At 38.2% G+C, this 57671-nt stretch carries 56 protein-coding genes, 1 tRNA gene, 1 pseudogene and 1 other annotated feature (2 of these 59 running past the window's edge); of the genes and pseudogenes, 9 read left to right on the forward strand and 49 right to left on the reverse strand.

The features are described from left to right. The 7 genes in view from pepF to HT725_RS05415 are tightly spaced (at most 18 nt apart) and all read right to left on the reverse strand, a layout consistent with a single transcriptional unit that may run on beyond the window. Positions 1 to 1156 carry the 5' portion of an oligoendopeptidase F gene (gene pepF / locus HT725_RS05385; protein WP_173219562.1) on the reverse strand. It extends 641 nt beyond the left edge of the window, so the window shows 1156 of its 1797 coding nt (coding positions 1-1156); the start codon lies at positions 1154 to 1156; the stop codon falls past the left edge of the window. Positions 1157 to 1166: 10 nt separating this feature from the next. Next, a complete protein-coding gene (locus HT725_RS05390) occupies positions 1167 to 1910 on the reverse strand; it encodes a 16S rRNA (uracil(1498)-N(3))-methyltransferase (RefSeq protein WP_173219565.1) in 744 nt (247 codons plus the stop codon). Between the two features lies 1 nt (position 1911). Continuing rightward, complete coding sequence (gene prmA, locus HT725_RS05395) at positions 1912 to 2862, reverse strand: 50S ribosomal protein L11 methyltransferase (RefSeq protein WP_173219568.1); 951 nt, start codon at positions 2860 to 2862, stop codon at positions 1912 to 1914. A 13-nt stretch (positions 2863 to 2875) separates the two neighbouring features. Next, positions 2876 to 3772, reverse strand: coding sequence for a GIY-YIG nuclease family protein (locus HT725_RS05400; RefSeq protein ID WP_173219571.1), 897 nt, complete (start codon positions 3770 to 3772; stop codon positions 2876 to 2878). Continuing rightward, the gene (locus tag HT725_RS05405; protein ID WP_173219574.1) at positions 3773 to 4201 is read right to left on the reverse strand and encodes an NUDIX hydrolase; all 429 of its coding nucleotides are present in this window, start codon (positions 4199 to 4201) and stop codon (positions 3773 to 3775) included. Between the two features lies 1 nt (position 4202). Beyond that, positions 4203 to 5270: a M50 family metallopeptidase gene (locus HT725_RS05410; RefSeq protein WP_173219577.1), complete on the reverse strand. Its 1068-nt coding sequence runs from the start codon at positions 5268 to 5270 to the stop codon at positions 4203 to 4205. An 18-nt stretch (positions 5271 to 5288) separates the two neighbouring features. Continuing rightward, positions 5289 to 5759 (reverse strand): DUF3013 family protein, encoded by a 471-nt coding sequence (locus HT725_RS05415; RefSeq protein ID WP_173253176.1) that lies wholly within the window; start codon positions 5757 to 5759, stop codon positions 5289 to 5291. Positions 5760 to 5873: 114 nt separating this feature from the next. On the opposite strand from HT725_RS05415, the gene HT725_RS05420 reads away from it, so the two are divergent. The 6 genes and pseudogenes from HT725_RS05420 to HT725_RS05445 all read left to right on the forward strand — a co-directional run bounded on the left by HT725_RS05420 (position 5874) and on the right by HT725_RS05445 (position 10957). Further along, positions 5874 to 7145, forward strand: a complete 1272-nt coding sequence (locus HT725_RS05420) for a replication-associated recombination protein A (protein WP_173253177.1) — start codon at positions 5874 to 5876, stop codon at positions 7143 to 7145. Positions 7146 to 7409: 264 nt separating this feature from the next. Further along, a tRNA-Lys gene (locus tag HT725_RS05425) sits at positions 7410 to 7482 on the forward strand. Between the two features lie 224 nt (positions 7483 to 7706). Next, positions 7707 to 8138 carry an Rrf2 family transcriptional regulator gene (locus tag HT725_RS05430; RefSeq protein ID WP_173219586.1) on the forward strand — a complete coding sequence of 144 codons (432 nt, stop codon included), beginning with the start codon at positions 7707 to 7709 and terminating at the stop codon, positions 8136 to 8138. An 85-nt stretch (positions 8139 to 8223) separates the two neighbouring features. Continuing rightward, a complete protein-coding gene (locus HT725_RS05435) occupies positions 8224 to 9228 on the forward strand; it encodes an NADP-dependent oxidoreductase (RefSeq protein ID WP_173219589.1) in 1005 nt (334 codons plus the stop codon). 13 nt (positions 9229 to 9241) lie between these two features. Beyond that, positions 9242 to 10078 (forward strand): alpha/beta hydrolase, encoded by an 837-nt coding sequence (locus HT725_RS05440; RefSeq protein WP_173219592.1) that lies wholly within the window; start codon positions 9242 to 9244, stop codon positions 10076 to 10078. 1 nt (position 10079) lies between these two features. Beyond that, positions 10080 to 10957, forward strand: a pseudogene (locus HT725_RS05445) (SDR family NAD(P)-dependent oxidoreductase). Positions 10958 to 11019: 62 nt separating this feature from the next. Here HT725_RS05445 and HT725_RS05450 read toward each other — a convergent pair. The 5 genes from HT725_RS05450 to HT725_RS05470 all read right to left on the reverse strand — a co-directional run bounded on the left by HT725_RS05450 (position 11020) and on the right by HT725_RS05470 (position 16968). Next, the gene (locus HT725_RS05450; protein ID WP_173219595.1) at positions 11020 to 12339 is read right to left on the reverse strand and encodes a glycoside hydrolase family 32 protein; all 1320 of its coding nucleotides are present in this window, start codon (positions 12337 to 12339) and stop codon (positions 11020 to 11022) included. A 9-nt stretch (positions 12340 to 12348) separates the two neighbouring features. Further along, positions 12349 to 13965, reverse strand: a complete 1617-nt coding sequence (locus HT725_RS05455) for an ABC transporter substrate-binding protein (RefSeq protein ID WP_173253178.1) — start codon at positions 13963 to 13965, stop codon at positions 12349 to 12351. Between the two features lie 28 nt (positions 13966 to 13993). Next, on the reverse strand, positions 13994 to 14884 hold the full coding sequence (locus HT725_RS05460) for a carbohydrate ABC transporter permease (protein WP_000797956.1): 891 nt from the start codon (positions 14882 to 14884) through the stop codon (positions 13994 to 13996). 10 nt (positions 14885 to 14894) lie between these two features. Then, positions 14895 to 15812 (reverse strand): sugar ABC transporter permease, encoded by a 918-nt coding sequence (locus HT725_RS05465; RefSeq protein ID WP_001084979.1) that lies wholly within the window; start codon positions 15810 to 15812, stop codon positions 14895 to 14897. Positions 15813 to 15966: 154 nt separating this feature from the next. Beyond that, positions 15967 to 16968, reverse strand: a complete 1002-nt coding sequence (locus HT725_RS05470; RefSeq protein ID WP_173253179.1) for a LacI family DNA-binding transcriptional regulator — start codon at positions 16966 to 16968, stop codon at positions 15967 to 15969. Between the two features lie 387 nt (positions 16969 to 17355). Here HT725_RS05470 and HT725_RS05475 point away from each other — a divergent pair, with 387 nt between their 5' ends. Further along, complete coding sequence (locus HT725_RS05475) at positions 17356 to 17601, forward strand: IS30 family transposase (RefSeq protein ID WP_261024936.1); 246 nt, start codon at positions 17356 to 17358, stop codon at positions 17599 to 17601. A 276-nt stretch (positions 17602 to 17877) separates the two neighbouring features. On the opposite strand, the gene HT725_RS05480 is transcribed toward HT725_RS05475, so the two are convergent. From HT725_RS05480 to HT725_RS05510, 7 genes are all read right to left on the reverse strand, one after another. Then, on the reverse strand, positions 17878 to 18648 hold the full coding sequence (locus HT725_RS05480) for a TSUP family transporter (protein WP_173253181.1): 771 nt from the start codon (positions 18646 to 18648) through the stop codon (positions 17878 to 17880). A gap of 14 nt (positions 18649 to 18662) precedes the next feature. Further along, positions 18663 to 19511: a formylglycine-generating enzyme family protein gene (locus HT725_RS05485; RefSeq protein ID WP_088788311.1), complete on the reverse strand. Its 849-nt coding sequence runs from the start codon at positions 19509 to 19511 to the stop codon at positions 18663 to 18665. Between the two features lie 2 nt (positions 19512 to 19513). After that, complete coding sequence (locus HT725_RS05490; protein WP_173253182.1) at positions 19514 to 20983, reverse strand: arylsulfatase; 1470 nt, start codon at positions 20981 to 20983, stop codon at positions 19514 to 19516. Positions 20984 to 21305: 322 nt separating this feature from the next. Next, positions 21306 to 22661 (reverse strand): PTS sugar transporter subunit IIC, encoded by a 1356-nt coding sequence (locus HT725_RS05495; RefSeq protein WP_050239155.1) that lies wholly within the window; start codon positions 22659 to 22661, stop codon positions 21306 to 21308. A 9-nt stretch (positions 22662 to 22670) separates the two neighbouring features. Continuing rightward, a complete protein-coding gene (locus HT725_RS05500; RefSeq protein WP_001005888.1) occupies positions 22671 to 22988 on the reverse strand; it encodes a PTS lactose/cellobiose transporter subunit IIA in 318 nt (105 codons plus the stop codon). A 16-nt stretch (positions 22989 to 23004) separates the two neighbouring features. Next, positions 23005 to 23322 carry a PTS sugar transporter subunit IIB gene (locus tag HT725_RS05505; protein ID WP_050105030.1) on the reverse strand — a complete coding sequence of 106 codons (318 nt, stop codon included), beginning with the start codon at positions 23320 to 23322 and terminating at the stop codon, positions 23005 to 23007. A 14-nt stretch (positions 23323 to 23336) separates the two neighbouring features. Further along, a complete protein-coding gene (locus HT725_RS05510) occupies positions 23337 to 24233 on the reverse strand; it encodes a WecB/TagA/CpsF family glycosyltransferase (RefSeq protein ID WP_164226077.1) in 897 nt (298 codons plus the stop codon). Positions 24234 to 24628: 395 nt separating this feature from the next. On the opposite strand from HT725_RS05510, the gene HT725_RS05515 reads away from it, so the two are divergent. Next, positions 24629 to 25807 (forward strand): ROK family transcriptional regulator, encoded by a 1179-nt coding sequence (locus tag HT725_RS05515; protein ID WP_164226076.1) that lies wholly within the window; start codon positions 24629 to 24631, stop codon positions 25805 to 25807. Positions 25808 to 25929: 122 nt separating this feature from the next. On the opposite strand, the gene HT725_RS05520 is transcribed toward HT725_RS05515, so the two are convergent. Further along, positions 25930 to 26385, reverse strand: coding sequence for a GNAT family N-acetyltransferase (locus HT725_RS05520; protein ID WP_173253183.1), 456 nt, complete (start codon positions 26383 to 26385; stop codon positions 25930 to 25932). A gap of 69 nt (positions 26386 to 26454) precedes the next feature. Here HT725_RS05520 and HT725_RS05525 point away from each other — a divergent pair, with 69 nt between their 5' ends. After that, positions 26455 to 27114, forward strand: coding sequence for an A24 family peptidase (locus HT725_RS05525; protein WP_164226074.1), 660 nt, complete (start codon positions 26455 to 26457; stop codon positions 27112 to 27114). Here the strand turns inward: HT725_RS05525 and trpA are convergent. The 29 genes from trpA to HT725_RS05670 form a co-directional block, all read right to left on the reverse strand. Beyond that, positions 27086 to 27862, reverse strand: a complete 777-nt coding sequence (trpA, locus tag HT725_RS05530; RefSeq protein WP_164226073.1) for a tryptophan synthase subunit alpha — start codon at positions 27860 to 27862, stop codon at positions 27086 to 27088. The genes HT725_RS05525 and trpA overlap by 29 nt on opposite strands. After that, on the reverse strand, positions 27855 to 29078 hold the full coding sequence (gene trpB, locus HT725_RS05535) for a tryptophan synthase subunit beta (RefSeq protein ID WP_000331265.1): 1224 nt from the start codon (positions 29076 to 29078) through the stop codon (positions 27855 to 27857). Before trpB (HT725_RS05535) ends, trpA begins: the two co-directional genes overlap by 8 nt. Beyond that, positions 29056 to 29655, reverse strand: a complete 600-nt coding sequence (locus HT725_RS05540) for a phosphoribosylanthranilate isomerase (RefSeq protein ID WP_164226072.1) — start codon at positions 29653 to 29655, stop codon at positions 29056 to 29058. Before HT725_RS05540 ends, trpB (HT725_RS05535) begins: the two co-directional genes overlap by 23 nt. Further along, the gene (gene trpC / locus HT725_RS05545) at positions 29642 to 30409 is read right to left on the reverse strand and encodes an indole-3-glycerol phosphate synthase TrpC (protein WP_164226071.1); all 768 of its coding nucleotides are present in this window, start codon (positions 30407 to 30409) and stop codon (positions 29642 to 29644) included. Before trpC ends, HT725_RS05540 begins: the two co-directional genes overlap by 14 nt. After that, a complete protein-coding gene (trpD, locus tag HT725_RS05550) occupies positions 30406 to 31410 on the reverse strand; it encodes an anthranilate phosphoribosyltransferase (protein ID WP_164226070.1) in 1005 nt (334 codons plus the stop codon). Before trpD ends, trpC begins: the two co-directional genes overlap by 4 nt. 10 nt (positions 31411 to 31420) lie before the next feature. Next, a complete protein-coding gene (locus HT725_RS05555; protein ID WP_173219616.1) occupies positions 31421 to 31987 on the reverse strand; it encodes an aminodeoxychorismate/anthranilate synthase component II in 567 nt (188 codons plus the stop codon). Continuing rightward, complete coding sequence (trpE, locus tag HT725_RS05560) at positions 31984 to 33345, reverse strand: anthranilate synthase component I (protein ID WP_166736606.1); 1362 nt, start codon at positions 33343 to 33345, stop codon at positions 31984 to 31986. The genes HT725_RS05555 and trpE overlap by 4 nt, the downstream gene beginning before the upstream one ends. Before the next feature lie 614 nt (positions 33346 to 33959). Continuing rightward, entirely contained in the window at positions 33960 to 35138 is a 1179-nt protein-coding gene (gene trpB / locus HT725_RS05565; protein WP_173253184.1) for a tryptophan synthase subunit beta, read from the reverse strand. 67 nt (positions 35139 to 35205) lie between these two features. Then, positions 35206 to 35435, reverse strand: a binding site (T-box leader). A 214-nt stretch (positions 35436 to 35649) separates the two neighbouring features. Continuing rightward, on the reverse strand, positions 35650 to 36645 hold the full coding sequence (locus HT725_RS05570) for a LacI family DNA-binding transcriptional regulator (RefSeq protein ID WP_000410752.1): 996 nt from the start codon (positions 36643 to 36645) through the stop codon (positions 35650 to 35652). 124 nt (positions 36646 to 36769) lie between these two features. Continuing rightward, positions 36770 to 37171, reverse strand: a complete 402-nt coding sequence (locus tag HT725_RS05575) for a hypothetical protein (RefSeq protein WP_000022332.1) — start codon at positions 37169 to 37171, stop codon at positions 36770 to 36772. Between the two features lie 160 nt (positions 37172 to 37331). Then, positions 37332 to 38042, reverse strand: a complete 711-nt coding sequence (locus HT725_RS05580) for an MgtC/SapB family protein (RefSeq protein ID WP_001149044.1) — start codon at positions 38040 to 38042, stop codon at positions 37332 to 37334. Positions 38043 to 38044: 2 nt separating this feature from the next. After that, positions 38045 to 39736 (reverse strand): iron ABC transporter permease, encoded by a 1692-nt coding sequence (locus HT725_RS05585; RefSeq protein ID WP_138707339.1) that lies wholly within the window; start codon positions 39734 to 39736, stop codon positions 38045 to 38047. An 11-nt stretch (positions 39737 to 39747) separates the two neighbouring features. After that, positions 39748 to 40758, reverse strand: coding sequence for an ABC transporter ATP-binding protein (locus HT725_RS05590; protein ID WP_061389837.1), 1011 nt, complete (start codon positions 40756 to 40758; stop codon positions 39748 to 39750). A gap of 102 nt (positions 40759 to 40860) precedes the next feature. Beyond that, positions 40861 to 41928: an extracellular solute-binding protein gene (locus HT725_RS05595; protein ID WP_083988367.1), complete on the reverse strand. Its 1068-nt coding sequence runs from the start codon at positions 41926 to 41928 to the stop codon at positions 40861 to 40863. A 24-nt stretch (positions 41929 to 41952) separates the two neighbouring features. After that, a complete protein-coding gene (locus tag HT725_RS05600; protein WP_000793803.1) occupies positions 41953 to 42612 on the reverse strand; it encodes a DUF1868 domain-containing protein in 660 nt (219 codons plus the stop codon). A 184-nt stretch (positions 42613 to 42796) separates the two neighbouring features. After that, a complete protein-coding gene (gene galE / locus HT725_RS05605) occupies positions 42797 to 43807 on the reverse strand; it encodes a UDP-glucose 4-epimerase GalE (protein WP_000996560.1) in 1011 nt (336 codons plus the stop codon). Positions 43808 to 43819: 12 nt separating this feature from the next. Beyond that, positions 43820 to 45295: a UDP-glucose--hexose-1-phosphate uridylyltransferase gene (galT, locus tag HT725_RS05610; RefSeq protein ID WP_173253185.1), complete on the reverse strand. Its 1476-nt coding sequence runs from the start codon at positions 45293 to 45295 to the stop codon at positions 43820 to 43822. 12 nt (positions 45296 to 45307) lie between these two features. Next, positions 45308 to 45949, reverse strand: a complete 642-nt coding sequence (locus HT725_RS05615; protein WP_173253186.1) for a phosphate uptake regulator PhoU — start codon at positions 45947 to 45949, stop codon at positions 45308 to 45310. Positions 45950 to 46006: 57 nt separating this feature from the next. Continuing rightward, positions 46007 to 46753: a protein phosphatase 2C domain-containing protein gene (locus tag HT725_RS05620; protein ID WP_173253187.1), complete on the reverse strand. Its 747-nt coding sequence runs from the start codon at positions 46751 to 46753 to the stop codon at positions 46007 to 46009. Then, the gene (locus HT725_RS05625) at positions 46737 to 48845 is read right to left on the reverse strand and encodes a glycosyl hydrolase family 28-related protein (RefSeq protein WP_173253188.1); all 2109 of its coding nucleotides are present in this window, start codon (positions 48843 to 48845) and stop codon (positions 46737 to 46739) included. The genes HT725_RS05620 and HT725_RS05625 overlap by 17 nt, the downstream gene beginning before the upstream one ends. A gap of 921 nt (positions 48846 to 49766) precedes the next feature. Beyond that, entirely contained in the window at positions 49767 to 50993 is a 1227-nt protein-coding gene (locus tag HT725_RS05630) for a DegT/DnrJ/EryC1/StrS aminotransferase family protein (RefSeq protein ID WP_173253189.1), read from the reverse strand. 42 nt (positions 50994 to 51035) lie between these two features. Further along, a complete protein-coding gene (locus HT725_RS05635; RefSeq protein WP_164226061.1) occupies positions 51036 to 51728 on the reverse strand; it encodes a sugar transferase in 693 nt (230 codons plus the stop codon). Positions 51729 to 51858: 130 nt separating this feature from the next. After that, a complete protein-coding gene (locus tag HT725_RS05640; RefSeq protein WP_164226060.1) occupies positions 51859 to 53601 on the reverse strand; it encodes an ABC transporter ATP-binding protein in 1743 nt (580 codons plus the stop codon). Further along, positions 53591 to 55336, reverse strand: a complete 1746-nt coding sequence (locus HT725_RS05645) for an ABC transporter transmembrane domain-containing protein (RefSeq protein ID WP_173253190.1) — start codon at positions 55334 to 55336, stop codon at positions 53591 to 53593. Before HT725_RS05645 ends, HT725_RS05640 begins: the two co-directional genes overlap by 11 nt. A 151-nt stretch (positions 55337 to 55487) precedes the next feature. Further along, the gene (locus HT725_RS05650; protein WP_164226058.1) at positions 55488 to 56123 is read right to left on the reverse strand and encodes a DUF421 domain-containing protein; all 636 of its coding nucleotides are present in this window, start codon (positions 56121 to 56123) and stop codon (positions 55488 to 55490) included. Continuing rightward, positions 56120 to 56575, reverse strand: coding sequence for a DUF3290 family protein (locus tag HT725_RS05655; RefSeq protein ID WP_164226057.1), 456 nt, complete (start codon positions 56573 to 56575; stop codon positions 56120 to 56122). The genes HT725_RS05650 and HT725_RS05655 overlap by 4 nt, the downstream gene beginning before the upstream one ends. A 126-nt stretch (positions 56576 to 56701) precedes the next feature. Further along, positions 56702 to 57343 carry an SdpI family protein gene (locus tag HT725_RS05660; RefSeq protein WP_164226056.1) on the reverse strand — a complete coding sequence of 214 codons (642 nt, stop codon included), beginning with the start codon at positions 57341 to 57343 and terminating at the stop codon, positions 56702 to 56704. Then, a complete protein-coding gene (locus HT725_RS05665; protein ID WP_173253191.1) occupies positions 57324 to 57611 on the reverse strand; it encodes an autorepressor SdpR family transcription factor in 288 nt (95 codons plus the stop codon). The genes HT725_RS05660 and HT725_RS05665 overlap by 20 nt, the downstream gene beginning before the upstream one ends. Beyond that, a protein-coding gene (locus HT725_RS05670) for a type II CAAX endopeptidase family protein (protein WP_164226055.1) crosses the window boundary here: on the reverse strand, positions 57595 to 57671 show its end. It continues 823 nt past the right edge of the window; 77 of the gene's 900 nt are visible here — the last part of the coding sequence; its start codon lies beyond the right edge, outside the window; it ends in the stop codon at positions 57595 to 57597. Before HT725_RS05670 ends, HT725_RS05665 begins: the two co-directional genes overlap by 17 nt.

A 57671-nucleotide genomic window follows, 5' to 3' on the forward strand; every position in this document is an offset into this window, starting at 1 on the left:
CATGAATCAAGGTATAGACATCGCTCAAACGGCCTGTCCAGCTCATGAGGACATATGGATGAACGCGATATGGGTCCGCTGCATAGCCACCAGAATCCTTGCCACTATTGGCAGCAAAGTCCACCCAGCGCTCTTCTTGATAACGAGCAACTTCCTGACAATATTCTTGCCCCAAAGGTTCTACCGACTTCATGACCAAATCATAGGCATCGTCAATAGTCACTTGAGGATTCAGGACGCTGTCCAAGTCCAATTTCCAGTCTGCAAAGGTCATCTTTTCAAGACCATTTACCTTGGCAACATGCTTGAGGTATCTCTGAGCAACGGGTGCAAAATCCTTCATGATGAGGTCAATCTGACGGTCAAACATGGCACGGTCCACTTCTTGCTCAGCCAGAAGATAATCAAAGACAGAGTCGTATCCCTTCATATCTGCCAAGAGTTTTTCAGACTTGACTTGGGCTAAATAGGCTGCTGCAGCCGTATTTTGGTGCTTACGCAGTCCTTCTGAAAAGGAACGAAAGGATTTCTCACGAACCTCAGCGTTCTCATGGTTTTGGTAGAAGTTCTCATAGGTAACAAAGCTATTTTTGTAGGTCTTGCCATGGGCTTCAAAGTCAGCCATTTCGAAATCCCCAGCTCGCATCTTAGTATAAATGTCCTGTGGACTATAGAAAACTTCACCCAGATTGGTCAAGGCCTTCTCCACATCAGCTCCTAGATAGTGGGCTTTTTTGATTTTGGCCTGACGAATGGCAGCCGTTAAATGTGGCAATTTACCCAAACGGTCCAAGACTTCCTCATCAGCTTCCACCAAGGCATCGTCAAAAAAGGTCAAGGCTACGCTGGCATCTGTTTCAAATTCCATCCCAGCTTGAGCAATGTTGGCAAATTCGTCATTGCTATAATCTGTCGTCTGAGGCATAAATCCATAGTTGCCAATATGGCTCATCTGAATGTAGATTTGCTCCAATTCCGCAAAGGCCTTTTCAAAATCCTCAAAAGTATGAAGATTCCCCTTATAGTCACGGCTAAATTGGTTGATGTCTTCACGAGCTTTCTCGATTGCACGCAAGAAATCCTCGCGGTCTTGGTATAGGGCTGTTAAGTCCCAGAGTTCCTTCTCTGGAAATTCTGAACGGTGTTTTTGTTCCATTTTCTTCCTCTTATTTCTCTAATTCTAATAAAACACTAAGGGCTGATAAGGCGTAAAGCGGTGCTGTTTCTGCTCTTAGAATGCGAGGACCAAGTCCTGCCAAGACTGCTCCCTTAGCTTCAAAACTCTCAATTTCTGTAGGTGACAGACCACCTTCTGGACCAAAGATAAAGAGCAATTTGGCTCCTTTTTCAAGACCAGAGACCGCTTGTAAGAGCGCAGCGGCTTCTCCTTCTTTAGCCGACTCTTCATAAGCCACTACGACGCGGTCAAACTGGTCAAGTTGGGCTAGAAAATCTGCTTTCTTCTCAAAAAGCTGAATACTTGGAACCATATTACGCTTGCTTTGTTCTGCTGCTCCAAGGGCGATTTTTTCTAGTTTTTCAACCTTTTTACCCAATTTCTTGCCATCCCACTTAGCAACGGACCAATCTGCAGGAAAGGCCCAGATTTTGCTGGCTCCGAGCTCGGTTACTTTTTGAGTGATAAACTCTAGCTTGTCCCCCTTGGGAAATCCAGATGCAATGGTCACTTGAACGGGCAGTTCCACATTGTCAGCTAGTTCTTCTACCAATTCAAACTGACAAGCTTCCACATCCAGCACACGCGCCAAATGCTTGATACCATCATCAAAGACTAAGGTCACCTCATCATCTTCTTTCAAGCGCATAACCTGAAACATATGCTTGCCGGTTTCCTTGTCCTCGATGGTGACAGGAGAGATCGCACTGCCCCTGACAAAATACTGCTGCATGCTAGCCTCCAATCACACCGGAAATATCCTTGGTTTTCTTAAAGACACAGGCATTCCATTCCCCTTGAACCATGTGAGTTTCGAGGAAAAATCCAGCTGACTCAGCCGACTCGCGCACCATGTCCCACTTGTCCTTGATAATCCCACTCATGATGAGGTAGCCTTCATCCTTGATCAAACGATAAGCATCATCCGTCAGATGAATGAGGATATCCGCCAAGATATTAGCTACAATCACATCTGCCTCAATCTCAACTCCCTTAAGCAAGTCTCCTGCTGCTACATGGATGTTTTCCATACCAGGGTTGAGTTCAATATTTTCCTGAGCAACACGAACTGCCACATCATCTAGGTCATAGGCGAAAATTTCCTTAGCACCAAGTAGCGAGCTAGCAATAGAGAGGACGCCTGATCCAGTCCCCACATCTAGCACTGTTTCCCCACCACGAAGAACCTGTTCCAAAGCAAAAAGGCTCATCTTGGTAGTTGGGTGGGTTCCTGTTCCAAAGGCCATACCAGGATCCAGCTTGATAATCTTTTCTCCAGCAGTCGCCTCATAGTCTGTCCAAGACGGCACAATGGTCAAATCATAAGTAATACGAGCTGGTTCATAATATTTCTTCCAGTTGTCTGCCCAGTCTTCCTCAGCCAAGGCAGTCGTCCCCATCTTGATCTCACCCAAATCCATAAAATCTGTTAATTCTGCTAGGCGAGCCTGCAAGTCTGTCTCAACCACTGCCACATCAACTGTATCAGGATAGTAGGCTGTCACTACGATTTCTTCTTGCTGCTCAACCTCTGGGAAAATCTCGCCAAAACGATCCACATTCCCCACATAGTCCATGCTGTCTTCAATCGCAACTCCTTGCGCCCCCAGCTCAATCAAGAGATTGGAAACCAATTCCTCTCCCTCACGCTTAACTGTAACTTTTAACTCTTGCCATGTTTCCATAAATTTTTCCTTATCAATCTATTAATTCTTCTAATTCTTTTAAAGTTCTTCCATCCTGATCTTTCCAATCAGTTCGACCGTTCGTTTGCATACCCAGCAAAAAAGCCGCTGCATAAGAAGGGCTAGAAAAAAGTTGTTTTTCTTTTAACACTCCATCTTGAATGACCCGAGAAGCTATTAAATTCTGACGCATTTCTTTTAAACTTGCTGGAAGGTATGGAGAATCCTTTATTTCTACTTGACTTCCTTCTAAAACAACAAAACCTTCAGTTGTCCGTTCACAAGTTGCTTCTATTACTTTGTTAGATTTCTTAGTTTTACGCTTTAAATAAAGATAAGTTGAATGATTATCAGTCAAATCTTGACTAACTTCCTTTGTCATTGGAACAAAAACACGATAACCTAGAGTTCCAATAATCATTAGCGTATTTTCAACAATTTCATCCAGTTCAGATTCCTTTTCCTCAGTCACATTATCAGGATTTGGATCATTACCATTTTTCACAATATAGCGACCAGCTTCTTTAGCAAGTTGAGTAAATTTATTTTCCAAATAGCTAATTTCTGTTGGACCAAAAGAATTATTTTGAGTTGTTAGAATGATGACATCATTAAAATAATCTGCATGAGTATCGCGGGTATGCTCTTGAATTCGCAACAATACCCCTTCACCATTTTTTCGAGTTGTCGCCTGACCAATATAGGTCACATCTTTCTGTTTATCTTCATCTCGACCAAATAAGAAATAAATACCACTTTGTTTCATTTCATCACGCGACTTTAAATCTCCCAATTGAATACGAGGTATTTTGTAAATCACTCCCGTCCAATTTGACAAAGTACATTTGATTTTTCCAGTTACTTCACCATCCATGAGAAACATATTAATATTTTTGCTAAGCTTTGCCATTTATCGAACTTCTTCCAAATAATCCCTCACCCTATTCTGCAACTGAGGCACAACTTGACTGGAATTAAGAAATTCCTCAGTAGTCATCAGCTGATAGCCCTGCCCTTCATCTCCAAATACGATACTGTCAAACTGGGCCTGTGTCAACAGACCGACTAGAAATACAGATTGTTTATCCGCAAAAAGCATACTTGGATAAACCTTACTCCAAAGCAGACAATCCTCAGTCAGATGAATTCCCAGTTCTTCATAAACTTCACGCGCCACGCACTCAAAAGGACTTTCATCCCCCTCTCGTCCACCACCGGGTAGTTCCCATATATTAGCCCAGGGAATGTTTGCCCTATCATCTCGTAAGATAGTCAGAAGCTTATCTCCGCAAAACAAAGCAATCTTACAGCCTGTGAAATCAGAAATTTCTATTTCCATATTAGACTCCTTCGGTTAATTCCTTTTCCAGCTCAGCTAACCAGTTTTGATAATAGCTTTTCTCATCCCGTAACATCCGACTGCTATTCATTTTCTGTCTAGCAATCTTCATAGCCTTGTGAGTTTGAACTACATCTTTCTTTACCTTAAATTGATACCAAGCTTGAATGACCTGCATATCTGCTGTTTTTAGAGATAAAAAGGATTTGACTCCTCGAATACTTGCATATTCTTCCGCTTTCTTATTATCTCCTTCCATCAGAGCAATTTGAAGAAGGTATAATTGAGAAATAGTTTTAGACATTGGATTATCTGTTTTCTCTAGCACAGACTGCAACTGTTGCTTTGCAAGCTCTATATTATCATCCAATATGAATACCAAGCCCTGAAGAGTCTGAACACTTTCTGCAAAACTCCCTCTCGCCTCCTCATCAACAGGCATGATAAAGTCTTTTAAATCATATTCTTGAGGAGCTAGCAAGGTCTGGGCAGAATGCCTCAACATCAAGTAGGCGTATTTCGTATTTGCAGGGTGTTGTAGCAATTCCCAAATTTTTGCGCCATCGGTGATGCCGACTGGCAAAATGTTATTTAGGAAGAAAGACAAATTAAGAAAAATCCAAGTCCCTGCAAAATACCAGCTTCTTGTCAAAAACCCAAACACTATCGCCAATAATATCAAGCTGAGATGAACCATCAAGCCTCCTGAAAGCATCAGGATGATTCTTTGATCACTTTCATCCTCTTTTAAACCAATGTATTGAGCACCAACATTTTTCAGAATGGCTGTTCTACTAAGATGAAACCTGCCTGACTTTTTGGTCAAAATAAAATGTCCTAACCCAAAAGCCACCAGCCGATAGCCTGTCAAGTAGCCACAAAAAGCATGTCCCAGCTCATGAAGAATAAAGATTAAATATATACTTAGAAGAGCGAAGGCATAACCAAAAGTAAAGACTAAAACTGTGGAATACCCCAACTCTGCAAATGCGATTGTTCCACAAGCACAAGCCAGCATAATAAAGACAACAGCTAGCACATAAACCAAATAAATCCCAATTTTCTTCATAAAATCTCCATCCAACTCCTAGTATCTCGGATAAGGATAAAATTCTCCTTCTTCCAAGCCAACTTTTCCTTCTTCAAAGACTTCTTGGTTCCATTCCATGACAAATTCTTCTGCTTCTGGGTCTTCCAAAAAGTCCATAAGGGCATCTAGTCCAACCTCGGCAGTATCTTTAAGGAATAGCGCAAAATAAGCTAAAAATTCACGAGAAAATCCTTTTTTAGGCAAGTAAGGGATGACAGTCAAATAGTCTTCCTCATTGACTGTTGATTTGGCAGGATTGTAAAAAAGCACTGCTTCTTCAAAGAGAATATCATCCGATGAAACCTCTCCATCTTCATCCACCATCTCCACACCTGCAGCATTTTGCGCTTCCAATAGAAAACTCACTTCTACCGCGTAGTTGCGCTTGTCCCAACTAATCTCAAAGTCAAAGGGAAAATTCTTCTCCAACTCTTCCTCTAAAACATCTAAAAATCCGTATGTTGCCATTTTGTCCTCTTTCTATGCGACTCTTAATCGCCCCGATTGCTCGGAAATATGCTAAAATAGATACTACCATCTTACCACATATACATCAGAAAATCCACGTTAGAAAGGACTGCTATGCCAGACAATCTCGCGCTTCGTATGCGCCCTAAAACCATCGACCAAGTCATCGGTCAGGAACATCTGGTCGGACAAGGAAAAATCATCCGCCGTATGGTGGAAGCCAACCGCCTGTCCTCCATGATTCTCTATGGACCTCCGGGAATCGGCAAGACCAGTATAGCCTCTGCCATCGCTGGGACTACTAAGTATGCCTTTCGAACTTTCAATGCGACAGTAGATAGTAAAAAAAGACTCCAAGAAATCGCGGAAGAGGCTAAATTTTCAGGTGGCCTCGTCCTATTACTAGACGAAATCCATCGACTTGATAAGACCAAACAAGACTTCCTCTTGCCTCTCTTGGAAAGTGGACTGGTCATCATGATTGGCGCTACGACTGAAAATCCTTTCTTTTCTGTCACTCCTGCCATTCGTAGCCGTGTTCAAATTTTTGAGTTGGAACCTCTGTCTAACCAAGACGTCAAAGAGGCTCTTCAGATAGCTCTAAATAACCCTGAACGTGGTTTTGATTTTCCAGTAGAACTAGATGAGGATGCGCTGGATTTCATCGCAACCTCTACAAACGGAGACCTGCGTTCTGCCTTTAACTCGCTGGACTTGGCTGTTCTCTCTACCCCTGAAAATGACGAGGGCATCCGCCATATCACCCTCGACATCATGGAAAATAGCCTACAGCGAAGCTACATCACTATGGATAAGGATGGAGATAGTCACTATGATGTTCTCTCAGCCCTGCAAAAGTCTATCCGTGGCTCCGATGTGGATGCCAGTCTCCACTATGCTGCCCGCTTGATTGAGGCTGGTGATTTGCCTAGTCTCTCTCGTCGCTTGACTGTTATCGCCTATGAAGATATCGGCTTAGCCAATCCTGAGGCCCAGATTCATACCGTCACTGCTCTGGATGCTGCACAAAGGATTGGTTTCCCAGAAGCCCGCATTCTCATTGCCAATGTCGTGATTGATTTGGCCCTTTCTCCAAAATCCAACTCAGCCTATGTAGCTATGGATAAGGCACTTGCTGACCTCAAAACATCAGGGCACTTGCCTATTCCGCGACACCTGCGTGATGGGCACTACAGCGGAAGCAAGGAACTGGGGAATGCCCAAGACTATCTCTATCCACACAACTATCCTGGAAATTGGATTAAACAAGACTATCTGCCAGAAAAAATCCGCAATCATCACTATTTCCAAGCAGAAGATACTGGTAAATATGAACGGGCTTTGGCTCAAAGAAAGGAAGCTATCGACCGTTTGCGAAAAATCTGAAATCCTTTTCAAAAAATTGCACTTTCCTCTTGATTTTTTTTGAAAAAGTGGTATCATATAAACATAGAAACGCTGTGGTGTACGACTTCACACTTAAGTGTTGACCGACTATTTTTTGTATTATTAGGGAAACAAAAGTCTTCTAACAGCATGTAGGCCGTCTCACACGGAAACAGCTTCAGTTAGAGCGAGTTGCCCACCTGCTTAATTGCGCGGGTTCAATACAAACCGTGAAGTTTCGGCACCAATACAGCTTTTTTATTTGCCTCCTTAGCTCAGCTGGCAGAGCAGCGGACTCTTAATCCGTGGGTCACAGGTTCGATCCCTGTAGGGGGCATCTACATACAACAGGAAAAGCCTTGAGTAAAGGCTTTTTTTGTGTATCTGTTCTACTAATGGATATTAAAGATATAATTTTGTAAACACCCTTTCCAGACATCTTTAATCTTAAGACACTCTTCAAAAAATTTTTTAAAATTTAAAACAAAAGTCTTGCTTTTCTTTTTATTTATGTTATACTTGTTCTTGTATCTGATACATGTTTATTAAAAAGGAGTTCAGATGGATACAAAATTCTCAGTTGCTTTGCATATCTTAACAATGATTAGTGAAAGCAAGGAAACCTTAAGTTCTCAAGCACTAGCTATTAGTGTTGGGACTAACGCTAGTTACATTCGAAAGGTGATTGCCTTATTGAAAAATGCAGGTTTGATTCATTCCCAGCAAGGAAAAACGGGCTATCAGCTCAGTAAGCCTCCAAAGAAAATGACTTTACTAGAGATCTACTATGCTACTCAAGAAATCAATCACATTAGTTTATTCCCTGTTCATCAAAATAGTAATCCCGATTGTCCCGTTGGAAAACATATCCAAGGAGCAGTCTCACCGCTTTTCGCTAGTGCCGAATCTCAATTAGAGAAGGAATTAGCAAATCAAACTTTAGAAGATGTCATTGACAATCTATATAAACAAGCCAAACAAGTCCGAAACTGATTTGATAGCAAGTCAGTTTTTACTGGAAACAGAATGTACTTGTATTAGATACAGGTATATAAAATAAAAAGAAAAGAGAAAACACATGAAAGTCGCACAACATACTACTTATAACAAAAAGAATATCACACTAAACATCACCGAAATCGCTAAACCAAGTATTACAGACAAACAAGTCTTGGTGAAAGTCACCGCAGCCGGTGTTAATCCTCTCGATAACATGATCTCTCGTGGTGAGGTTAAGATGATTGTTCCTTACAAACTTCCTCAAACTGCAGGTAACGAAGTGGTTGGAATCGTTGAAAGCATTGGCAAGCAAGTTGACAACTTTCAGCTAGGAGACCGTGTCTTTGGCCGTCTGCCACTTGATCATATCGGTGCCTTTGCAGAATACCTAGCTGTCGATAGTCAAGCCTTAGCCAAGGTTCCAGACTATCTATCAGACGAGGAAGCCGCTGCTATTCCTCTTACTGCCTTGACCATTATGCAGGCTCTTGACCTCATGGGCGCTCAAGCTGGGAAAACGATCTTTATCTCTGGTGGTACTGGAGGTGTCGGTGGAATGGCCATTCCTATTGCCAAGGCCAAAGGATTGAAAGTCATTACCAACGGTTCTGGAGATAGCGCTGAGCGTGTGTTGAAACTAGGAGCAGATAGATTTATCGATTACAAAACAGAGGATTATACAAAAACTGTTAGCCAGGTTGATTATGTCCTCGATACTCTCGGTGGAGCTGAAACTGAAAAACAAATGTCTATCATGAAAAAAGGTGCTCATCTTGTTTCACTTCGTGCCATGCCAAACGGTGCCTTTGCCAAACGCATGAATCTACCAAAATGGAAACAGATGATTCTTGGCTTAGCAGGTCGCAAATTTGATAAAATGGCGGAAAAATATGGTGTCCACTATCATTTTATCTTTGTGAAAAGCAATGGTGATCAATTACAAGAGGTAGCTGACCTCTTTAGCAAATTAGAAATCAAACCCTCTATCGATACAATTTATCCATTTGAAGAGGTAAATAGCGCCTTAGACAAGGTCGCTAATGGTCACTCACGTGGAAAAACAGTCCTCAGCTTTAAGAAATAAAAAGGAAAACACAATGTCATATCTTACTACAAAAAATCAATACATCACAGTCGACGGGAACAAAATCGCTTATCGCGAACTTAGTAAAGGCAAATCAAAACTACCTCTTCTAATGCTGGTCCATTTGGCAGCAACTCTCGATAACTGGGATCCTAAACTCTTAGACTTGATTGCTGAAAAGCACCATGTCATTGTAGTCGATCTTCCTGGAGTTGGAGCCAGTCAAGGAAAAGTTGCTTCGACGATTCCTGGAATGGCTAAGCAGACAATTGACTTTGTAAAAGCGCTTGATTACGATAATATCAATCTTCTTGGCCTTTCTATGGGAGGTATGATTGCCCAAGAAATCGTCCGAATAAATCCTACTCTAGTCAATCGTTTAATCTTGGCTGGAACAGGACCTCGAGGTGGAAAAGAGGTCGATAAGGTCACAGGGAAAACCTTTAACTATATGTTTAAAGCGGGACTCGAGCGCATCGATTCTAAACGCTATATCTTCTATAATCATGATGAACAAGGGAAAATTGAAGCTTTGAAAGTCCTAGGACGAATGGGTATGAGAACAAAGAAATTTGCGGATAAAGACATGAACCTATCAGGATTTCTAACTCAACTCAAAGCTATTAAACGTTGGGGGAAAGATTCGCAGGACGACCTTCAATTCATCACCCAACCAACCTTAATCGTCAACGGGGATAAGGATATGCAGGTTCCAACGGAAAATTCTTATGACATGCATGAGAAAATCGAAAATAGTAAGCTGATTATCTATCCAAATGCTGGACACGGTTCGATTTTTCAATATGCAGACGAATTTTCAAAAGAACTACTGACTTTCTTGGAGGACTAATATGGTCAAAACCATTCTGATTACAGGTGCTACTGACGGTATTGGTAAACATTTGGCAAAGAAATTGGCCAGTGAAGGCCATCATATCATCCTCCATGGTCGAAACCCTCAAAAACTTGAACTGGCGCTTCAAGAGGTTCGAGCAGTTTCCTTGAGAGGCAGAGTTTCTAGCCACCTTGCAGATTTTTCAAAACTAGACGATGTTTATCGATTTGTAGAGGAAATCAAGCGAAACTTTCAAAGTATCGATGTCTTATTTAACAATGCAGGCATATATGCTGGAAAAGAACGAAAAGCGAGTACTGAAAATGTCGAGTTGACTTTTATGTTATCCGTTCTGGTTCCCTATATTTTAACAACTGAGCTAAGTCCCTTATTAGAAAAAGCGTCTGACGGCCGTGTCATTAATACTTCTTCCTATATGCATCATTTTGCCAAGATCAAGGATTTAGACTTTGGATTTGAGAACAGCTATAATCCAGGATTGGCCTACAATAATTCCAAACTTTACACTATTTGGATGACACGTTATCTGGCCAGAGACTTCTTTTTAAGAGGTTCAAGCATCACCATCAATGCCTACCATCCTGGCTTGATTTCAACCAATTTGGGGAATGATTCCAGTGTTGAAAAGACGAAAAGTCTCTCTTCGGACGCTTGATGAAGTCTCTCTCAAAGAATTTAGACGAGGGAATCGAAACAGGTTATTACCTCACCTTATCAGAAGAAGTCAGGGGCTTAACTGGCTACTATTTTGACGAGAAGAAAGTGAAATCTGTATCTGAAAAAGGATATAATTTTGAAAAAACTCAAGATTTAATCAATTACTGTAATGATAAAATTGAGTTGTTTAAACAGAAACATTCTCAGATAAATTAGAAAAAAGTTCTCTTTCCATTTTACTAGAAAGAGATTTTTCTTTAGGAGAAATAACTTAATTTTTAATCGATTCGTAATAGCTCAGCTGGCACTGTTAAGTAATAGGTTGCCGTCAAGCTTGCTTCACCTTGATTGACAAAAATCTCGATGGAATTTTTATCTAGAACAACTTCCAATTCTTTAGCTTCAATATCTACATACCGTCGACTAGTATCCTGTTCTTCTTCACCTAGAATTTTTTGAACAAGATGGCTACGATCAATGTAAACTTGCTGCGCATTACTGTCATAACCAAATTCAAGATAATCTGTATCATTTCCTAAGCGGTAATGACAATCTTTATCTATTTGGATTTGATATTGGCCTTTTTTAACAGGGAATTGTCTTAGTTTGCCATCTTCCAATCTTAGAATTCTAGGTAAAGTCATGGCACATGCCCACTTGTGTTCTTGATCATGGGTTGGAAGGGTACGCCCCCATGTCTGCATCCAAGCAATCAAGACACGACGATTTTGATCGTCCAACAATGTTTGTGGCGCATAGAAGTCTTGGCCATGATCAATTTCTTGAACTGATTCTGGGATAAAACGTTTTTCTCCCCAATCTACCTTACCCGTGAACAAAACCGATGAGTTAATGTTATGATAGGAGTCTCCCTCACGCTGATAACGCATGGGTGACATAATAAGGCAATCCTTCCCATCTAACTCAAAGTAATCTGGGCATTCCCACATAAAGCCTTGGTGTTCTCCCCCTTTTAAAAAGATGGATTCGAACTGCCATTCTACTAGGTTATCGGACCCTAGTAGAACGATACAGCCCACATTATCCTTATGTTTGGCAGCTACTACGGAGTAATAGCGTCCATCTTTTTCAAAGAGTTTTGGATCACGGAAATCAGCAGCAATCAACTCATCTGGCAAGTCTGCTCCAGTTGCAACTGGATTTTGTTCAATCTTTTCAAAGTGAATCCCGTCGTCTGAAAATGCCATATTTTGCACTTGACGAACACCTGTTTCTTCTTCAATATGACCAGTATACATGAGCCAGAGGCGATCATCCTTGACAATGGCAGAGCCTGAGAAACAACCATTGCGGTCATAATCATGGTCAGGAGCAAGTGCCACTGGCAAGTGCTCCCAAGTTACCAAGTCCTTACTTTTAGCATGCCCCCAGTGCATTGGTCCCCAGACACTATCATAAGGATAGAATTGATAAAAGAGATGGTATTCTCCACGAAAATAGACAAATCCATTTGGATCATTGATCCAACCAATCTCAGCTGAAAAATGTTCTTCAGGCTTATACTGAGTATTTACGAGATGTTTATTTTCTGCTATAAAACGATTGGCTTTTTCTATTGTGTATTTCTTATCTCCCATAATCAACCTCTAGTTTTTGTTTGCTTGGTATTGGTCGTAGTATTTTTGTTTAATAGCGAGGTAATCTGAAAGTCCGTATTTTTCAAGCTCTTTCTTGTAATCATCCCACTCAGCATCAATATTCCCATTTACAATCCATTCAGCGCGCTTGCGGTAGATATAGTCATTCATATCTGCCTCGATGTGGGCAATCTTATCCAGATCTTCCTGTGTCATAAAGACTCTTGGATAGTTATTGTCATTGCTCATGTAAGGAACATAATATTCTTTGATAAGATCCAAACGCCATTTGGCATCATCTGGCATAGTTGTCACTTTACCATAGTATGAATCTAAAATAGCTAGTGGTCCTCCTACTTCAGTCTTTTGACGAAGTTCTGCTGGTGCAGTTCCGTTTAGTGGTAAGTGTTTGAGGCTGTTAGTTGCTTGGTCAAATTCAAAGATATTTTGTTGCTTGTCATCTCCGTAAGTTCCCCAGTTATTTTGCACAGATTGGAGTGGAGCGTATTGTGCATCAATCCATTTAGCTGTCAATTCTAGGTTTTTGTTTACACTGGTAATAACCATCTTGTCACGCGCAAATCCCATACCGTTTGTACGAGCTACGTGTTTTTGACCACTTGGCCCAGCAAGTACTGGTAAAACATCATAACTTTCGTTACTTCCAGTAACATTACTCTTATCCCATGTAAAGTAAACACCAAATTTCTGATCATGACCTTTAGCAATGTAACTATTCCAATCATGTTCGAAAGCTTCCTTATCAATCAATCCTTTTTCTTGCAATTGACGGATAAATTTCACACCTTCTTTATAGTCGTCGTTATCTGCTGTGAAGTCAACTTTGCCATCATTTCCAACTACTAAATGATCATCGTTATCCCCTATACCAAATGCAGCAAATAGGAATTTAAAATCTTCGTTTCCGTTACCACTAATAAATGTAAATGGAATTTCATCAGCCTCTCCATTTCCATTTGGATCCCCGTTTTTGAAAGCTTCTAGGACTTTAATCAGATCATCAGTAGTTTTTGGCATTTCAAGACCAAGTTTCTTAAGCCAATCTTTGTTAATCCAAGCCATATCGTTGACACTGTGGATTGACTCTTTACCAGCTCCAAGTTCTTCAATCCATGGGAATGAGTAAATGTGCCCATCAGGTGCTGTCATCAAGGCCTTGTATTCTGGTTTTTCATTCAAAATTTTCTTAAGATTTGGCATGTATTTATCAATCAAATCTTCAACTGGAATAATAACACCTTTTTTAGCCCAGTTCATCAAGTCCACATCTGAAGCTCCGTCGTTGTGGATAGCATCTGGTAGATCACCACTAGAAATATCCAAGTTACGTTTTTCTGCAAAGTCGGATTGGTAGTTGGTCCAGTCAATATGAACGCCAGTTTCCTTCTCCAAACGTTGCAAAATTAACTTTTCATTTGGGTCTTTAGGAGCTAACGGTGAACTGGCTGTCATAAACTTCAATGTTTTCTTTTCTCGAAGCGGGAATGTTACACCTTCCAACTTATAATCTGGACTTGAAGCTGTATTTTTTGAGCCACAGGCTGCAAGTACTGCTAAACTAGCTGTCAACAAAACTGCTGATTTTGAAAATGTTTTGAATTTCATGAGAAAACTCCTTTTATTTTTTCTATTTTTATCCTTTAAGTGAACCAGCCATAATTCCTTTATCAAAGTATTTTTGGAAGAATGGATACATAACAATCAATGGCAAGCTGGAAATGACAATAGTTGCGTATTTAATCAATTCAGCTAAACGTTTCATTTCATTCATAGCCGCTTGTGCTCCAATCATGTCTTGACCTGGTTGGCTCTGAATGAGAATTTTACGAAGTACAAGTTGCAATGGTTCCAAGTTTGGATCCTTGATATAAATCATTGCATCAAAGTATGAGTTCCACTGTCCTACAAAAGCATAGAGGAAGAGAACAAACATAATTGGTTTTGCAAGAGGAAGCATGATTTTGAAGAAAATCTGTAAATCATTTGCACCATCAATGACAGCAGCTTCAACTAACTCTTCAGGCAATCCTTGGAAATAGGCCCTAGCAAGAATAATATTCCAAACATTGACAGCACCGGGAACGATGATAGCCCATGGAGTATTAAGCATGCCCAAATCTTTTACTAGTAAGTAAGTTGGAACTAAACCACCACCAAAGAACATGGTTACAATCAAGAAATAATTAATCCAACGACGTCCAACCAAGTCTTTCTTAGAAAGAGGATAAGCTGTAAACACAGATAGCAATACTGTTAAAGCCGCAAAGCCAAAAGAGTATAGTAGAGAATTGATAAAACCTCTTAGAATAGATTGGTCACTGAATACACGCTGGTAACCTTCTACCGTCCAATCGGCTGGATTAAAGCTAATCCCTCTACTAACCAGAACCTTAGGATCCATAAAGGATGCTACGACGATATAAAGTAAAGGAAGTAAGGTTATCAAAACGATAAAGACAATAATGATTTTATTTAAGAGTAAGATACGTCTATCAAATTTTGTATCCATAATCGAATTTTTCATACTTTCCTCCTTAAATTCCTTCACCATTATTCATGCGTTTAACGATTTGGTTAACCGCGACTAGCAATACTACGTTAATCACTGCATTAAACAAACCAACCGCTGTTGAGTAAGAATAGTCTCCTGATACAAGACCAACTTTATAGACATATGTAGAGATAATTTCAGAAGTTGGCAAGTTCAACGATGTCTGCATCAGGAATGCTTTTTCATATCCGACATTCATGATTCCACCTGCAGCTAAAACAAATTGGATAACCATAATAGGCTTAAGAGCTGGAATATCAATGTGCCAGATTCGTTGGAAGATATTGGCTCCATCCAGTCGGGCTGCTTCTACTAAGGCTGGATCTACATTTACCAATGTTGCCGTGTAGAGCGTTGAAGCCCATCCCATTCCTTGCCAGATACCACTAAAGATGTATAAGGGTCTAAAGAAGTCTGGATTTGTCAAGAAGTCAGCCTTCATTCCAAACATAGAGAGAAAATTGTTAATTGGTCCTCCCACTGAAAAGAAAAGGAAAATCATACCAACGATAACAACGACTGATATAAAGTTTGGTGCGTATAAAATGAGCTGAATTCGTTTTTTGACTTTTTCACTCAAGAGTTGATTGAGCATAATAGCAAGAATGATTGGTGGTAAAAAGCCAAGCAATAAACCATAGATACTTAATTTTAAAGTATTGGCTAACAAGATACCAAAGTTGGGAGAGGATATGAATTTTGTAAACTCAGAAAAACCAATCCAATCACTCCCTAAAATTCCTTTTAAGGGATTATAATCTTTAAATGCGATTAAAACCCCATACATAGGGATGTATTTAAAGATAAAGGTTAAAACTAAACCAGGGACAGTCATCAATAACAAGAGTTTTTGTTTCTTGATTCTTTCCCAAAGAGAAACTTGCTTCGCTTTGCTATTCATAGCAACCTCCTTTTTTTGAAACGTTTCATTTTTTGTTTTAAAAAGATAACGCTTGGCGCTGTCTATTTATTTTATTTTTGAAACGTTTCATTTTTGTTCTAAAAAAATAAATCTTTTTTATCTGAATTTATTCTATCATTGATAGCGCTTTCTGTCAAGACTTATTTTCATTTTTTGTTGTTTTTCCTTCAACAAATTTTACTGGTAGGATGGTCTGCAAATTAACAGCCTTTCCTTCGATGATATCAAATAGGATTCGTACAGCTTCTCTAGCCATTTCCTCCAGGGGTTGCTCAATTGTTGAAAGTAGATAATCTCTATCTCCAGCCATTTTAATTCCATCGTATCCAATAATTTGGACATCATGAGGAATACGTTTGCCATTCTTTTCTAGAATTTCAGTCACATCCAAAGCTGTAAAATCGTTGATTGTAAAAATTCCATCTATAGAAGGATTTTCTTCCAAGAAACTCTCTAGCTTTCCATGATAGTCAGTAACTGTCTCATCCAAATCAAAAATACTAAGAGGTATTTTATGCTCTTGGACATACTTTTCAAATGAAATTCTACGACGTTTAGTTTCATTAATGGTTGTATTATGTCCGCCCACAAAGGCTAAATGCCGACATCCTTTACTAATTAATTGTTTAGCTGCTTCTCTTCCACCTGCATCATTATCTGATGAAACACAAGGAATGGCAATATCTGAGTATGTACGGTCAATACTGACAAAGGGAATTCCTGACGACAGGTAATGTTCAATTGGACTATAGGTAATAGCAACCACTCCATCAACTTTATTATGACGCAACATCTCCAGGTAGTCTTGCTCTCTATTTGTACCATTTATAGAACATAAGAGTAATTTATTATTCCTCTTATAGACTTCATTTTCCACATGCATAGTAAATTCTGAAAAAAAGGGATGCCAGATACTTGGTACAATGATTGCAATCGTTTCTGTTCGATTTTTTTTCATTCCTCTAGCGTAGTAATCTGGAATGTAATTCAAGGTTTTAATTGCTTGTTCCACTTTTTTCAAGGTTACTTCTTTAATGCCTTTTTCTTTATTAATTACACGTGAAACTGTTCCAACACTAACTCCTGCTTCTAAAGCAACATCTTTCATGGTAATTGATTTTTTTTGTTCTACCATATTATCACCTCCTTTCAATATATAGTATCATGCAAACGTTTTTTTAGCAACTATTTCTCAATCATTTTTGTCCAGATCCTTTTTCCTATCATGAATAAAATCACTCCAATCGGCTTTCTGAAATCCCTTCAATATTCAGATATAGGAATCTACCTACCATAGGAAAAGGCTTTGTTTCTTCCTATCTCTGCTTTTTCATGATGTATTTTCGTACAGGTGCTTCAATAGTTTCTATAGTAAAATGAACCAAAAATAGTACACGTTGCGGTATAATGTTCTTATGGCATATTCATTAGATTTTCGTAAAAAGTTCTCTCCTATTTGTGAGCGAACAGGTATAGTCAATTGATTGTCAGTTTGAAGACCAAGAGTCGTAGGGCAAAATATGTGGCAGAATCCATCCAAGGGTGGCTAGCACAATTTCTAGTGAACCTCTTTAAATCTATTACATTTGACTGTGGAAAAGAGTTTTCAAAATGGAAAGATATTTCCAATCAGCACGATAGTGAGAGCTTTTTTGCGAATCTAGGATGTCCAAGACAGCGGTGTCTCAACGAACATTCAAATAGACTTTTAAGGTGTCATGACTTGCCAAAGCAGACAGATTTCAACGAAGTCAGTCAAGAATTTTAGGCTGGGCAAAAACTCAATTTCAGAAAAATGAAATAAATATTCCCACAATAAAACGCATAATATCAAGATTGTTTCAACACCTGATATTATGCGTTTTTTAATTTTAAAGACTTTTTTCCCAGCCTCAAGAAATCACATCCTACCTAAATTCCTTGGATACCAAACACCTCATCAGGTATTTTCTGAGTTGGTAAGACTGTCTAGTTTAATTTGACAAATGGAGGGCGTTAAATCCAGTTTTTACAGGAAGTCTATTTAAATATTTTCACACTGACCTTACAAAATATGAAATAAATTATATAAAGTCATTCCCATGACAAAGAATAACATCCCTTTAAAACAGTATCTTACCCAATTTTCAGGTAAGACTTTTGATACAACCGTCCCCAATACCCCTCCGCATACAGAAGCAAGAAAAATAACTGGAACAGGTGCTAAATGATACTGATTTAAACCTGTAACCATAACAATTGTAGCCAAATGAGACAACTGGGAAAAGAAAATAATTGCAAGAGAATACATCGTTGCTTCTTTTATCGAAATAGAAAAAAACACCATCAATAAAGATACATTGAGCGGGCCACCACCAATCCCTAAAAAACTAGAAATCAAGCCCAATAGAAGACCACAAATCATATAGAATCCTATCTTATCAAATTGATAAGTTTTTTTAAAATCTGCTAAAACAAATGATACAAGTAGCATCACAAATAGTAAAATCATTTGAACAATGAATACTAGCCGTACTGATAATTGAGATAACAGAACTTGAAAAATAAGATGACCTAGAAATCCTCCTAAAACAGAAGAAGAGGATACCGTAAAAATCAATCTCCATTTTATCTCTTTACTTTGTGAAAATCTTTTGATTGTTGAAATAATCGCCATTATAAAAACAGAGAAACTAGAATAAAAAGCAATATCACTGACCGAATGGTATCCAAAACTATCCATAAGTGGCTTAATTATAATTCCACCACCCATGCCTGATATAGAACCCAATCCACTAGCTATTATAATGATTAGAAAATAAATAATCTCAACCACTTTTTAAGTCCATCCTATTCTTTCAAACATCTAAAACCTAGATGGCTACTAGTGGAAGTAGAAATACATCCATTTCTAGCAGCTACTCGGTATCGATTACAATAAGAACAATGACATAAAAAGGAACCTCCTCTGATAGCATACTCCTCCTCTTGTATCCCATATTTTGGCAACTCATAGTCATCTTCATTAAAACTAGCTAATAAGGTATATCTCGGATTGCGACACCATTCCCAAACATTCCCAATCATTTGATATAGACCAAAATCATTAGGTAAAAATTCATAGACAGGAGCCGTTCCTATAAATCCATCTAAGGCAGTATTTTCATAAGGAAATCTTCCTTGCCAAGTATTGGCATGATAATATCCACCTTCTAAAAGAGTATCTCCCCAAGGATATTCAGATTGTCTTCCTCCTCTAGCAGCATATTCCCACTGTGCTTCAGTCGGTAAAGACATTCCGCTCCAATTACAGAAAGCCAATGCATCTTCTAAAGCAACATGAACTACTGGATGGTCTTCTAAACCCACTAGATTACTGTTCTCACCGTAGGGATGTTTCCAGCAAGCGTTCGGAACTTGTAACCACCACGGAGCCCCAGCAGGATGAGGATATCCCTCCCTTTCTGCCTCTGGAACGAACAATATAAAAACAAAAGACCACTCTTGTCGCTCAGCTAGTGTTTTATAGCCTGTTTCTTTCACAAATTGAGCAAATTCTTGATTCGTAACTGGAGTATCCGCAATGGAGAAATCCTTTACACTAACAGCGACTTGAGGACCTTCAAAATCATCTAAAAAGCCCTCTTCAGAATTTGTTCCCATCATAAATGTCCCACCCTTGATTTTTTTCATCTTCATGATTAAGTATCCCCCGTTTTCGTTAGAGTGGGTGTTATTTTAGATAGTTCAACAGGAACTAACTCTTCATCCACAACAAAACCTTCTTCTCTATATCTAAGAAAGTCTACTAATTTTTTCTTCATCTGACGAACAATAGGTTGGTATTTTTCACTTGGATACAAATCATTCATTTCATGCGGATCTTTTTTCATATCAAATAACTGATAATAATTTAAAACAGGAAACCAGATAAATTTCCACTGGTCTGTCAAGATATATTGACTAGAATCTTTTCCTAAAGCATGTTCACCATGAAATTCTGTTCGCCACCCCTCGTACTGTCCAAATAATAAATTCTTAACACTCCGTCCATCTAGTTCATCTGTAGTAGTTCCTCCTGCCAAATCCACGAGTGAAGGAAAAATATCTTGAATTTTCACTAATTGCTTGATTGTTCCCCTATTACCAGCTATCAATCCAGCCGGATCGTAAATAAACGAAGGAATGTGGATACTTCCTTGATAAGGATATCCCTTTCTAAACAGATAATGTTCACCAAGCTGATCTCCATGATCCGAAACAAACCAGATAATCGTATCTTTATCATGACGAAATTCTTTTAGGGCAGTCAAAAAGCGACTAATTTGATGGTCTATATGAGTAATCAATCCAAAATAAGCAGCAACCATTCTTCTTTGATCATCTTCCTTTAATTTCCCTCTTAAAGCATAAATAGACGGAATTTGCTTTTCTAATACTTCCCAATTCCCGATATGCAAATCGAGAAATTGAGGCAAGCGTTCCATATACATATCAAAATAGTATTTTGGGGGATTTAATGGAGCATGTGGTTTTTCAAAAGACATTTTGAGAAAAAAAGGAACTGTTGGATCTCTTCTTTGTAAAAATGAAATGGACTCACTCACAACCCAGTTTGTTGGATGTAACTTCTCATCTTTATCCCAAGGTCTAGCTTCCCAAGAATTACAATCCATTCCGTCATCAATCAAATCAACATCATAACCAACTTTACCCTTTAAAAAGGCTAGATAGTCACTAGCATAATCAAATTGACTTCCATAAGCCTTATCATACTTTCTATCAACATGTAGATACCCATCGTGAAGTAAGACATGATCAAACCCAAGTCTCTGTCTGGAAGGAAAAACATGCATCTTACCAATACACTCTGTTTGATAACCCATATCTTTAAAGACTTTTGGAAGAGTATTAGTAAAATTCCAAGGCACTTCATCTTGATAACCAACACGTCCACTTTTATCTTGATCTAAACCAGTCAATAAAGCTGCCCTAGCAGGAACGCAAGAAGGAACTGGAGAATAGGCATTTTCAAAATTATAACCTACACTAGCCATCATATCTAATGTTGGAGTGCTAACTAGCTTATCCTTACTATTCAAGGATAAGGCGTCTGCTCTCATTTGATCTACAACAATCAAAATAATATTTGGCTGTTTTGTCTGAACCATAAAATCTCCTTTCTAATATGGCAAAAGAGGCACAAGAAGATATCTACCTTTACTGCACCCCTTTCTATATCAATCTCTCTATATAAAGCAATAACATTCTTGTTATGTTTTATAGAAAAATGAACTAAAATATGACTAAATCGATTAGGAAATTCAAATCATTTTCTAGCACTGCTTTAGAAGTTATAGTGTACTATTCTAACTTCAACAGACTATAAACCTTTGTCTAATAACAATTTTAGTAGAGATAAGAAATCCTACACCTAACTCATCTTACACGTAATCTATTTCTATTTTATCACAAAAAACGCAAGTAAGACCATTAACTCAATTCAGTTTTATCTGCCATTTTCACAAATGGGAAATAAGTCAAGACACTAATAATCAAACAAACAACTGATAAGATGATGGCACGCCAATCAAATGCTGTAGAGAAGAAACCATATAAAATTGGTGGCATTACCCAAGTAACATTTTGTGTAACAGGTGAAACAAGACCCCAGCTTGTTGCCCAGTAAGCTACCGTTGCCATGAAAACTGGGCTAAGTACAAATGGTATAAATAGCAAAGGATTCAAGACAACTGGTAAACCATAATTGACCGGCTCACCAATATTAAACAGAACTGGTGCTAGACCAAGTTTGGCAACTTTTCGATAATGACTGTTTCTTGAAAAAATTAAAATAGCAAGTACTAATCCTAATCCTCCAAACCAGACAAACGCCCCAAAAGACCCACTTGTCCATATATAAGGAATCGGTTCACCTTTTTGGAAAGCATCCAGATTCGCTAACATAGCAACTCCAAACAGCCCTTCCATGATGGGAGCCAATACATTTCCTCCATGGAGACCAAAAAACCAGAATAACTTATTCAAAAAGATCATCAGAATAACTGCAAAGAAACTTTGAGACAAACCTAGTAATGGCGTTTGTAACACCTTGTAAACCCAATCAATCAATAAGTCATTGCTAAGTAAATGGAAAACATAAGTCAAGATGGCTACTATATACATCGCCATAAATCCTGGAATGATAGAAGTGAACGGCTTAGCAATCGCAGGGGGAACTGAATCTGGTAACTTGATTACCCAGTTCTTTTTCATCACTTTACAGAAAATAATAGAGGCTAAAAATCCAATCATCATGGCTGTAAAGTAGCCTCTGGCATTGATATGGTTTCCTGGAATCACATTCCCAATAGTTACCATCAGATTTTTACCATCAAATGCTAGATTATCAATTCCTTGTAAGATTTTATCTAATTTCACATCTCCTACATTTGCCAAAGGGAAACTCTTTGTAACTGTACTTCCAATCGAAATGACAAACGAGGCAAGTGATACCAAACCAGCAGAAACTGTATCAACCTTGTAAATCTTAGCGATATTCACTCCCAAGCAATAGATGAACAACAAGGAAACAATTGGTATACTTCCCTTGAATACCAAATTATTGATGTCAACAAGCCACTGAAAGGTTTTCGTAATACTTTCTAGGTGAAATTGTTGTGGTAAATCCACTAGAAAAGCATTTAATAACAAAGCAATGGAACCTGTCATAATAACAGGCATAGTCCCCACAAATGAATCACGTAAAGCAACTAAAAACTTCTGATTTCCAACTTTCATTGCAATTGGAGAAAGTTTTTCTTGCATTTTATCCAACATTGTATTCATACCAAACTCCTAATTTTTTTCAAATCGTTCGTATACTTCTACCACTTCTTTCGCCAAGTCAACAAAAGTCAGACTCGTCATTAAATGATCTTGCGCGTGTACCATCAAGAGGCTAATTGATGTTTTTTCCCCCTGTGCCTCTCTTGTCAACATTTCTGTTTGAGCCTTATGCGCCTGTAATAAGGCAGCATTCGCATCAGCTAATCTTCGATTGGCTTTAGAGAAATCCCCTTTTTTTGCTGCCTGAATAGCCTCCATAGCATTACTTTTGGCTTCCCCACCATACATAATTAGCCCCATTACAGATTCTAAATTACTTTCATTCATAGCATTCTCCTCAATCTTAGTCTAATAAACTTTCAGCTAAATCTAAGACCTTAGAACCATTCATCATTCCGTAATCTGTCATCGGAATAACCGCCACAGGAATCTGTCTATCTTTTAGTTTTTCTTGAAAGTTCCCTAGTAAATAGCGAACTTGAGGGCCTAAAAGCAACACATTTACTTCTTTTGTTGCTACAATTTCTTCTGCTTCAGGAGCTGGAACTGCAAAAATTTCTGCATCCAACCCCTTATCTTCTGCTGCCTTTTGCATCTTTGTCACTAGCAGACTTGTACTCATACCTGCTGCACACGCTAACATAATTGTTACTTTAGCCATAGCTTACTCCTTTATCACCTATTTACTGACCTAGCCAAGCGAGATACTGTATGTCTCACTCCTCTAATTGCCTTGCTCAAGGCATAAATATTATCGACTGTTGCCAGTCCCCCATATCCTGCATCACCTATATGTTGAATATCAACTCCACAAATTTTATTTCTCAGCGCTATTTCCCTAATTGTCTCCGTATCAGATGTTTCTTGGCTAGTACCAATAGCACTCAATACAAGACCACCCTTACTATGAACGAGATCAACGACTTCACGCAACTCTTGGTCATGAAAGGCTGGAACGGTTCCAACTGCTGGAACAAGTATCACATCCGCACCTGCTTCCAACAATTGCTCTGCGACAGAAAGCTCTGCCACAGGCTCATTCACTCCTGCCCCGTGCATCTTACCTGCAATAATCAAACCAGAAAAGTTTTCCTTAGCAGTTTGAACAGCCTTAATGATTTCTCGATTGCTAACTCCTGTTCCAGGATTTCCAGTCAAACAGACAAAGTCAAAACCTAACTCCTCTATTCGCTTCAATGTTTCAACACTAGCAACACGACCTGCAACAATTTCCTGTGTTTCCTCTAGCATCTTTGCAGATGGGTCAATCGGTTCCAAATTTACACCAATTGGGCAAGCAACGAGCTGGTGTAAGCGATGAATAACATCATCACCTGAACTATCCAAAGCATAAATTTTAGGCTCAAAAACATCAACACAATTCAATAAAATCATGTCAGCTCCAAAAGCTCTAGCAATTTCAGAATTAGTGATATCTCCAACAAATGTCTCACGAGTGGCTACATTTTCAGATAGAACAACTCTACCTTCACTTGCTAAAATACTTTGTTTTAATTCTTCAGCATTCATCTCTAATATCTCAGATGGATTTGCACTAATTAAACGTTTCATTCTCAATCCTCCAACTGATTGAAATATTTTCGTAACAACTAGGCTCTATATCATTGTTAGCAAGAACCCCTATCATCACATACTACTCTATTTTCTATCTTGTGAATTATTTTCCGTTGCACTTCCTCTTAAATATATTTTATTATCAAAAGTTATCAATTAGCTTTATTTTTTGACGTCAAGTTGTTATTTGATTATCTTTTGTTATTTATATTTTACAACTATAAGAAAGCCTTGTCAAGGATTTGTGTAAACATTTGATTATTTTTTATTATCAATATATAATAAAAAGAGACCAGTAAGTAATGAAAAGCTTAAAAAGATTAACATCTACATTTATCCATAGCAAAAAATCATAGGATTTTAAGAATCTGACAACTAGGAAGAAAACTAATATGACCTTATCTAAGAAACAATTACAACTAAGAGCTAAAATACTGGAGACAGTTTACACATTAGGACCCATTTCACGAATTGAAATCGCTACTAAAACCGGAATAACACCTGCAACAACTAGCAGTATCACAAATGAGCTGATTAAAGAAAACATTCTCTTAGAACTTGGTGAAGACGAACACGATACAAGTGTAGGGAGAAAAAAAATTCTGCTAGACATTCAAGCTAATCGATTTTACTACATTGGTTGTGAACTATCTGAAAAACACTTTACTTTTGCTTTAGGAGATAATCTAGGAAATATCTTAAAAGAAGAGAAAGAAATTGTTACTAAACAGTTAATCCAAGAAAAGGGAAATCAACTCATTAGCCAGACACTAAAGCAATTCTTAAATAACTGCTCTGATTATAAAATAGAAGCAATTGGAATCGCGCTACCTGGTCGCTATTTAGATGATTATAAAATAACAACAAACAATCCTTTATGGCAACATATCGACTTAGAAATGATTCAATCCCACTTTGATAAGCCTTTGTTTTTCTCTAACAATGTTAACTGTATGGCTATAGGTAAACGCCTATTTAGTCGCCAACAGAATGACCCTAATTTTGCTTATTTTCATTTTGCTAGAGGTATGCACTGTTCTTATATCTACGACGGGAACATTTATGGGAAAGGGAATCTAATGATTGGAGAAATAGGGCATACAGTTGTTTCATCTGAGGGAGAAGAATGTAGTTGCGGGCGCAAGGGATGCTTACAAACTTTTGCTGGAGAATCTTGGTTAATCAAAAAATCAAAAATTCTATATCATCAATCTACCTATTCTTTACTTCCTAGCTTAGTCAAAAATGCCGATGATATTGATATCCAAGTTATTTTAACCGCTTATCAATTAGGTGACACTGGAATAATCACACTTATCCATCAAGCCTTACTCTATCTTAGTCAAACCATTTTAAATATCAGTATGATGATTGACTCTCAAAAAATCTACCTACATAGTCCTTTACTAACAAATCAGCACATCATCCAAAAACTATATAGTGAAATGAACTACAAACCCAAATTGCTCTATAATCGCCTACCTGAAGTTATTATTGAACCTTATAATGATTTTACAGCTGCACACTCAGCTATTGCACTTTGTTTGTATCATACAATTCTACATTCCTAATTTTCTATTACATTTAATAAATAGGCTAAAAAGAGGGAGTATATCATAAAAAGCGAACAAACCTGTTTTCTGAAAATCAGAATTCTGTTTTGTTCGCTTTCTTTATATTTGTAATTAAACTCCTATCTCCCCTTTTTCATAATGTATTTTCGTATAGGTGTTTCAACAATTTGAACGATTTCAAATCCTTCTTTTTGGTAAAGATTTTGAGCTCTTTGATTTGCCTCGAAGACATTTAGAGAAATACTATCTATATCTTCATTTGCAAATGCCAAACTAACAAATTTCCTTAAAACTTGGCTACCTAATCCTTGCCCTTGTTTCTGGGGGTTGATAAAAAATCTTCCAATATGAAGATTCTTATCTTCTAGCCTGATTTTCTGGATTAGCCCGACAAACTCTTGTCTATCAAAAATAGAAAAGATTCCTTCCAAATCTTGCAAGACTTGAATTGTCAAGGGAAAAGGAATCATTGTTCCCATCCATTGTTCTTGAAAGGATTTGCCAAGAGAGTTGGACCATTGACATACGCGTTGAGCGTTTTCTATACTCACCTTTTCTTCAAAACGAATTGTCATCTTTTCCTCACCATCTTATCTATATTTCTCCATTATACTACTTCTCCTATTTTTTACGAATAGATAAGTATGATTGATTTTTATTTTTTTCTTGTCGGGAGCATTCTCGCTTCTTTTCTTGGTTTGCTCATCGACCGTTTTCCAGAGCAATCCATTATCCAACCTGCTAGTCACTGCGATTCCTGTCAGACTCCCTTGCGTCCCTTAGATTTGATTCCGATTCTCTCGCAGGTCTTCAATCGCTTTCGCTGTCGCTACTGCAAGTCTCGCTATCCTGTTTGGTATGCCCTTTTTGAATTGGGATTGGGACTTCTCTTTCTGTCTTGGTCTTGGGAATTGCTTTCCTTGAGTCAAGTCATCCTAATCACTGCGGGTTTGACCTTGGGCATCTACGACTTTCACCATCAGGAATATCCCTTACTGGTCTGGATGACTTTCCACCTAATCCTCATGGCTTCCTCTGGCTGGAATCTGGTCATGGTCTTCTTCCTTATCCTTGGAATTTTAGCTCATTTTATCGATATCCGCATGGGTGCAGGGGATTTCCTCTTTTTAGCTTCTTGCGCTCTCGTCTTTAGCATAACCGAGTTACTCATCTTGATTCAGTTTGCTTCTGCAACAGGAATTCTAGCCTTTCTCCTGCAAAAGAAAAAGGAAAGACTTCCTTTCGTACCTTTCCTCTTACTTGCTGCTTGTGTGATTATTTTTGGTAAGCTACTGCTTGTTTGATAAAGTCCTCAATTGGCTCTCCTTGGTGGAGAGCTTTTACGATTTTCGAACCGACAATCACGCCATCTGACACCGCATTGAAGCGTTCTACATCGGCTTGACTAGACACACCAAAACCTGTCAAGACTGGGATGTCAGCCACTTGATGCAATTGCGCCAAGTGCTTGTCCAAGTCTGCACGGTAATTGCCGGATTTCCCTGTCACCCCATTGATGGCAACCGCATAGACGAATCCTTCTGCCCCATCAATCAACTCTTTCTGGCGCTCAAGTCCTGTTGTCAAACTAACTAGGGGTATCAAGGCCATGTCTGTATCTGCCAAAAATGGTTCTACAAAGTTGGCATGCTCATGAGGAAGGTCTGGAATAATCAAACCCTTAACCCCTGTATCAGCCAAATCTTTGACAAAGTTCTCAACACCGTACTGAAAGAGGGGATTAAAGTAGGTCATAATGACAAGTGGAACTTCTGTTTGAATGGTTTTCAAGGTTTTAACCAAAGCCTGGGTAGAAGTTTCGTGAGCTAGACTACGCAAGCCTGCTTCTTCGATCACAGGTCCATCTGCAACAGGGTCTGAAAAGGGAATGCCCACTTCAATTGCAGAGACACCCAAATCTTCTAAAAAGTGGATTGTTTCAGCTAAACCATCCAAACCTTTCTCATGGTCTCCAGCCATGATATAGGGCACGAAAATTCCTTTTCCAGCTGCTTTTATAGCATTCAATTTTTCTGTTAGTGTCTTAGGCATGAGCTTCTCCCTTCTTTGCTGCATCTGCTTCCAAGCGGTCTTTGACTTGAACCACATCCTTGTCCCCACGACCTGATAGACAGACAATCATGGACTTGTCTGGGCCAAGTTCTTTGGCCAATTTCACCGCAAAAGCGATAGCGTGGCTAGATTCCAAGGCCGGAATAATCCCTTCCACACGAGACAAGAGTTGGAATCCTTCCAAGGCTTCTTCGTCTGTCACAGGAACATAGCTGGCACGTTTAATATCGTGGTAGTGAGAATGTTCTGGACCGATACCAGGATAGTCCAAACCTGCTGAGATAGAGAAGGCTTCAAGAATTTGACCATGGGCATCTTGGAGCACATCCATGAGAGAACCGTGAAGAACACCCGGACGACCCTTGGTCAAGGTAGCTGCGTGGTGCTCTGTATCCACACCAAGTCCTGCTGCTTCAGCCCCATACATAGCTACAGACTCATCTTCTACAAATGGATGGAAGAGCCCGATAGCATTAGAACCACCGCCAACACAGGCTACTAAAGCATCTGGCAGATCTTGTCCTGTCAAGTCACGGTACTGTTGTTTAGCTTCTCGACCAATAACGCTTTGGAAGTCACGAACAATTTCTGGGAATGGATGAGGACCCAAGGCAGAACCAAGGATATAGTGGGTATCATCGATATTAGCTACCCATGAACGAAGGGCTGCATTGACCGCATCCTTGAGCACGCGCGAACCGTCTGTCACTGCCTCAACCTTAGCTCCCAAAAGCTCCATACGGAAGACATTGAGGGCTTGGCGTTTGACATCTTCCTCACCCATGTAAATAGTACATTCCATGTTAAAGAGGGCCGCAGCTGTTGCAGTTGCTACACCGTGCTGACCAGCACCTGTTTCAGCGATAATTTTCTTTTTGCCCATGCGTTTGGCAAGCAAAACTTGTCCTAAGGCATTGTTAATCTTGTGGGCCCCTGTATGGTTAAGGTCTTCACGTTTGAGATAAATCTTGGCTCCGCCGATATGCTGGGTCAAATTTTTTGCGTAGTAAAGGGGAGTTTCACGTCCCACATACTGGCGCAAAAGTTGGTTTAATTCCTCTTGGAAACTTGGGTCTGCCTGACTTTCACGGTAGGCCTTCTCCAACTCCAAAACTGCTGTCATCAATGTTTCTGGGACAAAACGTCCGCCGAATTTTCCGTAAAATCCATCTTTATTTGGTTCTTGATATGCCATTCTTTACCCTCTCTATAAATCTTCTAATCTTTTCATGATCTTTTTGTCCATCTGTCTCCACTCCGCTTGATACATCTACTGCATAGGGAGTAAAGTGTTGAATTGCTTTTACTACATTGTCTTCATTAAGCCCACCTGCGATAAAGAAAGGCTGAGTTAGTCCAATCGTATCCAGTTGAGCCCAGTCAAAGGTCTGGCCACTCCCAGCCACAGGGGCATCAAAGAGGAGATAGTCTGCCTGAGAATTGGGTACATGTCCCTCTCCATCCACCTGCACAGCCTGAATACTGGCACAAGGCAAATTATCAAATAAATCATCTGCCACCTGACCGTGAACTTGAACCAAGTCCAAACCAACTTTTTCAATCGCTTCTAGCAGTTCTGCCCGACTTGGTGAAACAAATACACCAACCTTTTTGACATCCGCATGAATAAGCTTTGCCAGCTCAGCAGCCTGATCCAAGGTCACCTGTCTTTTACTAGGTGCAAAGACAAAACCGATGTAGTCGGCTCCTGCTGAAACGGCTGTTTCCACCGCTTCTTTGGTCGATAGTCCACAAATTTTAACCTTTGTCAATCTGCAACTCCTTGATTCTCTGGGCTACATCTTCTGCCTGCATGAGAGCTGTCCCAACTAAAATTCCGTTAAAGGATGGTGCTACTCGTCCCGCATCCTGCCCTGTGAAAATAGCAGATTCAGAAATGTACAAGCAATCATCTTTGAAATGTTTAGCCAAATCTACACTGGTCTGCAAGTCAACTTCAAAGGTAGTCAAATTGCGGTTATTAACACCAATAATCTCCGCACCAAGTCTGTGAGCTACCTCTAGTTCAGCTAGATTGTGAGTTTCCACCAAGACTTCCAGACCAAGCTCTGTCGCATAGTCATAAAGTTCCTTGAGGCGTTCTTCGGACAAGGCTGCCACGATGAGCAAGATGACTGTCGCACCTGCATTGCGAGCTCGGATGATTTGTTTTTCATCGATAATAAAGTCCTTGTTAAGCGTCGGAATCTGTACCTGACTGGAAATCTCCCGTAGATAATCCAAATGTCCTTTAAAGAAAACTTCATCTGTCAGAACAGAAATCATCACTGCTCCGTTTGCTTCATAAGTCTGGGCCTGTTGCACAATATCCACATCGAGATTGATATCTCCCAGACTAGGGCTAGCCTTCTTGACCTCAGCGATTACCTGCAAGCGGTCCTGATGATTCTTCAAAAATTCTGCCAAGCGATAGGTCTGGCGCAGGGGCTGGATTTCCTCCAGCTCCATCTGCTCCACCTCACGTGCCTTCTGCTCTAAGATTCGTGCTAAAAATTCCTGACTCATTTTTGATACTCCTGTAACAGTCTGAGTTTTTCAAGGGCCCTGCCACTAGCAATGACTTGGCGGGCCAAGGCAACTCCATCCTTGATATTATCTACCTTACCATTAGCATAGAAACCAAGACCAGCATTTAAGACTGTCGTTTCCAAAAATGGACTTGGTTCATTTTTAAGAACGCTAAGCAAAATTTCTGCATTTTCCTGAGCATTCCCTCCACGAATGTCTTCGATAGCGTAGCCTTCCATTCCCAAATCCTCTGGAGTAAAGCTTGACAAGGTGATTTCGCCATTTTCAAGAAGAGCAATATTGGTTGTTCCATTCAAACCAGCTTCATCCAAACCTTCTGGTCCAGCAACCACGATGGCACGTTTGCGACCCATATTTTTCAAAACCTGAGCTGTACTTTCTAGAAGTTCTGGACGGCTAATTCCAAGAAGCTGTGTTTCCAAAGCCATTGGATGAATCAGGGGACCAGTCAAGTTCATAATCGTTGGAATTCCTAGTTCCAAACGAGCTGGCATGATGTATTTCATAGCTGGGTGCATATTTTTAGCAAAGAGAAAGACGATTCCAGTTTTATCAAAGACCTTACCTAGTTCAGCTGGTTTGAGGTCTAGGTTGATGCCCAAAGCTTCGAGGACATCTGCAGAACCAGATTTAGAAGAAATCGAGCGGTTGCCGTGCTTGGCCATGTGAACACCGCCACCAGCCAAGACAAAGGCTGCAGTTGTGGAAATATTAAAACTGAAAGACTTGTCTCCACCTGTACCACAGTTGTCCATGGCATCATGAATCTCAGTTGGAATATGTTGGGCATGCCCTCTCATGACTTGGGCAATGGCTGTGCGTTCTTCAGGTGTTTCCCCCTTCATCTTAAGAGCCAAAAGGAGAGAAGCAATCTGCGCCTCTGTTACACGCCCAGTTACGATACGCTCAATGACATCCGTCATTTCCACACCTGATAAATTTTCAAATTTTGCTAGTTTTTCAATAATCTCTTTCATCCTAGTTTCCTCACTTTACAACCTTCTCGATAAAATTCCGAATAGAAGACAAGCCATCTGGCGTTCCGATACTCTCTGGATGGTACTGGAAGCCATAAATCGGTAGGTTTTTATGTTGAATCCCCATGATAGCTTGGTCATCAGTCGAACGAGCTGTCACTTCAAAGTCTTCTGGCATTTCTTCAATCAAAATACTGTGGTAACGCATGACTGCACGGCCATCCTCAATGCCTTGATACAAAACAGATGGCGCTTCAAAGCTGATGTTGCTCTGTTTCCCATGCATGACTTTTGGAGCCAAACCTAACTTACCACCAAAGACTTCTGCAATGGCTTGGTGGCCCAAACAAATCCCAAGAATCGGCTTCTTGCCAGCAAAGTCACGAATCATATCTTCCATATTTCCAGCATCAACTGGCCAACCTGGGCCGGGCGAAAAGACCAGACCATCTGCTTTTTCAGCTTCTTCATACAGCTTGGGATCATCATTTCTCAAGACCTGTACTTCTGCAAAATTCCCAATGTACTGGGCCAAGTTATAGGTAAAAGAATCATAGTTGTCAATCAATAAAATCATGGTCTTAGTTCTCCAATTCTAGTCATAGATTTTGCTTTGTTAATGGTTTCTTGGTATTCGTTTTGGGCGATGGAGTCGTAGACAATCCCTGCCCCAGCCTGCACATAGGCTGTTTGATTTTTGAGAATCATGGTTCGGATGGCAATGGCGAAATCCATATCACCCGTCGCAGACAAGTAGCCAATTGCTCCTGCATATACTCCCCGCTTTTCTGTTTCCAGTTCATAGATGCGTCTCATCGCTCGAATCTTTGGTGCTCCTGAAACGGTTCCAGCAGGAAGTGTTGATTTCAAGGCATCCATGGCAGTGAGTTCTGGAAGTAAACGCCCCTTGACCACGCTGGTCAAATGCATAACATAACGGAAGAGCTCCACTTCCATATATTTGGTAACTTGAACACTTGCCGTTTCAGAGATGCGACCGATATCATTGCGTCCCAAGTCTACCAACATCCGATGTTCTGCTGTTTCCTTCTCATCCGAAAGTAGGTCTGTCGCCAAATCCTTGTCTTCTTCATCCGTAGCTCCTCTTGGTCGCGTACCTGCAATCGGATTGGTTGTCACGATGCCATTTTTGACAGAAACCAAACTTTCTGGACTAGCTCCGATGATTTGATAATCACCAAAATCATAGAAATAAAGATAATTAGAAGGATTAGTCACGCGAAGATTTCTATAGAAGTCAAATGGATTTCCAGTAACCTCTGCTGAGAAGCGTTGACTAAGCACGCATTGGAACATATCTCCATTACGAATCAAGTCACGAGCGGTTTCCACCATTTCCTCAAACTTCTGAGGAGCGATATGTGGTTTGAAGTCCAGAGGAGATAGATCCAAGTCTTCAAATTCATTTGGAGCAGGAATACGTAATTCCTCAAGCACTTGGTTCAAGGCTTCTTCCAAGGCTTCTTGACTACGCTCGCTATAAAGAGCATCCTCGATGACATGGATTTTTTCCTTCTTGTGGTCAAAAACAATGTAACTCTCATAAACGAAGAAATGCATGTCTGGCGTTCCAATTGTATCTTCAGGAATTTGACCAATTTCTTCATAAAGCGAAATCATATCGTAACCAACAAAACCAATTGCCCCACCACCAAAAGGTAGATCTGAATGGTGCTGGCTCTTATGAGTCACTTCATAAAGGAAATCCAAAGAATCCCGATCAATCACTTGACCATTTTGATAAAGGACTCCATTTTCAAACTTAATCTCAAAAACAGGATTATAGGCTAGGATAGAAAAACGAGCTGTTTCCTTGTCTCTCGGAATACTTTCTAAGATAACCTTGTGTTGCCCCTTTAGGCGCATATAAGCCAAGATTGGTGATAAGACATCTCCATGAATGATTCGTTCCATTGTAATTTCCCTTTCAATTCTTTTCTTTATAGACTTTTAGTCTTAATTTATTATCTTTTTCTATTTCCCTTAAATAGTGCGGACGGGAGGTAAAATTATCCAGTGGATGATTTTAGAAATCCATGAAATAAAAGACCTAATTTTTGAGCTCCTAGCTCATTCATTTCTAGGCTCGGGCTAAAATAGTTCCCCGAACTATTTTACTCTCAAAAATTCCGTCCTAGAGAAGCATATTTGCTTCTCTAGGATACCACTATGGCGGGAAATATCTTTTAAAAGCTCACTTCGTTCGCAAATTTTTTGTAGCAATCTATTTAATAATGAACAACAATTTAAAACTAAACAGCTGAACCTATAATAGACATATAAAAATCCCCACGCAAAATAACTTGCGTGAGGACGAAATTCGCGGTGCCACCTCAATTATAGGATTTCTCCTATTTCTCATTCCTGTCTCAGATACCTCCTGTAACAGGCTGTGCGATAAAGGGCACTCCCTTGAGAATTATGTTTTTTTCTCTCGTTTCAAATGGACCCAACCTTACAGCTTTCTCTGCTTGTTTCCAGCAACCACAAGCTCTCTGTGAGAGAAAAGACTGTAATTTTCCCATCTTTTATTTTTTAGCTTCTAGGTAGTCTGCAATTGCAGCTACGTCCTTGTCTCCACGACCAGAGACATTGATGATGATAATGTCATCTTTACTTAGTTTCGGTGCACGTTTAACTGCTTCTGCGATAGCGTGCGAACTTTCAATAGCTGGGATAATTCCTTCAGTCTTACTGAGAAGGAGGAGAGCCTGAACAGCTTCTTCATCTGTCGCAGCCACATATTCCACGCGACCTGAATCTTTGAAGTAGGCGTGTTCTGGGCCAACCCCTGGATAGTCCAATCCAGCTGAGATAGAGTAAACTGGAGCCAGCTCTCCATCTTCCTTAAAGACTGCATAAGTCTTCATGCCATCAACAATTCCGATACTACCTTTTGTCATAGTAGCTGCGTGCTTGTCTGTATCAAGTCCGTGCCCAGCAGCTTCAACCCCAACCAATTTGACTTCTTCATCAGCCACATACTGTGAAAAAGCACCAATGGCATTGGAACCACCACCTACACAGGCAATAACGTAGTCTGGCAAGCGTCCTTCTTTTTCTAAGATTTGGCGACGAGATTCTTCACTGATGATTTTTTGGAACTCATGAACAATAGTAGGATAAGGGTGAGGACCCACAGCAGATCCAAGAACATAGAAGGCTTCAAGGTCATTCATCCATGCTCCAAAGGCTGCATCGACTGCATCCTTAAGAGTTCGTGTCCCCGTTTCAACTGCGTGAACAGTTGCTCCCATCATCTCCATACGGAAAACATTGAGACGTTGACGTTCCACATCCTCTGCTCCCATGTAGACATCACAGGCCATACCAAACTTGGCTGCAGCCGCTGCTGTCGCAACACCGTGCTGACCAGCTCCTGTTTCCGCAATCACTCGTTTTTTGCCCATGCGTTTAGCAAGAAGAATTTGTCCTAAAACGTTGTTGAGCTTGTGAGAACCAAGGTGGTTAAGGTCTTCACGCTTGAGATAAATCTTAGCGCCACCTAAGTGATCTGTCAAACTTTCCGCAAAATAGAGCGGTGTTTCGCGACCTGAATAGTCCTTTAAGTAATGACGAAATTCTGCCAAAAACTCTGGATCATTCTTGTACTTGTCAAATGTCTCTTCCAACTCATCCAACAAAGCCTGAATCGGCTCCGGTACAAAACTACCACCAAATTGTCCAAAATAACCTTTAGTTGTCATAAAATTTTCCCTCTTTCTGTATTGGTTCCAAGATATGAAAAAAGCCCACACACAGAATTAAATTCCATGTGAGGGCGTTGGTAACGCGGTGCCACCTCAATTATAAAGGGACTATCCCTTTACATCTCTGCCTTGTCTAACAACAAGTTGCACTGTAAGGTGTGCGCACCGAATTTTCATTGTTTCAAATTCATTTTCAAAATCAGCCCACTTTCACTACTTCCAACCACCTGTTCACAATCACCACAGGCTCCCTGAAGATCAAAAATAGTTACTTTTCTGATTTGTTGAACTTATTTTAATACTTTGTTTTTTCTTTGTCAAGACTTTTTTACGATTTTTTTGAAAGATGTGTGATTCGAATGTGATAATGTCTTTAGTAAATCGAACGTGAAAATGTCCCACTTGTTAGAAATTGGATCCAACTCAATAGAAACTGAATAGATGCTAAACAGAACTTACTTTAGAACACTCCATCTTTTCCATTAGGATTTTCAAGAATTAAACAATACTAGAAACTCTGTCTCCTAACAAGTTTAGTAGAAACTTCAACAGATGTGACACTTTCCCCCTTTATAATTGCTAATACCCCTTCAATCATTTCTTGAGCTAATTTAACATAATTAGGAGAAATTGTAGATAAAGCAGGAGTGTAATACTGTGAAATTGGAATATTATCAAATCCAACAACGGATATATTATCCGGAATCGCTATTCCTTTTTCGTAACACGCACGAATTAGTCCCTGAACTTTTTCATCGCCTGAAACAAATATAATATCTGGATAATTTCCAAAAGACAAATCATTCACAGCAAAGGAATAAACTGACTCTATTGTAGTTAAACCATAAACTACCTTCAAATCCATAGAATAATTATTATCCTTTAAAAAAGTTCTCACTCCTCTCTCTCGATCCTTATTTACATAAGACTCACCTCCCATAAGTAACCACATATCTTTAAAATTCTTTTCCAAAACTACTTTCATCATATCATAAGTAGCTTGAAAGTTATTGTTAGATACGTAAACTACTCCAGGTGTTTGAGACTCTCCAAAGACAATGAAAGGCATATTATTTTTCTTTAAATATTGGATTCGAATATCATTCTCCCCCTCATAAAAGACAATCACTCCATCTACAAGGCTACCAATACTTGAAATAATTGAATTACTAATCGAATCTTCCTCTCCAAAATATTCAACAATAGCATTTACTCCAAATTGTCTACAAGTTTGTAAAACTTTATCTAAAAGTGTTTGAAACCAGATTAAAGGAAAAGAATCAATCTTCTTCACAGATATTAAAATATTCGTGGTTTCTTTCTTCGTTAAATTCTGAGCATAGGCATTTGGAATATAGGATAACTCATCGATGACTTTTTTTATGGCATTATAAGTCTCAGGTTTTACTCTATTCCCTCCATTTATTACACGTGAAACTGTCTTTGGAGAAAAACCAGACAAACGTGCAATATCATATATCGTTACCTTTTTCCCTTTTTCCATTAAAATACTCCTGTCATAAACCTTCACTATAACTATACAATATTTAAATTATTTTAACAAGAAAATTACATTCTAATCTTTTAATCTAGTTTACATCTGGAGGAAATACTTCACTAAATCTACATTAACTTTCAGTACTAGTAACATAAATTTTACAATTCAATTCACTGTTTTGTACTATTTTGTAAACTGCATTACAAATCACCGGATAAGAAAATACACTACCTGAAAATTCCAAGGAATCATTTTCAGTAAATCCTTCTGTATTTAGAAATGTATTCATTATCTGTTCAATATAACACTCTAATATGGGAACAGCTTTCTCCTTAACAATAACATTTCTAAGCATTTCTTCAAATGGTAAATGACAAGCGAACACCATCTCACAAACATCATAAAATGAATGGAAGTGGTATACCTGTATGAGATTATAGTCATCAAAATAAGTTATTTTTCCTGCATCAAAATCCACTTTATATACTCTCAAATTAGTTAGATCCTTTTCTTCAAAAATTATTATGGACACCTCTAAAAACTACCGATTTTCTATTTTTATTGCTCAGAAAACGTTGATACATCAATGTTTAAAAGTATTGAAATTGAGTTCTTAGATGTGCCCTTATATTTCTTATTATTTAAAGAAAACAAAAGGACTAGAATAATCCGTCCCTTTGTTTATCCCTAGATTAGCTGATTTCCTCAACATAAATCACACCAACAATATTAGCAATTTCTTCCATTAGTTTAAGGTGCTCAAATCTACCTGATAATTCCAGAGTAATAAATGACGCGATTTTTTTGTCTGGAACATCAAAATATTCAATTCTTTCTGAATTAACATCTCCAAATGCAGTTCTAGAATCAGTCATTCTAATGCCATTCTCAGCACAGTATACTAGTACCCGATTATATGCCTCTGTAGATCTAACAACGATATACAATTCGATTATCTTTGAACGACTTTGAAGATATTTTTTTAAAGGTTGGAACATAGTTATAACACTCCAAACAGACATTGCTCCTAGTATGGCTCCTTCATAAAAACCAACACCAATAGCTAGACCGATTCCAGCTGAAGCCCATATTCCGGCTGCAGTTGTTAAACCAGTTATTTTCTTTTTATCTGTAATAAGTATTGTTCCAGCCCCAAGAAAACCAACACCTGATATAACCTGCGCACCTAAGCGTGTAGGATCTCCTGTACCAAATTTATAAGATACATACTCATTAGTCATCATAATTAAACATGCAGCCAGACAAACAATACTATGTGTACGAATACCTGCTGGTTGAGATTTACTTCCTCTCTCTAAACCAATTACACCACCAATAACTAATGAAAGTACAATTCTTAATACAATTTCGATATATGATAGTCCTAAGCTTGTTGCTTGCATTATTATTTCCTTTTTCTACTAACTGGTCTCTGAGTAAAGTATAAAACAGAACCAGAAATTATCATTAATACAATAGTATAAACGAATACAAGTGCTTGAGCATTTGAAGTTGCTGTTTCATCACCTGCTGAACGAATAGTTATACCCAGTGGTTGAGCTAATGGATGGTAAAGAAATACAGATAAGTCGAAGTCAGTTAATAAAGAGTTAAAGTTTAAAGCAATAACAGAGAGAACAACCGGTAAAATAAATGGAATGATAACCTTCATCATAGTATAAAAAGGTGAAGCACCCATACTTCTTGCTGCATCTTCCATCTCATCATCAACACTAAATAAAATAGCACGTACCATTCTATAAGAAAATGGGATTTTTACAACTATATATGCAATAAGTAGAATTACCAAACTACCTACCAAAATCTGATTCAAGACAAGAAATTGTGGCTGATTAAAAGTAAATAATAAACTTACTGCTAAAAGTGTACTTGGTAGTAACCAAGGAAGTAGAGCACCATATTCAAATAAGAAATCAAAACGAGATTTATGTTTTCTGACAACACGAGCAAATACAACTGCGAGAATTGTTGCTGTTGTCGCAGCAATAATAGAATAAATAAAGCTGACCAAGAATGGAGAGAATGCCGCACTATTACTAAAGAATAAGCGATAATTTTCTAAAGTAAAGTTTGATAATGTTAAGTTACCTGTTTGAATTGCAACTGGATCTGTAAATGAGTATAATACTATAAAAATTAGTGGAAGCATGAAAACTGTGAACAATCCATATGCTACAATGTGAGCAATGATATTCCAAGGCTTAGACGCAATTTTTTGTTTTTTAAGAGGCGCTTTAGTCTTAGAGATAGAAATATAATTTCCACCTTTTTCTATCTTGTTCATGATAGTAAGCAAAATTGTAGTTGCAATACCTAAAATAATTGCAAGTAGGGCAGCTAAATCACGAGAATTCCCCATCCCTGCAAATGTAATAATCATTGGATTTATAGTTTGAAATTCTTTACCACCAACAATCATGGGTGCTGCTACTGCAGATAAACCACTAAGAAAAACCATGATAGTAAGTGCAAATAGAGTTGGAATTAAGGTTGGTAACACTACTTTTCGGAAAACAGTAAATGGTTTTGCTCCCATATTTCGAGCAGCCTCAATAGTGTGATAGTCAACGCTTCGAATTGTATTTGTTAAAAACAATGTATGATTAGCAGTTCCTGAAAATGTCATAATGAATAAGACTGCACCATACCCAATAAACCAGTTAGGGTCTAAAGAAGGGATAATATTTTGTAAAAATTTTGTAATCAATCCATAAGGACCATAGACAAATTTATATCCAGTCGCTAAAACCACTCCTCCATAAATTAAAGAGGTCATATAACCTAATTTTAAAATTTTAGCACCTTTAATATCAAAGTATTCTGTAAATAGAACACAAAGAATACCTACGATATTAACTGTAATAATGAGTGAAAATGCCAACTTAAAACTGTTCATAATACTCTGAAGTGCCCTCTGAGATTTTAGAACACGATGTACAGCATCAAGGGAAAATTCTCCTCCTTTTACAAATACATTCACTACTAGATCAAAGTTTGGATAAATAATAAATGTTACTAAGAACCAGATTAACCCTAAACGAATAAGCCAATCTTTTAAATTTAATTTATGACGCATACTGCACCTCCTTAAAATTGCAGAACGTCTGATGGTGTGATAAATAATTCCACACTTTCTCCGACAGATCTAATAGCAGCCTGACTATCAATACTTGTTACATTAAGAATCTGACTTTCAGAAACTTTTATTGTATAGTGAATTGTAACTCCAGAAAACTCAACATCAATAATTGTCCCTTTTAGAGTGAAATCTTGTTCAGTTTCACGATTGAATCGAACTTTCTCTAATCGAATGTATCCTTTTTTATCTTCTAAGAAAACGCTTGCATTTTTCAGTAATACTTCGTGGACTGTTTCATCGGTCAAAACATTAATATCTCCAATAAAATCACATACAAATTCAGTTTGAGAATTATGATAAATCTCTACTGGTGTACCGACCTGTTCGATGTATCCATTGTTAAAGACTGCAATTCTATCAGATAAAGTCAAGGCTTCCTCTTGATCATGAGTAACATATAAAGTAGTAATACCTAACTCTTTTTGAAGTCTTTTCAACTCTTTTCTCAAATCTACACGTAATTTTGCGTCAAGGTTTGACAATGGTTCATCTAGACAAAGAATTTTAGGTTCAAGAACCAGAGCACGAGCCAATGCTACCCTTTGTTGTTGACCCCCAGATAATTCTGATACATTACGCTGTAACTGTTGATCAGAGATCTTAATTTTTGCTGCTACTGCTGATACTTTAGCTTTAATAACATCTGGAGCTACCTTCTTAACTTTTAAACCAAATGCAATATTATCAAAAACAGTCATAGTTGGAAATAGCGCATAAGATTGAAATACAATACCAATTCCACGCTTTTCAGGTTCCAAATGAGTGACATTTGTTCCATTAACTTCAATACTTCCTGATGATGGATCTAGAAAACCTACCAATGCTCTCAAAGTAGTTGATTTACCACACCCTGAAGGCCCAAGAAATGTAAAGAATTCCCCTTCATGTATATCTAAATTCAGATTATCAATTGCAACAAAATCACCATATTTAATTTGAATATTATCAAATTTAATCATCTCACTAACTCCCTCTATTACTAAACCAAAAGCCTCTCTTTATTTCTTCTATAAATTTAGAAATAATAGAGAGACTTGGACATAAAAATTAACTCTTATTTCTTATTGTACGTATTCTAATTCAGCTTTTTCTACCCATTCATCCAAATGTTTTCCAACAGCTTCCCAGTCAATATTTTGTGGTTTCACTTGATCAACAAATTTCTTAGTATCTTCTGGTAGATCTTTGAGGGCATCTTTATTTGCAGGAATAGATCCAAAGTTCTTACTATATTCTACTTGAATTTCTGTTTGACCAAACCAATCAATAAATTCTTTAGCTAACGCTTGTTTTTTACTAGTGCTTAAAACCATAGTTTGTTCAGTTACAAATGGTACACCAATCTCAGGAGTCATAACTTTGAAAACAACATTTTGTTCTTTTTGTCCAACTAATGCACCAGAACCCCACATCATTCCATATTGTATTGGATCTTCTTTGTCTAACATCTTAACAATTGAACTTTCTCCCTTTTGAAGAGTGTATGCATTTTTCAAATATTCTTTTGCTGCTTCCCAACCTTTTTCGGAAACACCTAATTCACCTTTATCATCAAGGTATCGAACTAAGATACTTGCTAGAATTGCCCGTCCTGTACCACCTTGAAGACCAGAAATTGAATATTTACCTTTATACTTACTACCTAATTCAGTCCAATCTTTAGGCATTTCTTTTACATCAGGCGCCCCAATTAAAACTAATGGTTGAACAATCACAGGATTATAATAATTATCTTTATCTGATAAAGATTGATCAATTTTATCTAACCATTTAGGCTTGTACTGGACTAGTAATTTTTGATCTCTAATTTTATTTGAATCAACAGCACCAATTCCAAATACCATATCTGCAACTGCATTATTCTTCTCGGCAATAACACGGTCTGCTAATTGAGCGCCAGGAATATCAACCATTTTTATATTAAAACCAGCTTCTTTTGCTTTAGCAGTTAACCAATCACCACGACCATTTGAAACTGAGTTCGAATAGATTACTAATTCTTGACTTTTATCAGCTTTTTCTTCAGATGAAGAAGCAGTCGTAGAATTTGAACCTCCAGAGCAAGCAGCAAGTGTAGTAAGAGCAACTCCCGTTGCAAGTACAGTAGACCAAACTTTCATTTTTTTCATGATAAGTTCTCCTTTTTTATTATTTTATTTAAATTTTTCGTGATATGGAACAAATTGTCTCATATCTTCAAATACAGTATAGTCAATACGGTTTACAGTAATAGTTGGAATCTTCTCTAATAAGATTTCAGTTAATTCCGCTCTAACTTTAGTAAACTCTTCTTCCTCCTCTTCGGTTAGAGGAATCCGAAGATACCCAATTGAAATATGGAATTGATATCTATCATGATTAGGGAAACGAACACCTGCTTTTTCTGAGACATAAGTACGAATTTCTTCTAATCTCTTAGCAGAAGCTTCATCTGCAGGTTCAACTAGTATGTTTTGTTTTCCCATTTCCGTTACACGCATAAGAATTTCTTCATTTAACAATGGAAAAATTTCAAGTTGTTTAGCAAAGTAATCATGTATTTTCTGTAAAGGTGTATCTAAAGGAAGATTACTGCTCCAAAACTCCGTTTCACGATTTTCATGGCACAACAATTCAATTACAGTCATGTGAATAGAATTCCTTGGAGTTAAAGTGAACTTATCAATAAATGGTAATTCTCTATAACGTGATTGAATAATATCAACAACTTCCATCAAATCTTGTTTATTATAAAGATTTGCTACAACAGTATTTCCTGGAAAATGATTAAATTCTCCATTTTCTTTGAACTTAATTTTTGTTAGGTTTTTCATATAAAGACCCTCTTTTTTATATTTGACACCGGTGTCATCTATGCTTATATTATATAACGAAACCGTTTACTTTGTCAAGCGCTTTCAAAAATTTTTTAAAAAAAATTTATCTTTCATTAAATATGCATTTCATTAAAAGGTTAAGTAATTTTTCCAAAATACAGCACTCATATAGACAGTATCATCAATTATAGCCATTGGGATTTTTTGATTGCCAATTCCATGTATCTCTACACATGTCTTCAATCGATTTTGTTGTCCTCCAATTTAATTCCTTATATGCTTTGTCTGCATTTGCATAACAAGTTGCAACGTCTCCTGAACGTCTTGGAACTATTTTATAAGGAATAGGGATCTTGTTAACACTTTCAAATGTATTTACTAGTTGTAATACACTAGTTCCTTCTCCCGAGCCTAGGTTATAGATATAAACATCTGTTTTTTCAGATACTTTTTCTAAAGCTTTTATATGTCCTATTGCTAAATCTACTACATGGATATAATCGCGCACACCAGTACCGTCAAGCGTATCATAATCATTTCCGAACACACTTAGTTCTGACAGCTTACCTACCGCTACTTGTGCAATATAGGGCATCAAGTTGTTAGGAATTCCTGAGGGATCTTCCCCAATCAAACCAGACTCATGAGCACCAATTGGATTGAAATAACGAAGCAACGCAATACTCCATTCTGAATCTGCCACATGAACATCTTTTAAAATTTGCTCAAGCATCACTTTCGTATACCCATAAGGATTTGTCGCACTTGTTTGCATAGTCTCAATTAGAGGTGACTGATTGTTAATTCCATATACAGTCGCACTTGAAGAAAAGACAATCTTTTTAACATTAAATTCTGACATCACTTCAACAAGCGCCAATGTACTCATAATATTATTTTTGTAGTACATCACAGGTTTTTGCACGGATTCTCCGACAGCTTTATAACCTGCAAAATGAATTGCAGCATCAATCGATTCTTGTTCAAATACCTTTCTCAATGCTTGTTTATCACAAACATCTAATTCGTAAAACACGGGACGTATTCCTGTAATTGCTTCAATACGGTCTAGCACCAAGATGCTAGAGTTCGAAAGGTTGTCGACAATGATGACTTCCTTTCCTAAATTTAGTAATTCTACTACGGTATGGCTACCAATATAACCAGCTCCGCCTGTTACCAATATTGCCATTTGGGTTTCCTCCTAATTAATTCCAACCGACTTAACAAATCTCATAAACGCTTCATGCCCAGACGGTGTATTCTTATAAACTCCTGCATCTTCCAGAACTCTCGCAAACACTTGTCCTGCTTCGTGTTGAACTACGCTATTAACCTCTTCTTTATTAATGCGAGGATATTTTTCTTTCAATTGGTCGGCCCATTCTAAATGATAATCCGCAATTGCGTTTTCCTCTCCTAAAAGATATTTTCCAACTTCTTCTAACTCTGGTTTCAAACGAGGTGGTAATATCGCAAGTCCCATCACTTCGATTAATCCGATATTTTCCTTTTTAATATGTTGTACATCTTGATGAGGATGGAAAACACCATCTGGGTATTGTTCAGTAGTATGATTATCTCTTAGAACAATATCTAATTCATATCTCCCGTCCACTTTACGAGCAATAGGAGTCACCGTATGGTGTGGGACATCTTCAGTCATAGCAATGATGTCTACTTCTAAATCTGAATATTCTCTCCACTTATTTAGAATTTTAGTAGCTAAATCTAACAAGCGATTTTTATTTTCACTTTGTAACCTAATTACTGACATTGGCCATTTTACAATACCAGCATTAACATCCTCAAAGTCTTTAAAACGAAATTCACTCTCAAATTTTGCTTTTTCCATTGGGAAAATATGTTTCCCTCCCTGGTAGTGGTTATGACTAAGAATGGAGCCTCCTGAGATAGGAAGATCAGAATTTGAACCAGCAAAATATCCTGGCAAAATATCAACAATCTCCAATAATTGTTCAAATGTTTTAGAGGTAATAGCCATTGGTACATGTTGACTATTTAAAAATATCGCATGCTCATTAAAGTATGAGTAGGGAGAATACTGGAATCCCCATACTTCGTCACCAAGTTTCAACCGAATAATTCTATGATTCGAACGTGCTGGATAATTTATTCGCCCCTGATATCCTTCATTTTCCATACATAGTAAACATTTGGGATAATTAGTTGCTTTTACTAATTTTTCAGCAGCAATTGTTTTTGGATCTTTTTCGGGTTTTGACAAATTTATCGTAATCTCTAGCTCTCCGTATTTAGTTGATGCTCTAAACTCAATATTCTTAGCAATAGCAGAAGTTTTAATATAATCACTATCTTTACTTAACTTATAAAACTCTTCAACTGCTTCTTGAGGTGATATATCATATGAACTCCAAAAAATATCATTTAATCGACTAGGTAAAGGAACTATGAAATTCATTAACTCTGCTCCTAAACATTCCTTTTCCTCGATTAAATCTTTAATTTTACCGTTTTTTAAGGCGATTTCCACTAAGTAATCTTTTATTTGTTTCAGGTCATTTTCATCGGAAATGCGATCAGTTCCCTCCTCACCTATTAACGCTAGTACTCTATTTTTCACATATATTTTGTCAATTTCATTATACATTCCGTATTCAATTACTCTATCAACAAAATTATCAATAATTGTTTTCATATATTTTTCTTTCTAATTTATGTTCCCATATTTTCTATACATTATCCATTTATAAATTGATTGCGTAGTATGAGCAATTTTATCAAGGTGATGAATAATATCCAAAGCACCAATTACTTCAGAAACGTTCCCATCATCTTCAAATATGTAATTCATGATTTTCTTTTCAATATTTATACTAAGCTCTTCTATCTCATTCTGTTTTTGTATAACAACCATATCTAAACATCCAGATTGTTCCTCTCTATAACAAGATATAGCCCTATTCATATGCAGTCCGATAACTTCATGAAGTATTTTTATTTCTGAAATAATTTTCTTCAAAATTTCATTGTTTTGAATAATCTGTAGATTTTTTAAAATTTCAACAATTCTATCCCCAATACGTTCAATGTCAGTTGATATTTTTATTACACTAATAATTCTTCTTAAGTCATATGAAACGGGATGTTGTAAACAAATTAACTCATATCCTTTTTTATCAACATTTAGAACTGACTCATTTATGATTAAATCTTCTTTAATCAATTCTATTCGTTCTTCATTTGATAAATATTCAAATAACTTCTCATATTTATCAAGCACAGATACCCAAATGGTCTCTAAATTATTTGATAATTCCATAATTTCATTTTCTAAATATAACCTTAACATTTAGGTACCTCTTCTTAACAAAGTTCAATAGTAACAATTAATATTTTAAACAATATATCAAACATCAATAACTAGAATACTTGCATCATCTTTCTTTCCATAGATTGGATCAATAGCAGAAGAATTAAATCTCATCTTAATTAACTCTTCAAAAGTTTTATTTTGATTATTTTGATAGAATTCATAAAAGCCATCGCTCATTAAAACAATTTGTTCACTAGTAACATCTATTTGATTAATAATAGCATGGTCTAAAAATCTCTCATCCAACGAACCTATCCAGTACCCACTCGGTTGATTAGATAATTTTCTGATTTTTTGTAAAATAATTTTTTTATTTAAAACACTATTTGTACCAATTGAGTCTTTTATCTCATTTTTCCCTTTTTCAAATAAGTTATCTACTCTATGATCAGTTATTTCCATTTCGTTTACTAACATGACGCAGTCACCTAGAATCATATACTCCAACTTTTTTTCTGAAAGTTTAGCAAATATAAAAGCAAATGTTGGTAAGCGATAATACTCTGTTAATTCATATGAGTTTAAACCGATTTCATCTTTAACCTCGAGTAAAGCAGTTTCAAATATTTGTTTAAGAGTTTTTGATTCTTTACAATTAACCGACAAACTTTCTGATAAAATATGTACAACTTCTGAGACTGAATAACCTATCTCCTCTTTAGAATTATATAAATCTGTAGCTCCATCGATAATCCAAAAATACTGATTTTGTGAACCTACAGTATCCTCATTTTCTACAGAACTTCCTTGTATCGAACAAATTTTATTTATCTTTACCATAATACTTCAACCCTTTTAGTGTCAAAAGTAAACCAATTCCTGTCACTGTTAAGAATAGTTCCATAATCTTGTTCGAACCAGTCTTTGGTAATTTTTGTTTTACCTCTACTATTTCTTTAGATTTATTAATATGATTTTCAGTTTCTCTGCCATCTCCAACTATTTTATGGTTCACTTCTTCTATCTTATTATCTTGTTTATTGTCGATCTTGTCATTAATTTGTCTATTATCTTTACTTGAGTTAAACTCTCCTTTCTTCTGGTTACTATCAATTACATTATTTGAATTAGATTGTTTTTCATGCACATATGAACTTGTTTTAAATTTTTCCTCTTTGTTTTTTTCTTTTTCGTTTTTATCACTTAAGTTATTTGTTACAATTTTGTAAAGCCCATTCTCCGTTACAATATTGAAATTACCATCGCTATCACGTATAACAGGTTCTTTCTCATTTGCATTAGATTTGATGAATGATATATACTTACCGGATAAATTATAAAATTGGTTATTTAAAACGGTTATTTTACCCTTTGAATCCTCAATAACAATTCCTTCTTTACCACCGAATATACTATTCTCTGAGACTACTAAATTATCACTAACTCGTAATAATTCAATATTTGGTTGTTCTGTTTCCTTAGAATTATTATTAATTACATTTTTTGTTACAGTAATATCTGATACTTTTCCTAAATATTCTGCACTATCTTTTGCAACTCGTATCGCTTTTGTTTTAGGATCGGCAATATTAAATATATTTTCGGCGATAACCACCTGTTTATTTAAATCTAATAGGTCTTTAGTGTTTTTATAGCTATAAGCATTTACTAAAGCTGCTCCGCTTTCTCGATAATGTACACTCTCTCCTTTAACTTTCTTATCAAAGCGATTTCCTTTGATTAATACATCAGTGAATCCTGTAAAACGTACACCTGCATACATCATGTTATCAAAATGATTATTTAAAATTTTAATATTAGAGGGGTTCTGTGTCGACAATGTTTGATAGTGTGTGCCAATTGCTGTTACTAATTCCCCAGATTTATCACTTTTGCCAAAATAGGAATTTTGAATAGTCACATTTTCAGATTTTTTCCCATCATCATTCAAGGCATAAGGAAAACCTTTTCTAGTTAATGGTTCAATCTGAATGCTCTCCTTACTTATGATTTGCCCATCCTTCATCGTTTTGGGTAAGGCTTGCCCAAGAAAACGAGAATTATCAACTAATACATTTTTCGAACCTGCAATTTGAATAGCATGCCCTTGATAACTATCCTTGAATGTTACATTTTTTATAGTTACGTTATTTGAATTCCCAATAGCAAATGCACCTGAAGAATTTATAAGTGGTAGATTTTTTGCTTTAGTTCCTTCTTCATTCAAAGCACCGTTCATATCAATAGTACCACCAGAATAACTAATATCTTCTGTTGGGCCCCATTCTACTTGCGCACCATCATCCGTAAATAAACCTGTCATAAAAACAATAGAAGGGTGATTCTTAATATTTATACCATTTAGAATGGTAGCTTTCTCATTCAATTCTAAGTGTGTATGACTTTTTAAAAAAACAATTTCTTTTACTAAATAAGTTCCTTCCGGAAAATATACATTTCCTCCACCTAGCCCTTGAGCTGCAGCATCTATTGCATCTTGAATTGCTTGTCGATCATCATTAACCCCGTCACCTATTGCTCCATAATCTTTAACATTCAAAGCTACGTGTTCGTTCAGATTAGTACTTAAAATAGTATTCACTTCCATCCCAGAGATGTTACCCATCATAGTATCATTTGTTATATCAGGTTTATTTTGATTAATACTCACTCCTCCATTATTATCAGTACTTAAACTTGAATTGTTATCAAGACTGAGAGTATCAGGATGGGGTTCCGCAGATAATGATGTAGATGTGCTACTCAACAAAGAGTTCATTTGCATATTATCTTTAGACGAAGAAGTTTCACCAACTACTTCATTAGCTAAAACACTTTGTGTTCCAATAAATAAAACCGCTAAGAGAACTGAGCAAACTCCCACCTTAGACTTACGAATAGAGAAAACCTCATTTTGTTGAAAAGATTTCATATTAGCCTCCAATTAAAAATATTATGTCCTAATTTAATATTCATATAAATTCCATACCAGAAAATGACACCGCTGTCATTTTCTTTATAATATATTTTTAAATCAAAATTGTCAAGGAATAACACAATAAAATATCAAAATTGTGAAAGCGTGACCATTTATATATCTAACCATACTTCTAATAATTCTTTAACCTTCCATTCAAAAGTGATTACTATCTTTCTTAGCTTGAACATAAAAATATCCTATTCACTGTATTTAAAGCATGTTGACATCTCGTAAAATACTAATTTATAAATACAAGAACAAATATCTTGTTATGCAAGCATTCGCCAGGTATATTTACATGAATATCGTTCATATAGCGGATTGAAATCAAAACAATACAATATATTTCTTAAATAGATTTTCTATAAAAGCTAGATTCAAGCTCTATAAAAATAGACGCAGTTCTTCTAAAATACTGGAATAGGACATATAAATCATTGCAGACACGTGTTTTATAGATTATTTCAAAAGAATGACTAGAACATGAAAAATAGTCTCAAAACTTTGAACAATATTCTGAAAACAAAAAAGAAAGACGCGAGTTTCCACAACCTCATTCGTGGAAACTCGCGTCTTTCAAAAAATAGGGTGAATTGAAAACTAGAACAAGACACTACATTTTCTAAATGATGCCTAATAAAAATTCTAAATGCTACACCAAATTGCTCACATCTCATTTCAAACCATACAGTATATTGAAACTATAAGAGTACACCTTTGCTTCTAAAATATTGCTAGAAATTAATTTGACTATCCTGATTGATTTGTCCTGTTTTTATTTCATTTTACTATAGGACTTTCAATTGAAAACAACAGTTTTACACTCAATTAGACTTTTTAGAAACAGAATCACTATTACTTGACTGTAGTTTGTCATTTTTTTGATGAAGCTAATACTTTTTCAGAAACTGTTTTGAAAGTCTCAATGATATAGTCCACTTCTTCATCGCTTAATTTAGTATGAAGAGGGAGGGTAATTTCATTTTCGAAGAAAGTATAGGCCTTAGGATAGTTCGCCATATCAAAGCCAAGATTCTTATAGGCTGTCAAGAGCGGAAGCGGTTTGTAGTGGACATTGCTTGCAATTCCTGCTTTAGCCAATTCTTGGATGATAAGATTGCGTTCTTCTAAACTCGCTCCTTCTACATGGGTGATGTAGAGGTGACGTGAAGATTCGACAGTTTCAGTCTTGTGTGCCAAAGGATGGATGCGAGAACCTGCAAAACCACGATCATAGAGGTCCACAATGTCCTTACGACGTTCTAGCAAACCAGAGTAACGATCCAATTGTACCAAACCAAGTGACGCCATGATATCGGTCATATTGCACTTGTAGGCTGGTGTGACGATATCATATTCCCATGATCCCAGTTGCATCTTAGCAAGGGCATCCTTAGTTTGCCCGTGAAGCGACAGAATCTGGAATTCCTTGTACATCTCTTCGTCGTCAATCGCTGGATTGGCTTTCCAAGTGGCACTTCCACCCTCTGCCGTTGTAAAATTCTTAACGGCATGGAATGAGAAGGAGGTAAAGTCAGCAATAGAACCAGCTGGTTGCCCTTTATAAGTAGATCCCAAAGCGTGGGCACTATCAGAGACAATCACAATACGGTTAAAGGCCTTTTGCCACTTGCTTGAAGCGGTAAAGAGATCACGTTTTTTCTCCACAACTTGGAACAAACGGTCGTAGTCGCAAACAATCCCTGCGAGCTCTACTGGGATGATCACCTTAGTTTTCTCAGTGATAGCTTGCTCAAGCAGGTCATAGTCCATTTCAAACGTATCTGCTTGAATATCCACCATGACAGGGGTCGCTCCTACGTGAGTGATGACACTACATGAAGCTGTATAGGTCATGGCTGGAACGATAACCTCATCACCAGGTCCCACTTCAAGCACACGTAAAATCAACTCAAGAGCGGCAGTTGCAGAGTTAAGACAGACAGTCTTAGGCGTCTGTGTATATTGAGACAAGCGACGCTCTAGTTCTTTTGTCTTAGGACCTGTTGTGATCCAACCAGAACGCAGGGTATCCGCTACTTCAGCAATTTCTGCTTCCGTAATATCGGGTGGTGAAAATGGAATATTGTAATTTGGCATTGATTTGCTCCTTTTATCTGTACTCATTTTCTCATGACTACTTTATTTTAGCACTTCAAACACGGTTTGAAACATGATTTTGATATCTCCAAAGAAACTAAATTCTCGGAGATAGGCGAGGTTATAGCGCATCTTTTCAGGAAGGACATGTTCAACATAGGCCTGGTCAACTGACAGACCTTTCTCCGTCATTTGACTGATGATGGTGTCCTCATCCTTGTAGTTGATGCTGGCTGGAGAGGTAATCCCTGCTGGTAAGAGCAAGGTCGCCATCATTTCAGGGCTATACTGCTCTGTGTAACGAGGCACTTCAGGACGCGTCCCTACAAAGGACATCTCACCTTTAAGAACATTGACCAACTGAGGCAGTTCGTCCAAACGCACACGACGGATGAAATTGCCAACCTTGGTAATGCGGCTATCGTTAGCAGAAGTCACCAGACTCCCTTTTTTATCCGCATCCGTCACCATGGTACGGAACTTCCAAATCTTGAAAGGTCGATTGTACTGGGTCACGCGCTCTTGCTTGTAAATCACTGGCCCCTTGCTATCCAACTTGATCCAAACGCTCAAAATGAGAAAGATGGGAGAGGTCAGAACCAGTACAACCAAGGCCAAAACCCAATCCAAGCAACGCTTGAAAATCAGCGAACTCTTCCTTTTAGAGACAAGCTGGTAGTAAGACTCAACCTCGCTTGATTTCATTTCCACGGGCAAGTCTTCCCATTTCAGCATGCTGTTTCTCCTTTGTTTTTATTATACTATTTGTCAACATTTTTCATTATACCACAAAATGGAAAAGGCGGTGAAAGAAATCTGTAATTTGAAGGATTTCCTTCTTATGCTCAATGAAAATCAACGAGTATTAGGACATGGCCCCTGCCTGCAAGCTATACATCTTGTGGTAGGTTCCACCCAAGGCCAAAAGTTCCTCATGGGTTCCGCTCTCGATGATGTGCCCCTTGTCCAAAACATAGATACAGTTGGCGTCTTGGATGGTAGAAAGGCGGTGGGCAATGGCAATGGTTGTCCGTCCCTGTCTCATCTTAGCCAGCGATGCTTGAACCAAACTTTCTGTTTCAGAGTCAATATTAGCTGTCGCTTCATCCAAAATCAGGATTTTAGGCTGACTGGCGACTGTTCTGGCAAAGGCAAGAAGCTGACGCTGACCTGTTGAAAAACTGGAGCCACGCTCAGAAACAGGGGAATCATAACCCTGAGGGAGTTCTTGAATAAAGGAATCTGCGTCGACAAAGGTAGCTGCAGCCTGGACCTGCTCATCACTGATTTCTTGGTACATGGCGATATTGGACTTAATGGTTCCATGATAGAGGAAGGGTTCCTGCAAGACCAGACCGATGTTTTTTCTCAACTCTTCCTGACTGTAGTTCCTGATATCCACATCATCCAAGAGAACTCTCCCTGATTGAAATTCATAAAAGCGCATGAGGACATTGATAATCGAAGATTTCCCAGAACCTGTATGACCCACAAAGGCAATGGTTTCACCCTTGTTAACGGAGAAGGAAATGTCATCCAGAATCGGATGTTTTCCATCATAAGAGAAACATACATGTTCAAACCGGATATTGCCTTCTTTGATCTCGGCCTGTCCATTTTCTTGAAGAGGCTCATAGGTCCTCTCGTCAATCAAGGCAAAGACACGACCTGCAGAAACCATAGACGTTTGCAAGGTTGAAAAGTTTTGCGTCACCTCAATCAGGGGGTCAAAGAGACGATTAATATACTGGATAAAAGCATACATGGTCCCGGCCGTTATCCCGATAGAAAGACCACGATAGCCAAAGTAGGCCATCAAGACAGCATAGCCTAGAAGTTTTAACAAACTCATGGCAGGTCTCAAAAAGAGGGCATCCAAGGCTACAGAACGGTTGGCATAGACCAAGTGTTCTCGGTTGATCTCATCAAATTCCGCCTGCAGGCGCTTCTCTTGATTAAAGGCCTGGATAATCCTGATTCCCTCGATGTTTTCTGCCAGCTTGCTATTGATGTCTGACAAGAGATTTCTGGTTTTCTCAATGATTTTCACTGATTTTTTCCGATAGAGATTGACCAAAAGGAAAATCAAGGGGAGAAAGAGCAATACTAGTGCTGTCAAACGAAAATCCAACACCAACATGGTATAAAGAGTTGTCAGAAAGATGAAAACTGCTGAGATAAAGCTAGATAAAATTCCTGAAAACATATCGCTGATGGTCTCGGTGTCATTTGTCAAACGAGAGACGATGGAGCCTGCTGGCGTCTTGTCAAAGTAAGACATACCCAGTTTTTCCGTATTGGCAAAGGCATCGCGACGAATATCCCTAACAATACTGTAAGACACGCACGCAAAGAGAAGATTACCGACATACTGAACTACAGTTTGTAGGATATAAAGGCCATAGTAGGCCAGCAAAACGGTAATGGCCAGTTGGTTAAGATTGCTGAGATACTGGTCAATAAAGTGGGAAGCCACAAGGGGAATGACACTTTTGATGACCGTCGTTGCTAGGAGAAAACTGAGTGCCAAAAAAGTCAGGAGTCCATAAGGCTTGAGATAGGACATCAAGCGCTTCAATACAGCCCATTGTTCTTGTTTATTCTGCATCTTCTTCTCCCTTCATTTCCAGCTGCTGAGACTGGTAGGTTTGGGCATACCAGCCATCCAAAGCTAGCAAGTCTTCGTGCCTGCCTCGTTCGATGATTTGACCATTTTGCAGGACTAAAATCAAATCTGCATGGACAACCGCACTGAGGCGATGAGCCGTAATAATGGTTGTCTTGTCCTTTCGCGTCTCCTTGAGGTTGTCGATAATCGCATACTCTGTCTTGGCATCCACAGCTGACAAAGAATCATCCAAAATCAAGATATCTGGATCTAAAATCATCGCCCGACTCATGGCCAGACGCTGCTTTTGACCTCCAGAAAGACTGACTCCCTTTTCACCAATCAGCGTATCAAATCCCTGGGGCATAGCTATAATATCTTGGTAAACTTGAGCTAGCTTGGTCGCTTCCTCGACCGCTGAAAGGGGCAAGTTAGGATTGCCAAAGCGGATATTGTCTAAAATCGAAGTCGCAAAGAGGAACTGGTCCTGAGGAACATAGCCCATAAGACTACGAAGACCTGTCAGACGATAGTCACGAATATTATGACCGTTTAGGTAAATGGCTCCCTTATCCACATCGTATTCACGCAAGAGCAGTTTGATTAGAGACGTTTTTCCAGAACCTGTCTGACCAACCAAGCCCAATGTTTGCCCTTTTTCCAAACTAAAGTGAACATTTGTCAGTGTTTCCTCATTTTCAAAGGCAAAGCTGTCAATAGCGTACTCCAAACGCCCATTTTCGATACCATCTAAAGGAAACTCAGGGTCTTGTACAGGTGATTTCTGAGACAAAAGTTCCTCAATTCGCTGATAGGAAACCTTCCCTCGCTGAGTAATATTAAAGAGGAAGCCGATGGCCATAAGAGGCCAAACTAGCATATCCAAGTAGCTGATAAAGGTAACTAGATTCCCAACCGTGATTTGCCCTTTCTGAACCATCAAGGAGCCGACCAAGAGGGTTAAAACATAGGAGGAACCAACAAATAAGAGAACCATAGGGTCAAAGAGACTATCGTATTTCATGGTTTGTAGGTTCTTTTGAAAGGTCAATTCATTTACTGCCTGAAAGGACTTGAGCTCGTCCGCCTGATAACCGAAAGACTTGGTCACTTTAATACCTGATACAGACTCCTGTACCTTGTTATTGAGTTCAGAAAAGGCAGCCTGCAACTCTCCAAAAGCCTTATGAGTCTTTCTACCCAAACGACTGGTCGCATAAGCCATGAAAGGCAGGGGAAGAATGGCAACCAAGGTCATCTGCCATGAAATGCTAAAGAGCATGGTCATCAAGGTCACTAAAGCCGTGATAGAGGCATCCACCGCAGACATAACACCGCCCCCTGCGAGACGGGTTAAGGCATTGATATCGTTGGTTGCGTGTGCCATCAGGTCCCCCGTCCGATAGGTCTGATAAAAAGCTGGAGACATTTCTGTGAAATGCTCAAATAAGCGAGAGCGCATAATCTGTCCCAGACGGTAGGAAGTCCCAAGAATATACATACGCCAAACATAGCGCAGATAGTACATCCCAAAGGCTGCAAGAAGCAAATAAAATAGGTCAAGAAGAAGGGCCTGCTGGCTTAATTGCCCCGATGTAATGGCATCAATAACCCGCCCCATGACCATGGGGGGAATTAGATTGAGAACGGAAACCAAGACCAGGGCCACAATCCCGACTAGATAACGGCGTTTTTCTAACTTGAAAAACCACCAAAGTTTTTGAATAATGGACATAACATCCCTTTCTGATTGCAAATGGAAACCTGAGGCCAATACTCAATGAAAATCAANNATAGAACTGACGAAGTCAGTAACCTACATACGGCAAGGCGACGTTGACGCAGTTTGAAGAGATTTTCGAAGAGTGCAAGACCCCAGGTTTTTCTTATTCATAGGTTACGACTGTAACGGCGCCCTTGTCATACTCAGCGATAAAGATATTGGCTACATTGTCATGCCCTTGCTTGCTGAGATTGTCAAGCAGCCACTCTTCGCTACGGCCAATCGATTCCAAGACTTCCACTTGGATCACACCGTCAGTCACAACTGGATACTTAGGATTTTCATCTCCCATTTGGACCACGATGAGTTGGCCATTTTGCTCTTGCACAGCTCGTTTAACTTGCTTCATCTGGAAAATCCCTTGGCTACGAAGTTTGAGAGCAACATCTGCCGCAGACAAGCCAACTGAACGACAGGCTTCTGGGTCGATCTGCCCATTTTTGATGAGGAGAGTTGGTTTCCCATCAATCAAGCGTTTGACAAAACGAACATTATTGTTGAGCCATTTGAGGGTCAAGACCAAAATCGTCCACATCATCAAAATCACTGCGTATTGCAGAATACTAATTGAACTATTGTAAATCACCCCACCGATGATACCACCAAGAACATAGTTCTGAATTTGGTCTGTCGCAGAGTTAGGCGCCAGGTTCCCCTTTCCTGTCACATTGATAACAAAAACAAGTGAGAAGAGACCCAAGGCTAGTTTGATTAAAATTTCCATATAGTTGAGCGTCATTTGTTTACCTCCACCAATTCAATAGCGTCTGTTTGATGCAATTCTAATTTCTCTAAAAGATACTTGTCTGGTTCGCTCCCGTTCATAGCACGGTAGACATTTGGACCTACCTTGACAAGCGCTCCATCAGTGGCAGCTGAAGTATTGACATAAACTTCTGATTTATCCACTCCCAAATCTTTGGAAACAACCTCTATGAAATGAAGTGAAGTTTGAAATTGGTTGTTTGATGCTTGATTGGTCTGGTATTTTGAGATTGTCACCAAAAGCATGGCCACCAAAGTCAAGGCCAAAATCATGACCAATTCCCGAAATTTAGTCCCCTTTTTATCACGATAGGCCTTAAAAGCAAAAAATCCTGTGATAGTTAGGAGCACAATCCCAAAGCCAATCATGATTCCATTTTGCTGACTGATTTGGCTAAGCACATAGTCATATGAGTAAAATTTCATTTATTTTCACTCCCTTTCATAAAATCATTCTTCATTATAAACGAAAGAGGGTAATTTTTCAAACCATACGTTGGGGAAATAGACATATCAGACCAACTTCTCAAACTAATGACTCCATTAGCTATTTCAAGATTCTGATTTTGATAATTGATAAGAATAGACACTAGGAATTATCACTACAAAGAAAAGTGTCAAGAAGAATACCCAGTAAACATACAGTTGCACAAAGGAATTTAGAAACAATAACAATCCTCCTAATACCCAAATTTTTCCAGCTAGGCGATGCGTTTTTCTCCAGTTTTCATCATTCTCCAAGGTCCACGGTAGTCGAATACCGATTATATAATTTCGGTGTGTTTTTGGTAGATAATTTCCAATTACGATCATCACGACTCCCATAAAAATCTGAGCTAGTAGCCCACTCATCATGGAATAACCCAAAGATTCTCCGAAGATAGAAATCATTAATAGACAAGATACAAAAGGAATAATCCAGTAAATCAAAACTTGTATTTTTGAACTGATATTGCTAGATTTAGGATCCTTAATCATTAAAAATAGAAGCAACCAATGCATCAAAAGCATGAGAGTCGGTAATCCAAAGATAGCAGACATTTTATGATTGTAGCCATCTGCTTGACCCAGTAGATTAAAATGAGTGGGTATCTCCTCTGGTAATTGATTCCAGAAAACACAACCTACAAGGGAAGGTAGTAGGATGAGAATGCTCGTAAATAATACCAATTTCTTATTGATTTTTATCTTCATCAAAATGATCTCCTTTCAGTTCTGCTAACCAAACCATTATATCCTCTAAAACCGATGTATTTAACTCATAATAAATAAAGTTTTTTTCTTTCATTTCATGAATTAAATCCGCTGCTTTCAAAATCGTGAGATGGTGTGAAATCGTTGCACCTGTCAACTCGAAATAACTGGCAATTTCTCCTGCAGATAATCTACCTGTTTTGAATAAATTCAAAATCTCTCTCCTAACTGGATGAGATAAGGCTTTAAAACTATTTGCAAAACTCATAATGACTCCTTTCCCTTTGTAATATTAGTAGGGCTAGGAATAAGCAAGGTAGAACTGATA

The organism is Streptococcus sp. 2579, assembly GCF_013277195.1.
Taxonomy (GTDB): Bacteria; Bacillota; Bacilli; order Lactobacillales; family Streptococcaceae; genus Streptococcus.

Coding starts and splice junctions, on each gene's coding strand:
- HT725_RS05390 (WP_173219565.1), bottom strand. CDS start 1,910: ATGCAGCAGTATTTTGTCAGGGGCAGTGCGATCTCTCCTGTCACCATC.
- prmA (WP_173219568.1), bottom strand. CDS start 2,862: ATGGAAACATGGCAAGAGTTAAAAGTTACAGTTAAGCGTGAGGGAGAG.
- HT725_RS05400 (WP_173219571.1), bottom strand. CDS start 3,772: ATGGCAAAGCTTAGCAAAAATATTAATATGTTTCTCATGGATGGTGAA.
- HT725_RS05405 (WP_173219574.1), bottom strand. CDS start 4,201: ATGGAAATAGAAATTTCTGATTTCACAGGCTGTAAGATTGCTTTGTTT.
- HT725_RS05410 (WP_173219577.1), bottom strand. CDS start 5,270: ATGAAGAAAATTGGGATTTATTTGGTTTATGTGCTAGCTGTTGTCTTT.
- HT725_RS05415 (WP_173253176.1), bottom strand. CDS start 5,759: ATGGCAACATACGGATTTTTAGATGTTTTAGAGGAAGAGTTGGAGAAG.
- HT725_RS05420 (WP_173253177.1), top strand. CDS start 5,874: ATGCCAGACAATCTCGCGCTTCGTATGCGCCCTAAAACCATCGACCAA.
- HT725_RS05430 (WP_173219586.1), top strand. CDS start 7,707: ATGGATACAAAATTCTCAGTTGCTTTGCATATCTTAACAATGATTAGT.
- HT725_RS05435 (WP_173219589.1), top strand. CDS start 8,224: ATGAAAGTCGCACAACATACTACTTATAACAAAAAGAATATCACACTA.
- HT725_RS05440 (WP_173219592.1), top strand. CDS start 9,242: ATGTCATATCTTACTACAAAAAATCAATACATCACAGTCGACGGGAAC.
- HT725_RS05450 (WP_173219595.1), bottom strand. CDS start 12,339: ATGGGAGATAAGAAATACACAATAGAAAAAGCCAATCGTTTTATAGCA.
- HT725_RS05455 (WP_173253178.1), bottom strand. CDS start 13,965: ATGAAATTCAAAACATTTTCAAAATCAGCAGTTTTGTTGACAGCTAGT.
- HT725_RS05460 (WP_000797956.1), bottom strand. CDS start 14,884: ATGAAAAATTCGATTATGGATACAAAATTTGATAGACGTATCTTACTC.
- HT725_RS05465 (WP_001084979.1), bottom strand. CDS start 15,812: ATGAATAGCAAAGCGAAGCAAGTTTCTCTTTGGGAAAGAATCAAGAAA.
- HT725_RS05470 (WP_173253179.1), bottom strand. CDS start 16,968: ATGGTAGAACAAAAAAAATCAATTACCATGAAAGATGTTGCTTTAGAA.
- HT725_RS05485 (WP_088788311.1), bottom strand. CDS start 19,511: ATGAAGATGAAAAAAATCAAGGGTGGGACATTTATGATGGGAACAAAT.
- HT725_RS05490 (WP_173253182.1), bottom strand. CDS start 20,983: ATGGTTCAGACAAAACAGCCAAATATTATTTTGATTGTTGTAGATCAA.
- HT725_RS05495 (WP_050239155.1), bottom strand. CDS start 22,661: ATGAATACAATGTTGGATAAAATGCAAGAAAAACTTTCTCCAATTGCA.
- HT725_RS05500 (WP_001005888.1), bottom strand. CDS start 22,988: ATGAATGAAAGTAATTTAGAATCTGTAATGGGGCTAATTATGTATGGT.
- HT725_RS05505 (WP_050105030.1), bottom strand. CDS start 23,322: ATGGCTAAAGTAACAATTATGTTAGCGTGTGCAGCAGGTATGAGTACA.
- HT725_RS05510 (WP_164226077.1), bottom strand. CDS start 24,233: ATGAAACGTTTAATTAGTGCAAATCCATCTGAGATATTAGAGATGAAT.
- HT725_RS05515 (WP_164226076.1), top strand. CDS start 24,629: ATGACCTTATCTAAGAAACAATTACAACTAAGAGCTAAAATACTGGAG.
- HT725_RS05520 (WP_173253183.1), bottom strand. CDS start 26,385: ATGACAATTCGTTTTGAAGAAAAGGTGAGTATAGAAAACGCTCAACGC.
- HT725_RS05525 (WP_164226074.1), top strand. CDS start 26,455: ATGATTGATTTTTATTTTTTTCTTGTCGGGAGCATTCTCGCTTCTTTT.
- trpA (WP_164226073.1), bottom strand. CDS start 27,862: ATGCCTAAGACACTAACAGAAAAATTGAATGCTATAAAAGCAGCTGGA.
- trpB (WP_000331265.1), bottom strand. CDS start 29,078: ATGGCATATCAAGAACCAAATAAAGATGGATTTTACGGAAAATTCGGC.
- trpC (WP_164226071.1), bottom strand. CDS start 30,409: ATGAGTCAGGAATTTTTAGCACGAATCTTAGAGCAGAAGGCACGTGAG.
- trpD (WP_164226070.1), bottom strand. CDS start 31,410: ATGAAAGAGATTATTGAAAAACTAGCAAAATTTGAAAATTTATCAGGT.
- HT725_RS05555 (WP_173219616.1), bottom strand. CDS start 31,987: ATGATTTTATTGATTGACAACTATGATTCTTTTACCTATAACTTGGCC.
- trpE (WP_166736606.1), bottom strand. CDS start 33,345: ATGGAACGAATCATTCATGGAGATGTCTTATCACCAATCTTGGCTTAT.
- trpB (WP_173253184.1), bottom strand. CDS start 35,138: ATGACAACTAAAGGTTATTTTGGACAATTTGGTGGTAGTTTTGTACCG.
- HT725_RS05570 (WP_000410752.1), bottom strand. CDS start 36,645: ATGGAAAAAGGGAAAAAGGTAACGATATATGATATTGCACGTTTGTCT.
- HT725_RS05580 (WP_001149044.1), bottom strand. CDS start 38,042: ATGCAAGCAACAAGCTTAGGACTATCATATATCGAAATTGTATTAAGA.
- HT725_RS05585 (WP_138707339.1), bottom strand. CDS start 39,736: ATGCGTCATAAATTAAATTTAAAAGATTGGCTTATTCGTTTAGGGTTA.
- HT725_RS05590 (WP_061389837.1), bottom strand. CDS start 40,758: ATGATTAAATTTGATAATATTCAAATTAAATATGGTGATTTTGTTGCA.
- HT725_RS05595 (WP_083988367.1), bottom strand. CDS start 41,928: ATGAAAAAAATGAAAGTTTGGTCTACTGTACTTGCAACGGGAGTTGCT.
- HT725_RS05600 (WP_000793803.1), bottom strand. CDS start 42,612: ATGAAAAACCTAACAAAAATTAAGTTCAAAGAAAATGGAGAATTTAAT.
- galE (WP_000996560.1), bottom strand. CDS start 43,807: ATGGCAATATTGGTAACAGGCGGAGCTGGTTATATTGGTAGCCATACC.
- galT (WP_173253185.1), bottom strand. CDS start 45,295: ATGAAAACAATTATTGATAATTTTGTTGATAGAGTAATTGAATACGGA.
- HT725_RS05615 (WP_173253186.1), bottom strand. CDS start 45,949: ATGTTAAGGTTATATTTAGAAAATGAAATTATGGAATTATCAAATAAT.
- HT725_RS05620 (WP_173253187.1), bottom strand. CDS start 46,753: ATGGTAAAGATAAATAAAATTTGTTCGATACAAGGAAGTTCTGTAGAA.
- HT725_RS05625 (WP_173253188.1), bottom strand. CDS start 48,845: ATGAAATCTTTTCAACAAAATGAGGTTTTCTCTATTCGTAAGTCTAAG.
- HT725_RS05630 (WP_173253189.1), bottom strand. CDS start 50,993: ATGCCAAATTACAATATTCCATTTTCACCACCCGATATTACGGAAGCA.
- HT725_RS05635 (WP_164226061.1), bottom strand. CDS start 51,728: ATGCTGAAATGGGAAGACTTGCCCGTGGAAATGAAATCAAGCGAGGTT.
- HT725_RS05640 (WP_164226060.1), bottom strand. CDS start 53,601: ATGCAGAATAAACAAGAACAATGGGCTGTATTGAAGCGCTTGATGTCC.
- HT725_RS05645 (WP_173253190.1), bottom strand. CDS start 55,336: ATGTCCATTATTCAAAAACTTTGGTGGTTTTTCAAGTTAGAAAAACGC.
- HT725_RS05650 (WP_164226058.1), bottom strand. CDS start 56,123: ATGACGCTCAACTATATGGAAATTTTAATCAAACTAGCCTTGGGTCTC.
- HT725_RS05655 (WP_164226057.1), bottom strand. CDS start 56,575: ATGAAATTTTACTCATATGACTATGTGCTTAGCCAAATCAGTCAGCAA.
- HT725_RS05660 (WP_164226056.1), bottom strand. CDS start 57,343: ATGAAGATAAAAATCAATAAGAAATTGGTATTATTTACGAGCATTCTC.
- HT725_RS05665 (WP_173253191.1), bottom strand. CDS start 57,611: ATGAGTTTTGCAAATAGTTTTAAAGCCTTATCTCATCCAGTTAGGAGA.